At 55.5% G+C, this 57,281-nt stretch carries 52 protein-coding genes, 7 tRNA genes, 2 other RNA genes and 1 pseudogene (2 of these 62 running past the window's edge); 27 read left to right on the top strand and 35 right to left on the bottom strand.

The genetic code is table 11. From position 1 onward, the window contains the following. The 7 genes from dedD to pdxB all read right to left on the bottom strand — a co-directional run. Positions 1-423, bottom strand: partial view of a cell division protein DedD gene (dedD, locus tag I6L58_RS19740; RefSeq protein ID WP_058609886.1) — the 5' portion only. 273 nt of this gene lie to the left of the window's left edge; 423 of the gene's 696 nt are visible here — the first part of the coding sequence; it begins with the start codon at positions 421-423; its stop codon lies beyond the left edge, outside the window. Then, positions 413-1,681 (bottom strand): bifunctional tetrahydrofolate synthase/dihydrofolate synthase, encoded by a 1,269-nt coding sequence (folC, locus tag I6L58_RS19735; protein ID WP_088207995.1) that lies wholly within the window; start codon positions 1,679-1,681, stop codon positions 413-415. The genes dedD and folC overlap by 11 nt, the downstream gene beginning before the upstream one ends. 70 nt (positions 1,682-1,751) lie before the next feature. Beyond that, on the bottom strand, positions 1,752-2,657 hold the full coding sequence (gene accD / locus I6L58_RS19730) for an acetyl-CoA carboxylase, carboxyltransferase subunit beta (RefSeq protein ID WP_006176550.1): 906 nt from the start codon (positions 2,655-2,657) through the stop codon (positions 1,752-1,754). A gap of 154 nt (positions 2,658-2,811) precedes the next feature. Beyond that, on the bottom strand, positions 2,812-3,471 hold the full coding sequence (locus I6L58_RS19725) for a DedA family protein (protein WP_058609888.1): 660 nt from the start codon (positions 3,469-3,471) through the stop codon (positions 2,812-2,814). Positions 3,472-3,499: 28 nt separating this feature from the next. After that, on the bottom strand, positions 3,500-4,312 hold the full coding sequence (gene truA / locus I6L58_RS19720; RefSeq protein ID WP_088207994.1) for a tRNA pseudouridine(38-40) synthase TruA: 813 nt from the start codon (positions 4,310-4,312) through the stop codon (positions 3,500-3,502). After that, complete coding sequence (locus tag I6L58_RS19715) at positions 4,312-5,325, bottom strand: aspartate-semialdehyde dehydrogenase (protein WP_088207993.1); 1,014 nt, start codon at positions 5,323-5,325, stop codon at positions 4,312-4,314. Before I6L58_RS19715 ends, truA begins: the two co-directional genes overlap by 1 nt. Before the next feature lie 67 nt (positions 5,326-5,392). Further along, positions 5,393-6,529, bottom strand: coding sequence for a 4-phosphoerythronate dehydrogenase PdxB (pdxB, locus tag I6L58_RS19710; RefSeq protein WP_088207992.1), 1,137 nt, complete (start codon positions 6,527-6,529; stop codon positions 5,393-5,395). A gap of 112 nt (positions 6,530-6,641) precedes the next feature. Between pdxB and flk the strand changes: the two genes are divergently transcribed. Continuing rightward, a complete protein-coding gene (gene flk, locus I6L58_RS19705) occupies positions 6,642-7,646 on the top strand; it encodes a flagella biosynthesis regulator Flk (protein ID WP_058609892.1) in 1,005 nt (334 codons plus the stop codon). Positions 7,647-7,729: 83 nt separating this feature from the next. Here flk and I6L58_RS19700 read toward each other — a convergent pair whose 3' ends face one another. Beyond that, positions 7,730-8,908, bottom strand: coding sequence for an MFS transporter (locus I6L58_RS19700; RefSeq protein ID WP_088207991.1), 1,179 nt, complete (start codon positions 8,906-8,908; stop codon positions 7,730-7,732). 204 nt (positions 8,909-9,112) lie between these two features. Continuing rightward, on the bottom strand, positions 9,113-10,330 hold the full coding sequence (fabB, locus tag I6L58_RS19695) for a beta-ketoacyl-ACP synthase I (protein ID WP_006176557.1): 1,218 nt from the start codon (positions 10,328-10,330) through the stop codon (positions 9,113-9,115). Between the two features lie 158 nt (positions 10,331-10,488). On the opposite strand from fabB, the gene mnmC reads away from it, so the two are divergent. Then, entirely contained in the window at positions 10,489-12,489 is a 2,001-nt protein-coding gene (mnmC, locus tag I6L58_RS19690; protein ID WP_088207990.1) for a bifunctional tRNA (5-methylaminomethyl-2-thiouridine)(34)-methyltransferase MnmD/FAD-dependent 5-carboxymethylaminomethyl-2-thiouridine(34) oxidoreductase MnmC, read from the top strand. A gap of 97 nt (positions 12,490-12,586) precedes the next feature. Here mnmC and I6L58_RS19685 read toward each other — a convergent pair whose 3' ends face one another. From I6L58_RS19685 to prmB, 6 genes are read right to left on the bottom strand one after another with little or no spacing between them, the layout of a single operon-like run. Then, positions 12,587-12,868, bottom strand: a complete 282-nt coding sequence (locus I6L58_RS19685) for a YfcL family protein (RefSeq protein ID WP_006176560.1) — start codon at positions 12,866-12,868, stop codon at positions 12,587-12,589. Positions 12,869-12,881: 13 nt separating this feature from the next. Beyond that, on the bottom strand, positions 12,882-13,427 hold the full coding sequence (locus tag I6L58_RS19680) for an elongation factor P hydroxylase (RefSeq protein ID WP_088207989.1): 546 nt from the start codon (positions 13,425-13,427) through the stop codon (positions 12,882-12,884). Then, complete coding sequence (locus I6L58_RS19675; protein WP_006176562.1) at positions 13,427-14,236, bottom strand: sulfite exporter TauE/SafE family protein; 810 nt, start codon at positions 14,234-14,236, stop codon at positions 13,427-13,429. The genes I6L58_RS19680 and I6L58_RS19675 overlap by 1 nt, the downstream gene beginning before the upstream one ends. Then, positions 14,236-15,060 (bottom strand): penicillin-insensitive murein endopeptidase, encoded by an 825-nt coding sequence (gene mepA, locus I6L58_RS19670; RefSeq protein ID WP_088207988.1) that lies wholly within the window; start codon positions 15,058-15,060, stop codon positions 14,236-14,238. Before mepA ends, I6L58_RS19675 begins: the two co-directional genes overlap by 1 nt. A gap of 2 nt (positions 15,061-15,062) precedes the next feature. Next, the gene (aroC, locus tag I6L58_RS19665) at positions 15,063-16,148 is read right to left on the bottom strand and encodes a chorismate synthase (protein WP_006176564.1); all 1,086 of its coding nucleotides are present in this window, start codon (positions 16,146-16,148) and stop codon (positions 15,063-15,065) included. A 60-nt stretch (positions 16,149-16,208) separates the two neighbouring features. Further along, a complete protein-coding gene (prmB, locus tag I6L58_RS19660; protein WP_006176565.1) occupies positions 16,209-17,141 on the bottom strand; it encodes a 50S ribosomal protein L3 N(5)-glutamine methyltransferase in 933 nt (310 codons plus the stop codon). Between the two features lie 145 nt (positions 17,142-17,286). On the opposite strand from prmB, the gene smrB reads away from it, so the two are divergent. Then, positions 17,287-17,838, top strand: a complete 552-nt coding sequence (gene smrB, locus I6L58_RS19655; protein WP_088207987.1) for an endonuclease SmrB — start codon at positions 17,287-17,289, stop codon at positions 17,836-17,838. Positions 17,839-17,886: 48 nt separating this feature from the next. Here smrB and sixA read toward each other — a convergent pair whose 3' ends face one another. From sixA to I6L58_RS19635, 4 genes are all read right to left on the bottom strand, one after another. Continuing rightward, positions 17,887-18,372, bottom strand: coding sequence for a phosphohistidine phosphatase SixA (gene sixA, locus I6L58_RS19650; RefSeq protein WP_006176567.1), 486 nt, complete (start codon positions 18,370-18,372; stop codon positions 17,887-17,889). 209 nt (positions 18,373-18,581) lie between these two features. After that, the gene (gene fadJ, locus I6L58_RS19645; RefSeq protein ID WP_088207986.1) at positions 18,582-20,729 is read right to left on the bottom strand and encodes a fatty acid oxidation complex subunit alpha FadJ; all 2,148 of its coding nucleotides are present in this window, start codon (positions 20,727-20,729) and stop codon (positions 18,582-18,584) included. Continuing rightward, a complete protein-coding gene (gene fadI, locus I6L58_RS19640) occupies positions 20,729-22,039 on the bottom strand; it encodes an acetyl-CoA C-acyltransferase FadI (protein WP_088207985.1) in 1,311 nt (436 codons plus the stop codon). The genes fadJ and fadI overlap by 1 nt, the downstream gene beginning before the upstream one ends. A 206-nt stretch (positions 22,040-22,245) precedes the next feature. After that, a complete protein-coding gene (locus I6L58_RS19635) occupies positions 22,246-22,530 on the bottom strand; it encodes a YfcZ/YiiS family protein (protein WP_042320346.1) in 285 nt (94 codons plus the stop codon). A 372-nt stretch (positions 22,531-22,902) separates the two neighbouring features. Between I6L58_RS19635 and fadL the strand changes: the two genes are divergently transcribed. Beyond that, entirely contained in the window at positions 22,903-24,231 is a 1,329-nt protein-coding gene (gene fadL / locus I6L58_RS19630; RefSeq protein WP_058610259.1) for a long-chain fatty acid transporter FadL, read from the top strand. 45 nt (positions 24,232-24,276) lie between these two features. On the opposite strand, the gene mlaA is transcribed toward fadL, so the two are convergent. Continuing rightward, positions 24,277-25,029 (bottom strand): phospholipid-binding lipoprotein MlaA, encoded by a 753-nt coding sequence (mlaA, locus tag I6L58_RS19625; RefSeq protein ID WP_006176573.1) that lies wholly within the window; start codon positions 25,027-25,029, stop codon positions 24,277-24,279. Positions 25,030-25,345: 316 nt separating this feature from the next. Between mlaA and I6L58_RS19620 the strand changes: the two genes are divergently transcribed. The 3 genes from I6L58_RS19620 (at position 25,346) to I6L58_RS19610 (ending at position 27,187) form a co-directional block, all read left to right on the top strand. After that, a complete protein-coding gene (locus I6L58_RS19620) occupies positions 25,346-26,275 on the top strand; it encodes a formate/nitrite transporter family protein (protein WP_088207984.1) in 930 nt (309 codons plus the stop codon). A 75-nt stretch (positions 26,276-26,350) separates the two neighbouring features. Continuing rightward, positions 26,351-26,422 (top strand) — tRNA-Arg (locus I6L58_RS19615). Between the two features lie 216 nt (positions 26,423-26,638). Further along, positions 26,639-27,187 carry a tyrosine-type recombinase/integrase gene (locus tag I6L58_RS19610; RefSeq protein WP_254082132.1) on the top strand — a complete coding sequence of 183 codons (549 nt, stop codon included), beginning with the start codon at positions 26,639-26,641 and terminating at the stop codon, positions 27,185-27,187. A gap of 309 nt (positions 27,188-27,496) precedes the next feature. On the opposite strand, the gene I6L58_RS19605 is transcribed toward I6L58_RS19610, so the two are convergent. The 3 genes from I6L58_RS19605 to I6L58_RS19595 all read right to left on the bottom strand — a co-directional run bounded on the left by I6L58_RS19605 (position 27,497) and on the right by I6L58_RS19595 (position 29,093). After that, the gene (locus I6L58_RS19605) at positions 27,497-27,877 is read right to left on the bottom strand and encodes a type II toxin-antitoxin system death-on-curing family toxin (protein WP_088207983.1); all 381 of its coding nucleotides are present in this window, start codon (positions 27,875-27,877) and stop codon (positions 27,497-27,499) included. After that, positions 27,874-28,095 (bottom strand): type II toxin-antitoxin system Phd/YefM family antitoxin, encoded by a 222-nt coding sequence (locus I6L58_RS19600; RefSeq protein WP_088207982.1) that lies wholly within the window; start codon positions 28,093-28,095, stop codon positions 27,874-27,876. The genes I6L58_RS19605 and I6L58_RS19600 overlap by 4 nt, the downstream gene beginning before the upstream one ends. Positions 28,096-28,412: 317 nt before the next feature. Next, a complete protein-coding gene (locus I6L58_RS19595; protein ID WP_088207981.1) occupies positions 28,413-29,093 on the bottom strand; it encodes an ECs1377 family protein in 681 nt (226 codons plus the stop codon). Positions 29,094-29,468: 375 nt separating this feature from the next. On the opposite strand from I6L58_RS19595, the gene lpxP reads away from it, so the two are divergent. Together lpxP and ypdK are read left to right on the top strand one after the other, a co-directional pair. Next, positions 29,469-30,386, top strand: a complete 918-nt coding sequence (gene lpxP, locus I6L58_RS19590) for a kdo(2)-lipid IV(A) palmitoleoyltransferase (RefSeq protein ID WP_042320354.1) — start codon at positions 29,469-29,471, stop codon at positions 30,384-30,386. A gap of 357 nt (positions 30,387-30,743) precedes the next feature. After that, on the top strand, positions 30,744-30,815 hold the full coding sequence (gene ypdK, locus I6L58_RS19585; RefSeq protein ID WP_099458937.1) for a membrane protein YpdK: 72 nt from the start codon (positions 30,744-30,746) through the stop codon (positions 30,813-30,815). A gap of 56 nt (positions 30,816-30,871) precedes the next feature. On the opposite strand, the gene alaC is transcribed toward ypdK, so the two are convergent. After that, a complete protein-coding gene (gene alaC, locus I6L58_RS19580; protein ID WP_006176577.1) occupies positions 30,872-32,095 on the bottom strand; it encodes an alanine transaminase in 1,224 nt (407 codons plus the stop codon). A gap of 384 nt (positions 32,096-32,479) precedes the next feature. Between alaC and I6L58_RS19575 the strand changes: the two genes are divergently transcribed. Then, positions 32,480-34,177 carry a sensor histidine kinase gene (locus tag I6L58_RS19575; protein ID WP_042320358.1) on the top strand — a complete coding sequence of 566 codons (1,698 nt, stop codon included), beginning with the start codon at positions 32,480-32,482 and terminating at the stop codon, positions 34,175-34,177. Between the two features lie 13 nt (positions 34,178-34,190). Then, positions 34,191-34,925, top strand: a complete 735-nt coding sequence (locus I6L58_RS19570) for a LytR/AlgR family response regulator transcription factor (protein ID WP_058610263.1) — start codon at positions 34,191-34,193, stop codon at positions 34,923-34,925. A gap of 37 nt (positions 34,926-34,962) precedes the next feature. Here the strand turns inward: I6L58_RS19570 and glk are convergent. Further along, positions 34,963-35,930 (bottom strand): annotated as a pseudogene (glk, locus tag I6L58_RS19565) (glucokinase). A gap of 205 nt (positions 35,931-36,135) precedes the next feature. Between glk and I6L58_RS19560 the strand changes: the two are divergent. Further along, on the top strand, positions 36,136-37,371 hold the full coding sequence (locus I6L58_RS19560; protein WP_042320362.1) for an ion channel protein: 1,236 nt from the start codon (positions 36,136-36,138) through the stop codon (positions 37,369-37,371). Here the strand turns inward: I6L58_RS19560 and ipdC are convergent, their stop codons facing one another. Further along, entirely contained in the window at positions 37,372-39,030 is a 1,659-nt protein-coding gene (gene ipdC, locus I6L58_RS19555; RefSeq protein WP_088207980.1) for an indolepyruvate decarboxylase, read from the bottom strand. Between the two features lie 183 nt (positions 39,031-39,213). Between ipdC and mgrA the strand changes: the two genes are divergently transcribed. Both mgrA and ypeC read left to right on the top strand, forming a co-directional pair. Beyond that, positions 39,214-40,212, top strand: a complete 999-nt coding sequence (gene mgrA / locus I6L58_RS19550) for an L-glyceraldehyde 3-phosphate reductase (protein ID WP_088207979.1) — start codon at positions 39,214-39,216, stop codon at positions 40,210-40,212. A 125-nt stretch (positions 40,213-40,337) separates the two neighbouring features. After that, positions 40,338-40,679: a DUF2502 domain-containing protein YpeC gene (ypeC, locus tag I6L58_RS19545; protein ID WP_006176586.1), complete on the top strand. Its 342-nt coding sequence runs from the start codon at positions 40,338-40,340 to the stop codon at positions 40,677-40,679. A gap of 46 nt (positions 40,680-40,725) precedes the next feature. On the opposite strand, the gene I6L58_RS19540 is transcribed toward ypeC, so the two are convergent. Next, complete coding sequence (locus I6L58_RS19540; protein ID WP_006176587.1) at positions 40,726-41,964, bottom strand: Nramp family divalent metal transporter; 1,239 nt, start codon at positions 41,962-41,964, stop codon at positions 40,726-40,728. 345 nt (positions 41,965-42,309) lie between these two features. Between I6L58_RS19540 and I6L58_RS19535 the strand changes: the two genes are divergently transcribed. Beyond that, the gene (locus I6L58_RS19535) at positions 42,310-43,497 is read left to right on the top strand and encodes a NupC/NupG family nucleoside CNT transporter (protein ID WP_006176588.1); all 1,188 of its coding nucleotides are present in this window, start codon (positions 42,310-42,312) and stop codon (positions 43,495-43,497) included. A gap of 47 nt (positions 43,498-43,544) precedes the next feature. Here I6L58_RS19535 and I6L58_RS19530 read toward each other — a convergent pair whose 3' ends face one another. From I6L58_RS19530 to I6L58_RS19520, 3 genes are all read right to left on the bottom strand, one after another. After that, positions 43,545-45,734 (bottom strand): sensor domain-containing phosphodiesterase, encoded by a 2,190-nt coding sequence (locus I6L58_RS19530; RefSeq protein ID WP_088207978.1) that lies wholly within the window; start codon positions 45,732-45,734, stop codon positions 43,545-43,547. A gap of 212 nt (positions 45,735-45,946) precedes the next feature. Then, positions 45,947-46,022 (bottom strand) — tRNA-Ala (locus tag I6L58_RS19525). A gap of 41 nt (positions 46,023-46,063) precedes the next feature. After that, positions 46,064-46,139 (bottom strand) — tRNA-Ala (locus tag I6L58_RS19520). A 217-nt stretch (positions 46,140-46,356) separates the two neighbouring features. Here I6L58_RS19520 and I6L58_RS19515 point away from each other — a divergent pair. Together I6L58_RS19515 and I6L58_RS19510 are read left to right on the top strand one after the other, a co-directional pair. Next, complete coding sequence (locus I6L58_RS19515) at positions 46,357-46,719, top strand: YfeC-like transcriptional regulator (RefSeq protein WP_006176590.1); 363 nt, start codon at positions 46,357-46,359, stop codon at positions 46,717-46,719. A 1-nt stretch (position 46,720) separates the two neighbouring features. Next, positions 46,721-47,107, top strand: a complete 387-nt coding sequence (locus tag I6L58_RS19510) for a YfeC-like transcriptional regulator (protein ID WP_006176591.1) — start codon at positions 46,721-46,723, stop codon at positions 47,105-47,107. Positions 47,108-47,159: 52 nt separating this feature from the next. Here I6L58_RS19510 and gltX read toward each other — a convergent pair whose 3' ends face one another. After that, on the bottom strand, positions 47,160-48,575 hold the full coding sequence (gene gltX / locus I6L58_RS19505) for a glutamate--tRNA ligase (protein ID WP_006176592.1): 1,416 nt from the start codon (positions 48,573-48,575) through the stop codon (positions 47,160-47,162). 259 nt (positions 48,576-48,834) lie between these two features. On the opposite strand from gltX, the gene I6L58_RS19500 reads away from it, so the two are divergent. The 7 genes from I6L58_RS19500 (at position 48,835) to I6L58_RS19470 (ending at position 50,051) form a co-directional block, all read left to right on the top strand. Then, a tRNA-Val gene (locus I6L58_RS19500) sits at positions 48,835-48,910 on the top strand. A 41-nt stretch (positions 48,911-48,951) separates the two neighbouring features. Beyond that, positions 48,952-49,027, top strand: a tRNA-Val gene (locus I6L58_RS19495). A gap of 29 nt (positions 49,028-49,056) precedes the next feature. After that, positions 49,057-49,132, top strand: a tRNA-Val gene (locus I6L58_RS19490). Between the two features lie 4 nt (positions 49,133-49,136). Beyond that, a tRNA-Lys gene (locus I6L58_RS19485) sits at positions 49,137-49,212 on the top strand. A 29-nt stretch (positions 49,213-49,241) separates the two neighbouring features. Further along, positions 49,242-49,367, top strand: a non-coding RNA gene (locus tag I6L58_RS19480) — RtT sRNA. A gap of 29 nt (positions 49,368-49,396) precedes the next feature. After that, a non-coding RNA gene (locus I6L58_RS19475) (RtT sRNA) lies at positions 49,397-49,522 on the top strand. 187 nt (positions 49,523-49,709) lie between these two features. Beyond that, positions 49,710-50,051, top strand: a complete 342-nt coding sequence (locus I6L58_RS19470; protein ID WP_088207977.1) for a FlxA-like family protein — start codon at positions 49,710-49,712, stop codon at positions 50,049-50,051. On the opposite strand, the gene I6L58_RS19465 is transcribed toward I6L58_RS19470, so the two are convergent. Further along, the gene (locus I6L58_RS19465; RefSeq protein WP_088207976.1) at positions 50,042-50,983 is read right to left on the bottom strand and encodes a LysR family transcriptional regulator; all 942 of its coding nucleotides are present in this window, start codon (positions 50,981-50,983) and stop codon (positions 50,042-50,044) included. The genes I6L58_RS19470 and I6L58_RS19465 overlap by 10 nt on opposite strands. An 89-nt stretch (positions 50,984-51,072) precedes the next feature. Here I6L58_RS19465 and I6L58_RS19460 point away from each other — a divergent pair, with 89 nt between their 5' ends. Further along, complete coding sequence (locus tag I6L58_RS19460; RefSeq protein ID WP_058610269.1) at positions 51,073-52,068, top strand: bile acid:sodium symporter family protein; 996 nt, start codon at positions 51,073-51,075, stop codon at positions 52,066-52,068. On the opposite strand, the gene I6L58_RS19455 is transcribed toward I6L58_RS19460, so the two are convergent. The 3 genes from I6L58_RS19455 to zipA form a co-directional block, all read right to left on the bottom strand. After that, positions 52,065-52,280 carry a DUF3820 family protein gene (locus I6L58_RS19455; protein WP_006176597.1) on the bottom strand — a complete coding sequence of 72 codons (216 nt, stop codon included), beginning with the start codon at positions 52,278-52,280 and terminating at the stop codon, positions 52,065-52,067. The genes I6L58_RS19460 and I6L58_RS19455 overlap by 4 nt on opposite strands. Before the next feature lies 1 nt (position 52,281). Then, the gene (gene ligA / locus I6L58_RS19450) at positions 52,282-54,297 is read right to left on the bottom strand and encodes an NAD-dependent DNA ligase LigA (protein ID WP_006176598.1); all 2,016 of its coding nucleotides are present in this window, start codon (positions 54,295-54,297) and stop codon (positions 52,282-52,284) included. A 69-nt stretch (positions 54,298-54,366) separates the two neighbouring features. Further along, the gene (zipA, locus tag I6L58_RS19445) at positions 54,367-55,368 is read right to left on the bottom strand and encodes a cell division protein ZipA (protein WP_088207975.1); all 1,002 of its coding nucleotides are present in this window, start codon (positions 55,366-55,368) and stop codon (positions 54,367-54,369) included. Between the two features lie 230 nt (positions 55,369-55,598). On the opposite strand from zipA, the gene cysZ reads away from it, so the two are divergent. Next, positions 55,599-56,360: a sulfate transporter CysZ gene (gene cysZ / locus I6L58_RS19440; protein WP_042320621.1), complete on the top strand. Its 762-nt coding sequence runs from the start codon at positions 55,599-55,601 to the stop codon at positions 56,358-56,360. 163 nt (positions 56,361-56,523) lie between these two features. Continuing rightward, on the top strand, positions 56,524-57,281 hold the 5' portion of the coding sequence (gene cysK / locus I6L58_RS19435) for a cysteine synthase A (RefSeq protein WP_006176601.1). 214 nt of this gene lie beyond the right edge of the window; the window shows 758 of its 972 coding nt (coding positions 1-758); the start codon lies at positions 56,524-56,526; its stop codon lies beyond the right edge, outside the window.

Here is a 57,281-nt window from a genome sequence, read left to right as displayed (position 1 = left end):
TGCCGGCGGCGGTGTTTCTGACGCAGCGGCAAGCCGATCGTCGGTCTGGTCACGCTGCGGTTTAGGCTGCGGTTTCTCTACCGGTTTCGGTTTTACTACCGGTTTCGGCTGTTCAACCGGCACAGGATCGATATCGGTATTGCTGTTTGCCGCCAGGCGAGACGGGTCCAGCGACGGGGCTGCCGCATCGCCCGCACGCACCTCTTCGGCAGCGCCTTCCGGCGGCTGAGCAGGCAGCGCCTGCGTCGCCGCAGGCAGCATATCCGGCTCATCGCGATCGCCTGGTTTTGGCACCAGCGGAATCGCCGCAAACTCATCCTGATAATGCTTTTTCTGCCCGTCAAGCAGCCCCGGGAGGATAATCACCCCGAGCGCGACCAACACAATGGTTCCTGTCAGACGGTTCTGAAACTTACTCGCCACCGGTTCTCCCCGCGTCCATCACTTCCATGACATGTGCCACCGTGTGGAACGAGCCACACACCAGCACGGTATCTTCTGGTTTCGCATCCGCCATCGCGGCATGCCAGGCCTCCACTACGCTTGCGTAGGCTTTGCCTTCGCCGAGATGCGCCATCAGCTGTTCAGCGGTGGCGCCTCGCGGCCCTTCCAGAGGAGCACAATACCAGCTATCGACCACACTCTCCATGCAGGCCAGCGTGCCGCCAATATCTTTATCATGAAGCATACCGATAACCGCCCGGACCTGCCCGGTTTTTGGTAACGATTTGAGACGTCCTGCGAGATAGGCCGCCGCGTGCGGATTATGCGCCACGTCCAGAATCAGACGTGGCGATTCGCTGACGATCTGGAAACGCCCGGGCAGGATGGCATTTTTGATGCCGTCGCGGATCGCCTGCTCGCTCACTGCCAGCCCGCTTGCGCGCAGTGCCGCCAGCGCGGTAGCCGCGTTAGGCTGTGGCACCTGCGGCAGCGGCAGGTTATCCAGCGCGCCCTGTGCATCGCGGTAGCACCAGCCGTTATCCTCAACACTGTACTGCCAGTCCATGTCGCGGCGAAGCAACGTGGCCCCCTTCTCTTTCGCCACATCGGCAATGGTGTGCGGCATATCCGGTTCACCGACAACGGCAGGCTTACCGGCGCGGAAAATGCCCGCTTTCTCGCGCCCAATGCTTTCGCGATCCGGCCCCAGCCAGTCAACATGGTCCAGCGCGATGCTGGTCACCACGGAAACGTCGGCATCCACCATGTTGGTGGCATCAAGCCGCCCGCCAAGGCCCACTTCCAGAATCACCACGTCCAGCTGCGCCTGTTTAAACAGCCACAGCGCCGAAAGGGTACCGTATTCGAAATAGGTTAATGAGGTCTCACCGCGGGCGGCTTCGATTTCAGCAAACGACGCCGTATGGGCCGATTCCGGCAGCTCGGTGTTTTGCACCCGCACGCGCTCGGTATAGCGCACAAGATGCGGGGAGCTGTAAACGCCGACCTTATAACCGGCGGCCATCAGCACGGATTCCAGCGTGCGGCAGGTGGTGCCTTTACCGTTCGTTCCGGCAACGGTAAACACAAAAGGTGCGGGTTTCAGCACATTGAGACGCGCGGCAACCTGGCTTACGCGCTCAAGTCCCATATCGATGGTTTTACCGTGCAGATTTTCCAGATAAGAAAGCCACGCGACCAGGGGCGACGTGGCTTGGGGAATGCGTTTATTTTCCATGATGCCCGGTTGTCATTAACAGTTTAGAAAGCAAAAGGGCAGCGCCAACCGGCCCTGCCCTTTTCAGTTATCAGGCCTCGGGTACCTGATCCGGTACAACCACACCTTCACGCGGTTCATCCGGGTTAGGCGTTGGCAGATTCATCAGCTTCGCCAGGATGCTGGCCAGTTTCAGGCGCATTTCCGGGCGGCGGACGATCATGTCGATAGCGCCTTTTTCGATGAGGAACTCACTGCGCTGGAAGCCCGGCGGCAGCTTTTCACGTACGGTCTGTTCGATAACGCGAGGACCGGCAAACCCGATCAGCGCTTTCGGCTCGGCGATGTTCAAATCACCCAGCATCGCGAAGCTGGCTGAGACGCCACCCATGGTTGGGTCGGTCAGCACGGAGATATACGGCAGACCGCGCTCCTGCATTTTCGCCAGCGCCGCAGAGGTCTTCGCCATCTGCATCAGGGACATCAGCGCTTCCTGCATACGCGCGCCACCGGAGGCGGAGAAGCAGATCAGCGGACAGTTGTCTTCCAGCGCCTGCTCAACGGCACGTACGAAACGCGCACCGACCACAGAGCCCATTGAGCCACCCATAAAGGCGAACTCAAACGCGGCGGCGACAACCGGCATCTCGTGCAGGGTGCCTTTCATGACGATCAGCGCGTCTTTCTCGCCGGTCTCTTTTTGTGCAGAGGCCAGACGATCTTTGTATTTTTTGGAATCGCGGAACTTCAGCACATCTTTTGGCTCAAGTTCGCTGCCCAGTTCAACTAAGGAACCTTCGTCCAGCAGGCTATGCAGGCGGTTACGCGCCGACATACGCATGTGGTGGTCACACTTCGGACACACCTCGAGATTGCGTTCCAGCTCTGCGCGATACAGAACCTGGCCGCAGCTATCACACTTCGTCCATACCCCTTCAGGAATGCTCGCTTTGCGCGTTGGGGTAATGTTGCTTTTAATTCGTTCAATCCAGCTCATTGATAACCTTTCTGCCTGAACCTGGTCGTATGCCAGTTTTGCTGTAAGAGGCGAATAATGCCATTTTTGCCTCCAACAGACCATGAATGTTGCACATTAAAACATAACAGCCCGAAACTTTGGATAAAAAAGTGGTCGAACCGCCAGAGTGCTGTTACTTCGCTTGTTTTGCCGCCGCGCGCTTATGGCGAATAATTTCGATAATGCCAGGCAGGACGGAAAGCACAATAATCGCTACAATCAGTAACTTAAGGTTTTCCTGAACCACCGGCAGATCGCCAAACAGATAGCCCGCGTAGGTAAACAGCAGGACCCACAGCAGCGCCCCCGCCACGTTGTACATCGCAAAGTGACGATAGGACATATGCCCCATTCCCGCCACAAAGGGTGCAAATGTACGTACAATAGGCACAAAACGCGCAAGGATAATGGTTTTACCGCCATGACGTTCATAGAACGCATGGGTTTTATCCAGATAGCTGCGGCGGAAGATTTTCGAATCCGGATTGCTGAACAATCGTTCACCGAACACCCGCCCAATGGTGTAGTTGACCGCATCGCCGACAATGGCGGCAATAATCATCAGTATCACCATCAGATGCACATTCAGATCGTTGGTGGGCAGCGCAGAGAGCGCACCGGCCACGAACAGCAGCGAATCTCCCGGCAAAAACGGGGTAACCACCAGCCCGGTTTCGCAAAAGAGGATTAAAAACAGAATGGCATACACCCAAATGCCGTACTGAGCAACCAGTTCAGCCAGGTGAACATCAATATGCAGAATGAAATCAATCAGAAAACGTATTACGTCCATATTGTCTAAGCCTTAATAGCACCGTTGATTAGTCCGCTAAAAACAGCGGACCCATTGGCGGTTTTGGAAGATCGAACCGGTCCGGATAATCCACCGAAACCAGATACAGCCCTTCCGCTTTCGCCGTTGCTGCCGCAAGCGTTCTGTCCTTCGCTGCCAGCAGCTCAGCAATCCAGCTCTCCGGCTGGTGTCCGGCACCCACTTCCATCAGGCTGCCCACAATATTCCGCACCATATGATGTACAAAGGCATTCGCTTTGATATCCACCACCACATACGCGCCATAACGACTGACGTTTATGTGCATCACGTTACGCCACGGCGTGCGGGACTGGCACTGCACCGCACGGAACGACGTAAAGTCATTTTCGCCAATCAGACACTGCGCCGCGCGCTGCATACGTTCTGCATCGAGCGGTTCATAGAAATGCGTCACGCCCTGGCTGAGCACCGCCGGACGCAGACGCTGATTGTAGATGACATAGCGGTAACGACGCGCCGTGGCGCTGAAACGTGCATGAAAATCATCGGGCACATTTTTGACCCAACGCACCGCGATGTCTCCAGGCAGATTCGCATTCACGCCCAGGGTCCAGGCGGCATCTTTACGCACGGCGGTGGTTTCAAAATGAACCACCTGCCCCGTGCCGTGGACACCGGCGTCCGTCCGCCCTGCGCAAAGTACGTTAATCGGTTCGTTCGCCACCTGAGAAAGCGCTTTTTCCAGCTTTTCCTGCACGCTGCGCACTTCGTTCTGACGCTGCCAGCCATAGTATTTACTGCCATCGTACTCAATGCCGAGGGCAATTCTATGGACCGGCTTGTGTTCCACTTCTGACATCAGTACAGATACTCCTGCACCAGTTTCTCAGCGATTTTGACCGCCATCAGCGCACCGCCAAAACGGACGTTATCCGCCACCGACCAGAACTGAACCTGCTCCGGCATGCCGTAATCATTGCGCACGCAGCCGACTGAAAGATGCGCGCTTCCGGTTGCATCACCCACCTGCGTCGGGAATTCGCTCTCTTCAGAAAGGACGATGTCTTCACCGCGGCCAAACGCATCGCGCGCCTCTTCAGCCGCCAGCGGACGCAGCGCCTCAAAGCCCACCATCTGCGCATGGCCATAGAATACCGGTGACTGGATACAACTGGCTGAGATCATCAGGCCGTCATCCTGGAGGATTTTGCGCACTTCATCGACGATACGACGCTCATCACGCACGCTTCCTTCACGATCCGGCAACAGTGGCAGCATGTTGAACGCCAGCTGGCGGCCAAAATAGTCGTCTTCGTCAATCGGAACACCGTTAAGCAGTTTCGCGCTCTGCCCGGCCAGCGCATCGACCGCTTTCTTGCCGTTAGCAGAGGCTGACAGCAGGCTGGTCACGTTGATACGCGACAGACCACCGTCGTCAATCAACGGCTTGAGCGCGGTCAGCAGTTGGCTGGTGAGGCTGTTCGGTACCGCAATAACGTTGCGGTTACGGTAGTCAGCCAGGACAAACGGGTTCACGCCCGGCACCACCAGTGGGACGTCTGGCTCCAGTGAGAACAGACCGCTCAGATCAATCACCAGGCAGCCCGCGTTAGTGGCGTCTTCAATGTAGGATGCGGTGGCTTCGGCACCTGCGGCGAAAAATGCCAGCTGAGCCTGCGTCCAGTCGAACTCAGCGGCGTCCTGGACCCTCACGGATTTACCGTTATAACGCAGATGTTCGCCCGCGCTGTCAGTACGCGCCAGCGCGTAAATATCGCCCACCGGGAACTGACGCTCAGCAAGGGTTTCGAGCAGGGCTTCGCCCACGGCGCCAGTGGCACCCAAAATGGCAATGTTCCAGCCTTCAGACATGGTGGTTTACTCCAGAAATAAAAAAGCGTCCCTGTCAGAGTATCCGACAGGGAGCATGAAGAAGACATTAACGCGCCGGGTGATGAACCGCGTTAAAACCCAGTGCGTGCAGCAGCGTCGCCGCTGAAGCATCATCGCAAATCACATACAGGGAAGACCATTCGCGACGCTCAACATAATTTTTGCGCAGCGCGTCAAATTCACCTGGTATCCCTGCCACCTTACGCAGCAGCGCGTCATCGCGGCGCACATCATACACCAAATGCACCAGCCTTTTCAGCGTTGGCTCATCAAGCGGGCCGTGGAGGGTAATACGCCCAAACTCGGGCGCGGGCAGCAAAGTATCCAGCGCAACCTGCTGCGGATGGCCGATAAAGGCGCTGTAGGCCTCAAAGACCTGAGTGGTACCCCGCGCTTTACCTTCAAGGGTATAGCCCGCGATATGCGCGGTGGCAACGTCTGATTTATTCAGCAGACTGACGTTCAGGTCTGGCTCTGGCTCCCAGACATCCAGCACCACGCTCAGATCCTGCCCCTCTTCCAGGCATTTCAGCAGCGCGGCGTTATCAACCACCGGACCACGGCAGGCGTTAATCAGAATAGTGCCAGGCTTGAGACGGCGGATCAGCGCCTCGTCCGCCAGGTGCAGAGAGGTATACGGCCCCGTTTTAAAGAGCGGCGTGTGGAAGGTGATGACGTCGCAGGCCTCAACCAGCTCGTCCAGCGTGCGGAAATCCCCTTCATCGCCATTATCCTTACGCGGCGGGTCACACAGCAGAGTGCGAATGCCTAAGGCTTCGAGGCGTTTTTGCAGGCGACCCCCGACGTTGCCCACGCCGACAATGCCGACGGTACGGTCTTTCAACGCGAAGCCGTCGCGCTCTGCCAGCATCAGCAGTGAGGAGAAGACGTATTCCACCACGGCGATGGCGTTACAGCCGGGCGCGGCGGAAAAGCCAATGCCCGCCTGGTTGAGCCATGCGTCATCCACATGATCGGTGCCGGCCGTTGCCGTCCCGACAAATTTAATCGCTTTGCCGGCAAGCAACGCCTCATTTACTTTGGTTACCGAGCGCACCATCAGGGCGTCGGCATCCTCCAGCTCGTTTACCGGGATCGGGCGACCAGGAACAGCCTTAACATCGCCCAGGCGGCTGAACAGCTCACGGGCGTAAGGCATATTTTCATCAACGAGGATTTTCACGTCTGAGTACCTGTTTGAGAGGAAGAAAACCTGCCAAGTGTGCCATAATCTCGCCGCCGGGCATATATGTCTGCCCGGTTTAGGCAGAGTTTTGACTTTAAGGATTTTGACGATGCAGCCCATTTCAGGTTCGCCGCCTCGCCCTCCGGGTGAAGGCCCCGCAATGCCCAACGTCGCAGGCGAACAGCCGCTCTCAACGCAACAGCGCACCGTGCTGGAGCGTTTGATTACGCGTCTGATCGCGCTGACCTCACAGCAGAACGCTGAAGTGTGGGCAGGGGTTAAGCATGATTTAGGCGTCAGGAACGATGCGCCGCTGCAATCGCGCCATTTTCCGGCTGCCGAGCAGAACCTGAATCAGCGTATTACGGTTGCGCAGCAGAATCACGCCACCCGCCAGACGGTCTCGCAGTTAACCGAGCTGCTGGGCCAGGGCAATAACCGCCAGGCGGTGAGTGATTTTATTCGTCAACAGTTCGGTCAAACCGCGCTGAGTCAGCTCACGCCAGACCAGTTGAAAACGGTTCTTACGCTGCTGCAGAACAATCAGCTTTCCATTCCGCAACCGCAACAGCGCCCAGCCACCGAGCGCCCGTTGCAGCCAGCGGAACATAACACCCTGAAGCAGATGGTGGCCCGGCTTGCCGCTGCCACCGGTGAACCCACGAAGCTTATCTGGCAATCGATGCTGGAGTTATCGGGTGTCAAAACCGGCGAGCTGATCCCGGCTAAGCAGTTTACCAACCTGGTGACCTGGCTGCAGGCGCGCCAGACGCTCAGTACCCAGGCGACCCCGACGCTGCACACGCTGCAGGCGGCACTGAAACAGCCGCTTGAGCCGCGCGAGTTTGAAGCGCTTCGCGATTACGCCCAGCAAACCTGGCAGGCCACGCCGCAGACGGTGCTGACGACCGCGCAGGTTCAGGATTTACTTAATCAGGTATTCACGCGCCGCGCCGAGCGCGAAAGCGGCGTACCGGAAGCGCGCAATATCCAGCCCATTTTCAGCCCGCTGTTTGCCCCGGTGGTGGACACGTTTAAACATCTCTCTGCCCGCCCCGGGCTGATGTTTGTCGCGTTGATGATTGCGCTGGCGCTTTTCTGGCTCGTCGCGTAACCCGCCGGGTGGCGGCTTCGCCTTACCGGGCCTGCGATGGCAGACATTGCAGGCCCGGTAAGTGCAGCGCCACCGGGCAAAACTTACTCCCGGCGAAATGCCAGGAGCGTCACCACAATCCCGACAACTGCCGAAATTGCCCCCGCCAGGAACACCGACGGATAGCCAAACGACGTGGCTAACAGCCCCGCCAGCGGCCCGGTCACGCCATAGGAGATATCCTGAAACGCCGCGTAGCCGCCGAGCGCCGTGCCGCGTACCTGCGGCGCAACGCGTTTCACGACTTCAACGCCCAGCGCCGGGAAGATCAGCGAACAGCCGCAACCGGTTAACGCGGCACCCAGTAACGCAACGGACGCGGTGGGTGCCTGCCAGAGCAGCACAAGACCGACAGTCTCGATCACCAGCGACGCCACGGCGACCTTCACGCCGCCGAAGCGATCCGGCATCCAGCCAAACAACACACGCATCAGGACAAACGCGCCGCCAAATGCGGTGAGGGTAAAGCCCGCCATCGCCCAGCCGCGGCTCATAAAGTACAGTGAAACAAACGTGCCGATCACGGCGAACCCTACGCCCTGCAGCGCCAGCCCAAGGCCCGGCTGCCAGATTTGCCCCACCACGCTCCACAGGGAGGGACGTTCACCTTTATGCGCCGGCACTTTGCGCACAGAACCGTTAAACGCCCAGGCTAACAGCGGCAGCGCCATAGTAGTGGCCGCCAGCGCGGCAAAACCAAACTGACTGTGGATCAGCAGGCCCAACGGTGCGCCTGCGGCAAGTGCGCCGTAAATGGCCATGCCATTCCAGGACATCACTTTACCCGAACGCGCAGGGCCAACCAGCCCCATCCCCCAGGTCAGGGTGCCGGTCAGCAGCTGGCTTTCGCCAAAGCCCAGAATCAAACGCCCGACGACCAGCAGCGCAAATTTGTACATCGGTTCCACCGGCAGAAGCGCCGCCAGTAGCCAGGCACCGCCCGCCAGGGCGCAGGCAAACATCCCCTGCAGCGCCGAGCGCTTTGCGCCATGCTGGTCGGCCAGGCGTCCGGCGTAGCCACGGGTGAGAACGGTCGCTAAAAACTGAATACCCACGGCGATGCCGACCATGGTGTTGCCATAGCCCAGCTCCTGGTGAACAAACAGCGGGATCACCGGCAGCGGCAGGCCAACGGTCATGTAGGTCAGGAATACCGCAAATGCGATACGAAACAGCGAGACGTTCGCTGAAGAGGATGTTTCTGTTTGGGTTGCTGCAGTCATGCTTTACTCCAGAATGAAGAGTAAGGCGGGGAAATGCCACGCCCCCTCTACCTGATTATCAGGATTAAGGTGCGTTGGTTGACGTTAAACGCTTACGCATTATCGTGAGGATAATGTTGAGATGTGGATTTTGCCTGCCAGTTCAACTGCTTGTCAATGCATAAAAAAGGAGCCTGTAGGCTCCTTTTTACCGCTGCGTCAAACTCAGTCTTTCAGCTTACGCATTACCAGCGTGGCGTTAGTACCGCCGAAGCCGAAGCTGTTGGACATAACGGTTGTCAGCGTCGCATCGGTTGGCTTAGTCACGATGTTCAGGCCTTCAGCCTGTTCGTCCAGCGCTTCAACGTTAATGCTTGGCGCAATAAAGCCGTGCTCCAGCATCAGCAAGGAGTAGATGGCTTCCTGCACGCCTGCAGCACCCAGAGAGTGACCGGTCATGGCTTTGGTCGCAGAGATCGCCGGGCTCTTATCAGCGAACACTTCACGGATTGCACCGAGCTCTTTCACGTCACCAACCGGGGTGGAAGTACCGTGGGAGTTCAGGTAGTCAATTGGCGTATCAACGCCGTGCATCGCCATCTTCATGCAGCGCACCGCGCCTTCACCGGATGGTGCAACCATGTCTGCGCCGTCGGACGTTGCGCCGTAGCCAACGATTTCAGCATAGATGTGGGCACCACGTGCCAGAGCGTGTTCCAGCTCCTCAACCACAACCATACCGCCGCCGCCAGCGATAACGAAACCGTCACGGTGCGCGTCGTAGGTACGAGACGCTTTTTCCGGGGTTTCGTTATATTTGGTGGACAGTGCGCCCATCGCGTCGAACTCGCAGGCCATTTCCCAGCCCAGCTCTTCGCCGCCGCCTGCAAACACGATGTCCTGTTTACCCAGCTGGATCTGCTCAACCGCGTTACCGATACAGTGTGCGGAGGTCGCACAGGCGGAGCTGATGGAGTAGTTCACGCCGTGGATTTTGAACGGCGTTGCGAGGCAGGCGGAAACCGCTGAGCCCATCGCTTTGGTCACAACGTAAGGACCCACCGCTTTCAGCCCACGTGGGCTACGCATGGCATCGGCACCGAACACCTGAGCTTTAGACGAACCGCCGGAGCCGGCGATCAGGCCAACACGCGGGTTGTTCTGGTAAACGTCTTCGCTCAGACCAGCATCAGCAATCGCTTCCTGCATGGACAGATAGGCGTAGATAGAGGCATCGTTCATGAAACGAACCACTTTACGGTCAATCAAACCGGTGGTGTCCAGTTTGACGTTACCCCATACGTGGCTACGCATTCCCGAATCTTTAAACTCTTCAGAGAAAGTGATCCCGGAGCGTCCTTCACGCAGAGATGCCAGGACTTCCTGCTGGTTATTACCGATGCTGGAAACGATGCCCAGGCCAGTAATCACTGCACGTTTCATTCAATACCTCTGTCAGTCGCACTATAATAAGTTTCGAGTCGCACAATAGCGTACACTTGTACGCCGAACAAGTCCGATCAGCCAATTTCTGCGGAAATTTGCACCAATGGACACACATCGTTAAGATCGTGCCACTGCCTGTCAGACGAGTAACTTACGTGAAACAAAACGCTATACAACCCGCCAACCTCGAATTTAACGCTGAGGGTACACCTGTTTCCCGAGATTTTGGTGACGTCTATTTTTCTAATGATAACGGACTTGAAGAAACCCGTTATGTTTTCCTCGAAGGAAATCATCTCAGCAGCCGTTTTCCGCGTCACCCGCGTAATCTTTTTGTGGTGGCAGAGAGCGGGTTTGGTACCGGGCTCAACTTCCTGACGCTCTGGCAGGCCTTTGATCGTTTCCGCGCCGCCCACCCAGAGGCTACGCTCCAAAGATTACATTTCATCAGTTTCGAAAAATTTCCGCTTACGGCAGGCGATCTTGCCCTGGCGCATCAGCACTGGCCGGAACTCGCGCCGTGGGCAGAACAGCTTCAGGCCCAGTGGCCACCGGCAATTGGCGGATGCCACCGTCTGCTGCTGGACGGTGGGCGCGTTACCCTCGACTTATGGCTGGGGGATATCAATACGCTCACCGATAGCCTTGATGACTCGATGAATCAGCAGGTAGACGCCTGGTTCCTGGACGGTTTTGCTCCTGCCAAAAACCCGGATATGTGGACGCCGCATCTGTTTTCCGCCATGGCGCGGCTGGCCCGCCCCGGGGCAACGCTTGCCACCTTCACCTCTGCCGGTTTTGTCCGCCGTGGTTTGCAGGAAGCGGGTTTTACCATGCGCAAAACCAAAGGGTTTGGTCGCAAGCGCGACATGCTGGTCGGCGAGATGGAACACACACTGACGTTTCCCGCACAGACGCCGTGGTTTGCCCGCAGCCCCAGCGCATCGCGCGAAGCCGCCATCATCGGCGGCGGCATTGCCAGCGCCCTGCTTTCGCTCGCGTTGCTCCATCGCGGCTGGCAGGTGACGCTCTACTGCGCTGACAGCGCGCCCGCGGCAGGGGCATCCGGCAACCGTCAGGGCGCGCTCTATCCCCTGCTGAGTTCGCACGATCCGGCGCTGTTCCGATTTTTCCCGGCGGCGTTCACCTTTGCCCGTCGCCTGTATGACCTGCTTCCCGTGGCGTTCGACCACGACTGGTGCGGCGTCACGCAGCTCGGCTGGGATGAAAAGAGCCAGCAAAAAATCACGCAAATGCTGTCGCTGGGCCTGCCGGATGCGATCGCCCACGCGATAGACGCGCAGCGCATTGCCGACGAAGCAGGCGTTGAGACAGGCTGTGACGGTATCCACTACCCGTCCGGGGGCTGGCTGTGCCCTGCCGAACTGACCGCAGCGGCGCTGTCCCTCGCGCAGTCACGCGGCCTGACGGTGCATTACGGCCATAAGGTTGAGTCGCTCAGCCGGAATACGCACTGGGAAGTGCGTTTTGACGATGGCAAGCAGGCGCAGCATGCCAGCGTAGTGCTGGCTAACGGCCATCACATCAGCCAGTTTGTGCAGACGGAAACGCTGCCGGTCTATCCGGTCGGGGGACAGGTGAGCCACATCCCCGCGACGGCGGAACTGGCTAAACTGCGTCACGTGCTCTGTTACGACGGCTATCTGACCCCACAAAACCCGTCTAACGGGCAGCACTGTATCGGGGCCAGCTATCATCGCGGTCAAACCGACATGCACTACAGCGAAGAGGATCAGCAGCAAAATCGTCAGCGGCTGATCGACTGCTTCCCACAGGCAACGTGGGCAAAAGAGGTTGACGTCAGCGCGGGTGATGCACGCTGCGGCGTACGCTGCGCGACGCGCGATCACCTGCCGATGGCCGGGAACGTGCCGGACTATGACGCAACGCTTGAGATTTATCAGGAACTTGCGGACAACCGCGATTCGGCGGCACGCGCGCCGGTGTATCCGGAACTCTTCATGCTGGGCGGGCTGGGGTCGCGGGGATTATGTTCTGCCCCGCTGCTGGCTGAAGTGCTGGCTGCGCAAATGAGCGATGAGCCACTGCCGCTGGACAGAACAACGCTGGCAGGGCTGAACCCGAACCGGTTATGGGTGCGCAAACTGCTGAAGGGGAAAATGGTCAAATCGTAGGCCCGGTAAGCGCAGCGCCACCGGGCATCAGGCAGAAAAGCCGTTTTCACGCCGGGCGGCGCATATGCTTGCCCGGCCTGCCTATCCGAACGCTAACTTATGATGTCAGGCTGGCTTTCTGAAACAAATTGTCCCACATGCCTAAAACCAGAGACTGATCGCGTGGGGAGAGTTCCCCGGCCTGAATCGCTTTCTCCAGGCTGCGGGTGACTTCATCATGCACCGCCTCGGCGGAGTGATCGTCCCCAGCTTCCAGTTCGGCAACGGCCAGCGTCAGGTGACCACGCAGATAACCGCTGGCGAACAGCTCATCATCGCTGGCGTGTTCCACCATGTCATCAATTAACGCCAGAATGCGTGATTCAAATTCTGCGATCATCTTCTTTCCTCTGTTAAATATCTTCCGGCCACGGGAAGCAGTCCGCCGTGATCTCCGGCGTGTGGTAATAATTCTGTAAGGCCTTGATAAAGCGCGCCGGACGTTCCGGAATGCCGTTTTCAAGGTAGTCCATCACCTGCGCGTGAACGCGGCGCTGGAACACAATACGGTCTGGTTCGAAGTCACCTTCGAGGTTGTCACAGCTGACGTTAAACGGGTAACCTGCCGCGACGCAAAACAGCCAGTCGAACGCCTGGGGTTTGACTTCCACATCTTCAAACTTGCCCTGCGTTGCGGCGTCGCGCCCGTCCGGGCAGTACCAGTAACCAAAGTCCACCAGCTCGCGGCGCGCTTTTCCTGCAATGCACCAGTGGGAAATTTCATGCAACCCGCTGGCATAAAAGCCGTGCGCGAACACAATCCGGTTATACGGAATCTCAGCATCAGCAGGAAGATAGATCGGTTCGTCGTCGCCTTTAATCAGACGGGTATTAAAATCTTCAGCAAAGCAACCATCGAAAATCTCGATCAGCTGTTCGTAATTATGCGTACTGTTCATTAGTTCATCCCCAACCAGTGGAGGATCTCCTGTCCGTGGCTGTCATAAAGAAGTTTGGCGCTCATCACCGCGGATACAATCACGATCATCGGACGAATGAGCTTCTGCCCTTTGCTTAATACCAGACGCGAGCCTGCGCGCGCGCCTAAAAACTGCCCTACCATCATCACAAAACCGGTCGCCCAAATCACCTTGCCGCCGATAATAAACAGCAGCAGGCCGCCGACGTTAGAGGTGGCGTTTAAGACCTTTGCATGCGCGGTGGATTTTGCCAGGTTAAAGCCCGCGAGCGTAACAAACGCCAGCGCGTAAAAAGAGCCGGCCCCCGGACCGAAGAAACCGTCATAAAACCCTACGCAGCCGCCGGCAATCAGCGCAAACGGCAGGCCATGCAGCCGACGCTGGCGGTCTTCTTCGCCTAATTTTGGCATCAGCAAAAAATAGAGGCCAATGCAGATAACCAGAATCGGCAGGATCTGGCGTAAGATGTCAGACTGAACGTGCTGCACCAGCAGTGCACCTGCGGTTGAGCCAATAAAGGTCATCGCAATATTGAGCTTTTGATCCGCAAGATTGACCACTTTGCGGCGAATAAAATAGAGCGAGGCGGAGAGCGACCCGCCGCAGGCCTGCAGTTTATTGGTCGCCAGCGCCTGCGCCGGACTCATTCCCGCCGCCAGCAGCGCGGGCACCGTTAATAACCCACCGCCGCCCGCCAGGGCATCGATAAAACCGGCCAGCATCGCCACAAAAAAGAGCACCGCCAGGAGCAGCGGTGACACCATAAACAGATCGACGAAGTTATCCATTAAAGTACATGCTCATCCAGTAGCGCCTGGCAGGAAGGCGGCAGCGGAGGCGGTGTCTTCTTCTCAGGCTTAGAGGTTCCAGGCTTGGCTGGTTCGAACCAGCTTTGCAGTTCGTAACCACAGCCATCGCCAGGCGGCGGCAGCGGCTGATCTTCACATTCCAGGCTGTTCGCCGGGCAGCGCAGACGAACGTGCATATGCGCACGATGCTGGAACCACGGGCGCACTTTGCGCAGCCAGTCGCGATCCGTCCCCGCATCCAGGCAGAGCTGCTGCTTGATGGCCGGGTTCACAAAAATTCGCGTCACGTCGTTATCTTCCGCCGCCAGCTTGATCATGCTGGAGACGTCGCGCGTCCAGAGCGAGGGCACCACGCTTTTGCCGTCGCGCGCGACCAGATCCAGCGCCTGTGGCTTCAGCAGCTGCGCCGAACTCCAGCGCGTTTTTGGCAGCTGCAGGAAGATATCAACGTCCAGTCCGGTCTGGTGGCTGGCGTGCCCGCCGTTGAAGCGGCCCCCGGCAGGCATGCCCATATCGCCAATCAGCATCGTCCCCAGCCCCAGGTTATGCACCTGACTTCCCAGACGCTGGATAAACAGCACCAGATCCGGGTGACCAAAATAGCGGCGCTGATCGGTACGCATCACCTGATACGTATCGGATTGCAAGGGCAGTTCCTGCGCCCCCACGATACAGCCGTTGGAGAACGCCCCAATCGACTGCGCGCTTCCCGCCACCGGATGGGTGATTTTTTGCCACGGCGTGGCGGCCAGACTGGCTCCGCTGGCGAGCAGCGCCAGCAGAGCAACAACGGTTTTTTTCATGTTTACCAGCGTGGTAGTGTGGTCGTCACATCCGCATTCTGCGCGCGCTGGCGCAGGAAGTGATCCATCAGCACGATCGCCAGCATCGCTTCGGCGATCGGCACGGCGCGGATCCCCACGCAAGGATCGTGACGTCCTTTGGTGATCATCTCAACTTCTTCGCCAGAGCGGTTAATCGTGTGGCCTGGCACCGTAATGCTCGAGGTTGGCTTCAGCGCAATGTTGGCGACAATCTGCTGGCCGCTGCTGATCCCGCCGAGAATGCCCCCCGCGTGGTTGCTCTGAAAGCCCTGTGCGGTGATTTCGTCGCGATTCTGGCTGCCGCGCAGCTGAACCACATCAAAACCGTCGCCAATTTCCACGCCTTTCACGGCGTTAATGCTCATCAGCGCGTGGGCGATGTCAGCGTCCAGGCGGTCAAATACCGGCTCGCCCCAGCCTGGCGGCACGCCGTCGGCTACGACGGTGACTTTCGCCCCAATGGAGTCGCCCTCTTTTTTCAGGCCGCGCATCAGCTCGTCCAGCGCGTCCAGCTTATCGGCATCGGCGCAGAAGAACGGGTTTTGCTCAACCAGCGCCCAGTCATTGATAGCCAGCGGAATGTCACCCATCTGGCTCAGACAGCCGCGGATCACGATGCCAAATTTCTGCTGCAGGTATTTTTTGGCGATGGCCCCTGCCGCGACGCGCATCGCGGTTTCACGTGCCGAAGAGCGTCCGCCGCCGCGATAGTCGCGAAAGCCGTATTTTTGCTCGTAGGTGTAGTCGGCGTGACCCGGACGGAAGACGTCCTTGATGGCGCCGTAATCCTGGGAGCGCTGATCGGTATTTTCAATCAGCAGGCCAATGCTGGTGCCGGTGGTGCGGCCTTCGAAAACGCCGGAGAGGATTTTGACGCTATCAGGCTCGCGACGCTGCGTGGTGTAGCGCGAGGTTCCCGGACGACGGCGGTCAAGGTCGTGCTGTAAATCGGCTTCGGTCAGCTCAATGCCGGGCGGAACGCCGTCAACAATGCAGCCAAGTGCCAGCCCGTGTGACTCACCAAAGGTCGTCACGCGGAATAATTGTCCAATACTGTTTCCTGCCATCACGGCTCCGATGTCGTTATTTGTGTGTGAGCGTTGTGAAACGGGCCGAAGCCCGCTGGATTAATCTTTGTAAATGCTGAAGTATTCGCGCGCGTCGAGAAGCTGCGCTTTGGTCAGCATAAAGACGCCGTCACCGCCGTTATCGAACTCAAGCCAGGTGAACGGCACATCCGGGTACTGCTCTATCAGATGTACCATGCTGTTGCCCACTTCACAAATCAGAACGCCGTCGTCGGTCAGGTAATCCGGCGCGCAAGCCAGAATGCGACGCGTCAGTTTCAGGCCGTCAGAACCTGAGGCCAGGCCGAGTTCCGGCTCGTGGCGATATTCGTTTGGCAGATCGGACATGTCTTCCGCATCCACGTAAGGCGGATTGGTGACGATCAGATCGTACTGCAGCGTTGGCAGGTCGCGGAACAGGTCAGAGCGGATTGGCGTGACGTGATGGATCAGACCGTGCTCTTCAATGTTGTGCTCGGTCACGGCCAGCGCGTCGGTGGAGATATCGACAGCGTCCACTTCCGCTTCCGGGAAGGCATAGGCGCAGGCGATTGCGATGCAGCCGCTGCCGGTACACATATCCAGAATGTGCTGCGGCTGGTGTTGGATCAGCCCTTCAAAGTGGTTGTTGATCAGCTCGCCAATGGGGGAGCGCGGCACCAGCACGCGCTCATCGACGAAGAACTCGTGACCACAGAACCAGGCTTTATTGGTCAGATAGGCGACCGGAATACGCTCGTTCACGCGGCGGATCACGCGCTCAACGATGCGGTGCTTTTCGCTGGAGGTCAGGCGCGCGGTACGCATATCTTCAGGAATATCCAGCGGCAGGTAGAGAGACGGCAGCACCAGCTGAACCGCCTCATCCCACGGGTTATCGGTGCCGTGACCGTACCAGATATTGGCGGCGCTGAAGCGGCTAACCGACCAGCGCAACATGTCCTGTATGGTATGCAGCTCGTTTACTGCTTCATCGACAAAAATTTTATCCACTCTTTCCTCCAGGGCATGCTCGCATAATTTTCGGCGGCTAGTTTGCCATGAAGACGGCGATAAATCAGCAATGACGCGTACCGCTTGAGGTTAAAAAATGCGTTTAGTCAGGTACACTGTGGGAAATCAGAGATGAGACGGACCAATGAAAAAGAAAACATCGCTCAGCGAAGAGGATCAGACGCTCTTCCGGCAGCTTATGACCGGGACGCGTCAAATCAGACAGGACACCATTGTCCATCGACCTCTGCGCAAAAAAGTCACTGAAGTTCCGGTCAAACGTCTTCTCCAGGAGCAGGCGGATAACAGCCACTATTTTTCAGACGAATTTCAGCCCCTGCTGAACACACAGGGCGCGGTGAAGTACGTGCGTGAAGACGTCAGCCACTTTGAGCTGAAAAAGTTACGTCGCGGGGATTATTCGCCGGAGCTGTTTCTGGATTTACATGGCTTAACGCAGATGCAGGCGAAGCAGGAACTGGGGGCGTTGATCGCCGCCTGCCGCCGGGAACACGTTTTCTGCGCATGCGTGATGCATGGACACGGGAAACATATCCTGAAGCAACAAACGCCGCTTTGGCTGGCTCAACATCCACACGTAATGGCTTTTCACCAGGCACCGAAAGACTATGGCGGAGATGCAGCATTACTGGTGTTGATTGAAGTAGAGGAGTGGCAGCCACCGGAGCTGCCCTGACGGTCAGGCGGGCGTCGCATGCTGCGCCCCGCCTCATCGCACGTCACATCAGATAGCTTTTGCCATCTTCAGATTGCATGGACTCATTTGCCAGTTAAACACCCCTTTGCCCGTTTCGTCGAGAGTGACGTTGGCAATGGCGGAGGTCGTGAACATTGGCGGCGTTTCGCCCGGGCACAACTCAGAGACCAAATAGCCGACCAGCGGCAGGTGGGAGATCACCAGCGCGGACGCGACACCTTCGTTGCACAGCGCCTGAAGGTAGGCACTGACCAGCCCAACATCGCCGCACGGGGTAAGCTCGGGCAACACATCCACCTCAGACGGCAGGTTCATACACTCCCCCACCACCCCCAGCGTCTGTTCTGCGCGCAGGAACGGACTTACCAGAACGCGTTCGATGTCCACTTTTTGACCTTTAAGCCAGGTAGCCATCTGACGAGATTCGTCGCAGCCACAGAGGGTCAAAGGACGTACTGAGTCACTGGCGGCATCGAGTGCCGCGTCGCCGTGACGCATGATAAAAACTTGCATATTGCACCGCTTTTGTTAACCAGGATCACCAGCGTTAACTACCTGCGCTAACATCTTTGAGGTAGAAAACCCGATGGCCGGGCATTGTGCCTGATCCATTCGGTGAATGAAACGCCGTTTTTTACCTCATTGGCGTAAGTATAGTCAATCTCTGTTTACAACTTCGCCAGAACAGGTTCATTCACCACAGGATTTACCCTTCTTTGACCTCAGCTTACGAGGACAGTTTCTCTTGCAGGCCAAAATGTCTGGCCCCGCTCCGCCATCTGCAATAATTCGTCACACGGTGTAAAGCGCGGACCATACTGCGAGGCAAGACGTTGCAGAATTGCAACTACTTCACCCGCACCGAGGGTATCCATGTACCGGAACGGGCCGCCAAGGAAGGGCGGGAAACCTATACCAAATACGGCACCGATGTCGCCATCGCGTGCGCTTTTGACAACCTGCTCACCGAAGCAGCGCGCCGCCTCGTTGAGCATCATCATGACGCAGCGTTCAGCACACTGAGCCGCCGACAGTCTTCCCTGCCCTGTGGTCGTAATGAGCCCATAAACTGAAGGGTCGACCTGTTTCTTGCTTTTACGCCCTTTTGCAGCGTAAAGATAGAAACCGCGTTCATTTTTTCTGCCTTTGCGATCGTCCTTCAAAATTGCAGAAACAATGTTTGCAGGCGGGCTAAACCGATCGCCGTAAGCGGCTTCCAGTACAGGTATAATTTTAGTGCCGGTGTCGATTCCTACCTCATCCAAAAGTTGGATTGGACCAACGGGGAAGCCAAAGTTAACCAGCGCCTCGTCGACATGTTCGATCTTTTCGCCCTCCGTCAGCAGCCGCATCGCTTCATTGATATACGGTGCCAGGATACGGTTGACGTAGAAGCCGGCTTTATCCGCTACCACAATGGGCGTTTTACCCTGCTTTTTCGCCAGCTTCACCACCGTAGCGACCGTTTGCGGGCAGGTGTTGGCGTGCGGGATGACTTCCACCAGCGGCATTTTTTCGACAGGGCTAAAGAAGTGCAGCCCAATCACCTGCTCAGGACGTACGGCGTTGGCCGCAATCTCCCCAATCGGGATGGATGAGGTGTTCGACGCAAAAATGGTGTGCGGCGCACAGTGCGCCTCGACATCCGCAACCATTTGCTGTTTGAGCGCCAGGTCTTCAAACACGGCCTCAATCACCAGATCGCGATGCCTGAAGCCGCTGTAGTCCGTGGTGCCCGTAATCATCGCTAGGGTTTTATCCCGCTCGCTCGCCTTGATATGGCGGCGTTTTACCTTGCGATCAAGGTTCTGCCAGCTGTACTGCAGCGCGTGGTTTATCCCCTTCGCATTGATGTCTTTGATACGTACGGGCAATTTGCCTTTACTGGCGGTAACAAACGCAATGCCGCCCCCCATCAGCCCGCCCCCCAGCACGCCAACCGCCTGCAGCGGCGCGGGTGCCGCATCGCTACCGGGATCTTTTTTTACCTCCGTGCTGGCAAAGAAAATATTGCGCAGCGCCTGAGATTGCGGCGTCATCGCCAGCTCGCCAAAGGCTTTTGCTTCGGCGGCATAACCGCTGCTGGCACCTTGCGATAACCCGGTTTCAATCACTTCCAGGATCCGCTTCGCCGCCGGATAGTTACCTCGTGTTTTTTGCTCGGTTTTCTTGCCTGCCAGTTTGAACAGCACCGCACGCCCCAGCGGCCCGGCCAGAATGCGCTCGCGCACCGGCAGGGGACGTTTTGCCTGTCGTCCTTTTAGCGCGCGTTCAACGGCGGCGTCGAGCAAAATTGCCTGCGGGACCACCTCATCCACCAGGCCGGCTTTCAGCGCCTGGCGGGCACGAAGCTGTTTCCCGGTGAGGATCATCTCCAGCGCGGTGCTTACCCCCACCAGACGCGGCAGGCGCTGCGTTCCGCCGGAGCCGGGTAGCAGCCCAAGTTGCACTTCAGGAAGGCCCAGCACGGTTTTCGCATCGTCGGTACAGATGCGGCTATGACAGGCTAACGCCAGCTCCAGCCCGCCGCCCAGGCACGCGCCGTGGATCGCCGCAATGACGGGGATCGGCAGCGCATGAATTTCTGCCATCACCTGCTGCCCCTGACGCGCCAGCGCTTCGGCTTCCTGAGCGCTTTGCGCGCGGGCAATCATGTTGATATCCGCTCCGGCGATAAAATTATCCGGCTTAGCGGAGATAAAAACCAGGCCGCGCAGGGCTTTGTTCTCGCGAACGTGCTTTAGCATCTCGCGCACCTGCACGCCAAACTCTGCCTTCAGGGTATTCATCTTTTCATCAGGCACATCGATGGTGATGACGGCGACGTTATCGAGGCGTACAACCAGATTAAATGCAGATGTCGTGTCCATTATTCCGCCTCCAGAACCATTGCCGCACCCAGGCCGCCCGCCGCGCAGGCGGTCACCAGACCAAAACCACCGCCACGGCGGCGTAGCTCATGTAACGTTTGCGTGATCATTCGCGCGCCCGTCGCCGCAAACGGATGACCGTAGGCGATGGAGCCGCCGAGAACGTTAAACTTGCTCTGATCCACCTCGCCGGTCGCATGCGTGCGGCCAAGCACATCGCGGGCAAAACGTTCGCTTGCCAGCAACTGGAGATTTGCCAGGGTTTGGGCTGCAAAGGCTTCGTGCATATCGATCAGGGTTAAATCGGAGAGCGACAGCCCGGCGCGTTCCAGCGCCAGCGGCGTTGACCAGGCGGGGCCTAGCAGCATGTCCTGCCAGACATCGATGGCCGTGAACGCGTAGCTGCGTAAATATCCCAACGGGGTGAGTCCCAGCTCTTTGGCGCGGGACTCGGTCATCAGGATCACCGCCGCAGCACCGTCAGTTAGCGGCGTACTGTTGGCGGCCGTGACGGTGCCGTGCTTGCGATCAAACGCCGGGCGTAATTTTGCATAATCCGCCAGCGTCGAGGCTCCACGGATGTTGTTATCTTCCACGAGCGGCTCGCGGTAAGGTGGCGTATAGGCCGCCATGACCTCATCAGCCAGCTTGCCTTCTGCCCAGGCTTTTGCGGCGAGCTGGTGCGAGCGGTGCGCCAGCGCATCCTGTAGCTCACGCGTGATGCCGTAGGTTTTCGCCATCTGTTCGGCGGTGTCGCCCATGCGCAGCCCGGTGGAATACTCCGCTACGGCGGGGGGAACCGGCATGAGATCGCGTAACCGTAAACGCGAGAAAAGTTTGAATTTCTGTCCGGCAGTGCGCGCCTTGTTGGCATCTACCAGGATCCGCGCCAGCTTTTTACTCACGGCAATCGGCAGGACTGAAGATGAATCCGCGCCGCCGGCAATCCCGGCTCGAATGGTGCCCGCCATCAGGCTTTCCGCGACGTTGGCGACCGCCTGGAAGCTGGTCGCACAGGCGCGGCTGACGCTGTAGGCATCGGTGTGCACGTTCATGCCCGTTCCAAGAACGATTTCGCGCGCGATATTGGGCGCTTCCGGCATCTGAACGACCTGGCCGAAAACCAACTGTTCAATCACCTCGGGGGGGATTTCGCTGCGAGCCAGCATTTCACCCACTACCATTTTCCCCAGATCGACTGCCGGTACTCCGTGAAATGCGGTTGCCTGGCGCGCAAACGGCGTGCGTAACCCGCTGACAATGGCGATGCGGTCACCTTGTCGGGTGATAAGCGGTAATGCCTGACTCATAACACTCCCCTGTAAAATTTTTATGCTGACGCGCAAAGTGGTCTGACCTGATAACAGTCTTAACCATTTTTTTACATTGAGCCAATCGGGGAAACGAAAAAGTGCGAGCTAATACACAGAGAAGAAAAAGAAAATGCCCCTGTTGAGCAGAGGCATTGTTGCGGTTTTTGCCCTCTCAGGTAAAAGAAGGCCGCAGACCGGTGGAATTAACGCAGACCCAGCTGGAAAATCAGAGTTTCGGCTTCGCAGGCGAAAACAAAATCGATGTCCAGCTGCACGCCGCCATCCACTTCAGTAAAGGTGGACGTGATTTCGCACGGATCGGATTCAACCTCGCGCGCACGCTGGCTCAGCGCGGCCAGGGTTTCTTCCGCTTCGGCACGGTTGCTGAACACACGGCTGTAAGACGCGGTGCAATCGGTGTTGTCCATAATGGTTCCAACATCCATACAGCAGCAAACCGGGGTTTCATCAGCACTGCATTTACTCATAGCTCAATTTCCTCTGTATTCGCGTAAGACGCGAGATAAACACGTTGAGGATATTTTACGCCCCGGCGCAGCCTCTCTCCAGCCGTTAATGAGGCAAAATGAGATAAGTGACCGATATCACACTAAAAAATGATCTAAAACAAAAATCCCCTTTTCGGACGACGCCCTATGGTCACATTTTTGCCAACCAGATCTCGTTTCTAGAAACATGTTTGAAAATATTAATAAACATACTTGCAACATTCCAGCTGGTCAGACCTATACTCTCGCCACTGGTCTGATTTGTCTGCGGTACCTCAGACCCTACACTTCGCGCTCCTGTTACGGTATGTAACAAATATTGAATAAAAATAACTCAATGAGGTTATGGTCATGAGCCAGAAAACCCTGTTTAAAAAGACTGCGTTAGCAGTTGCAGTGGCAATCGTCTCAACGTCCGCCTGGTCAGCGGGCTTCCAGTTAAACGAATTTTCTTCCTCTGGCCTTGGCCGTGCGTATTCCGGGGAAGGTGCAATTGCCGATGACGCAGGCAATGCCAGCCGCAACCCGGCACTGATCATGATGTTTGATCGCCCAATGTTCTCCGCAGGCGCTATTTTTGTCGATCCGGGTGTGGATATCACCGGGACCTCGCCTACGGGCGCCAGCCTGAACTCTGATAACATCGCGCCTACCGCATGGGTACCTAACCTGCACTTCGTCGCGCCTATCAACGATCAGTTCGGCTGGGGTGCATCCGTCACCTCAAACTACGGTTTAGCGACCGAGTTTAATAACAACTACGCGGCCGGTGCTTACGGTGGTAAAACCGACCTCGAAACGCTCAACCTGAACCTGAGCGGTGCATACCGTCTGAACAACCACTGGAGCTTCGGCGTTGGCTTTGATGCGGTATACGCCAGAGCGAAAATCGAACGTTACGCGGGTGACCTCGGTCAGATCGTGGCAGGCTCAGGCGTTCTGCCGCCCGTCCCTGGCCTTGCACAGCAGGTTGCGGGACTGCCTGCAGATACCCAGATTGCGCACCTGAAGGGTGATGAGTGGGGCTTTGGCTGGAACGCCGGTATCCTGTACGAAATCGACAAGGATAACCGTTACGGCTTTACCTACCGCTCTGAAGTGAAAATTGACTTTGATGGCGACTACAAGAGCAGCCTGCCTTCCGCTTATAACCAGATCCTCGGCAGCTTCGGTCTGCCAATGGGCACCGATGGCCGCACCACGGGCGGTTCTCTGAGCCTGCATTTACCTGAAATGTGGGAACTGTCGGGTTATAACAAAGTGGCACCGCAGTGGGCCGTTCACTATAGCCTGACCTACACCAGCTGGAGCCAGTTCCAGGAACTTAAGGCCACCAACAGCAACGGCGATACCCTCTTCTATAAAGATGAAAGCTTCCGTGACGCGTACCGTATCGCGCTGGGGACCACTTACTATATGGATGACAACTGGACATTCCGTACCGGTATTGCCTTCGATGACAGCCCGGTACCAGCGGATAAGCGCTCTATCTCCATCCCGGATCAGGACCGCTTCTGGCTGAGCGCCGGTGCGACCTATGCCTTTAACAAAGATGCCTCTATCGATGCGGGCGTCTCTTATATGCACGGTCAGAAAGTGTCGTTCCAGGAAGGCCCGTATGAGTTCTCTTCTGAAGGTAAAGCCTGGCTGTACGGCATGAACTTCAACTACGCGTTCTAATCGCGCGCAGATCAAAAAAAGGTGAGCATTGCTCACCTTTTTTATTTATTCCGAGTCGATATCTTTTAGCTCGTTCTCGATGGCTTTCGCGTTTGGATTGTCTTCCGGCTTCAGCTTGCCGCCATTGGCAATAAAGTCGTGATTCTGGAAGTAGGCCTCACGCACCATGATGTACGGGTCTGAGGACTGACGGAGCAATCCGTCTGAATCCAGCAGCTGCGCACGCGTTTCGACGCCTTCAATCGTCCATTTACCAATCGACAGCGGCCAGGTCAGCCACGACAGCACCGGATAAAGCGTATCCACCATATCGCCGCCATCATCACGCACGGTAAAGCTGCCATAGAATGGCAGATGGACATACGGGCCGTACCCTACGCCATAGTGACCCAGCGTGCTACCGAAGCGGTGCGGCTGTTCACGCTGCAGCTTCTGGTTAGCCATGCCTGCCACATCAATGAAGCCGCCCATCCCCAGCAGGGTGTTCAGGAAGAAACGGGTGAAATGCACCATCCCCTGATACGGATCCCCTTGCAGGAAGTAGTTCGCCATCACCGCGGGTTCTTCCAGGTTGCTGGTGAAGTTACTGAGCCCGTTACGCGCAGGTTGGGGAACATAATCGCGCCATGCTACCGCTACAGGGCGAACCACGTACGGGTCCAGCACGTTGTAGTTGAAGTTATACATTGAGCGGTTAAATCCTTCGAAAGGATCGGAGCGTCCCGTTTGCTCGCCAGAGCTGGCGCAGCCCACAAGCATCGTTGCGCCCAGCGCAAGCGCCGACAGCCGAAGTTTCATAAATTTCTCCCTGTTCAATATGGCTATCGTTGATTGCCATCCGTAACGGAGCAGGTGGCGCTCCGCATGAAAACGTGCAAATGATTGTAACAGCACGTTTCCCGATGTCTACGAGCACACGTACGGGCAGGCGTTAGCGTGACTCTGATCTCAGCATAGCCTGTCTTTCACAATTCGTTTCGCTGGCAATTTTATCCTGTCTTTACAGGAGGAGTATCACCTTTGTTGTCATTTCCGGCAATTTAAGAGCATCCCCACGGGGTTTTTGTTAAATGCCGCTACGCTTAAAAGAAAAGGTTTTCCTCAAGGAGCGGTTATGAAAGACATTGGTGAAGAAAAAATAGGCGAAAGTCATGAGGAGCATGAGATTGAAAGTGAGGAAAAAGATCGCGGTGAGGAAATAGAGATTGACGAGGACCGCCTTCCCTCGCGCGCGATGGCGATCCACGAGCATATTCGTCAGGACGGCGAAAAAGAGATGGAGCGCGACGCCATGGCGCTGCTCTGGTCAGCCATCGCAGCCGGTCTGTCGATGGGGGCTTCTCTGCTGGCTAAAGGGATTTTCCACGTTCAGCTCGAGGGCGTGCCCGGCGGATTTTTAGTCGAAAACCTCGGTTATACCTTCGGTTTTGTCATCGTGATTATGGCGCGTCAGCAGCTGTTTACCGAGAACACCGTCACCGCCGTTTTACCGGTGATGCAAAACCCTACCCTGAGTAATTTCGGTTTACTGATGCGCCTGTGGAGCGTGGTGTTGCTGGGTAATATCATCGGCACCGGCATCGCCGCCTGGGCATTCGAATATATGCCTATTTTCGATGAACCCACGCGCGACGCCTTCGTCGAAATCGGCATGGACGTTATGAAAAACACGCCGTTAGAGATGTTCTCGAATGCCATCATTTCCGGGTGGATCGTGGCGACCATGGTCTGGATGTTCCCATCGGCAGGCAGCGCTAAAATTGTGGTAATCATTCTGATGACATGGCTTATCGCGCTGGCGGACACCACGCATATCGTGGTCGGTACTGTGGAAATCCTTTATCTGGTGTTCAATGGCACCCTGCACTGGACCGAGTTCTTCTGGCCGTTTGCGCTCCCTACCCTTGCCGGAAACATCTGTGGCGGCACCTTTATCTTTGCCCTGCTAAGCCATGCGCAGATCCGTAACGACATGTCCAACAAACGCAAAGCTGAGCGCAAGGCGCAGGAAAATAAGGACAAATCGGCAAAAAAACCGGCCTGAGTGGCGACTCTTTAAGCAGTCAGGCGGCAATGCGCTTAACGCAAAGTGTAAATAACGTTATACTCGTGCCGCCTCGTCCCCTTAGTTAAATGGATATAACGAGCCCCTCCTAAGGGCTAGTTGCAGGTTCGATTCCTGCAGGGGACACTTTGCCCATTTTCAACCCACCCCAACAAAAACCACGCATCCCGCTTACTGCAAGGCTTTGAGCCATAATTCATTTCCAACAACCTCCAACGGATAGCACCCATAAACACAACCTAAAGTGTCCCTTTAAAGTACCCTCTCGCCGTTAGAACTTCCGGAGGGATACATGCCCCTAAGCGTCCCATAGGCGAGATTGAGCTGCTGGAACTGTTCGGGTTGCAACGCAAGATAGCGGATCACGGCGCCAACGAACTCGCCACTAAAGTACGCCGCCGCTGCGGAGAGGTTTACGCATACGCTAACGTCACTGGTCGAGCCAAATATAACCCTGCACGTGACCTCGCCGCGGCTAAGCAACGTTTCCAGCGCGGACACTATGCCTCTCGTGATGCATCGGAGCTGCCTGCATTCCTGACAGCGCTGGAGACGACCTCCGGAAATATCATGGTTAACTTCGCCGTCCGTCTGCTGATGTTCACAAGGCTTCGCCCCGGCGAACTGCGTAAAGGCAAATGCCGGGAGATAGATTTCGATAACGCCTTATGGGAGATTCCCGCCGAACGCATGAAAGCACGTCGCCCTCACCTTGTGCCCCTATCAAGCCAGGCTATCGATTTGCTTCGTTCCGTTCACGATTTAGCAAGGCGCAAAACTAAGGCTGAAGCTGAGGCTAGCTCTCACTATGATTCACGGGTTGCAGCCCACCTGAGCAAATTCGACGATCCCGAAGAAGCATGGCGCCATTCGATGGATGATGATTTTTAATGCCGCTTGCCCGGGGTTTTAAATCTCACGCGAATCATCCAGTAAAGAGCATGAATGCCCCCTCTGCGGTAAGCGTAAATTCCCGGTTAGTATTACCGGCGCTAATGCTGGGAGGTATATCTGCACCTGCGGCGTCAAAGGCTGCGGATTTCTCAACCTCATCGCCCGTAAAGAGCTGGGCACATCATCTGATGAGCGCGTTTCCGGCTGGTGTGGGGAGACAAACAGCATGTAGTAATACAGCACAGTAACCTGCAGGAGGGGAGACGCTGGATGCGGTGCGCCGCCAGCTAAAGCAAAGAGGATAAGTTAGGATTGGATCGCCAGGGTGCGCAAAATAGCTGACAGTTGCTCTACTGTTTTTTCACCGGTTGCGGCCTGAACGGTTAATTCTTCCAGTTCTGTTCCTTCGTCTAAGACCAGCACACCGTTGCGGCGCAAAAACGCCATTGTGACAAAGAACGATGTACGCTTGTTCCCGTCGTTAAAAATGTGTCCACGAGCAATGGCAACCCAATACGTTGCAGCCAGTTCGAAAATGTTATTTACGCCTTCGTAATGGGCGCGGTTCTGGACACGGTAGATAATGGCGTCGGCTTTGCCGGCATCAGGCATACCGGCTACGCCGGGAAGATAACGCAATATACGGTCATGAAATGCAATAACCTCCTGGGCGCTAATCCATTTCATCGGTCAGTTAGCGCCTTGATGGTTCTGCCATGCCGTTGCATGATGAAATCAAACTCATCATCCAGCTTCGCTGCCTGATATGCCTCAAACTCAGCCTTGCTGATAACGACAGCCGCCGAACCATCCCGCCGTGTAATCTCTACCGGCTCTCCGCTGGTAGCACTTTCTAAAACCGCTGAGATATTGGCTCTGGCCTGCGTTGATGTATAGGTAATCATATTGCCCCCTGATATGTACATCTCAAATGTACATGTGGAATGTGTAGAAATCAACCAACTCAACTTTCTCAAAAACGCACGGTTTTGAGACAATGAAATCCCCCTCGAAAGGGTGACTCAAAAAATAGCCTTATGAGTTTTAAGACAACTTGATATTTACGCGCCACATTTCGGCATCGCACAACAAAGTTTGTGGTTTGGGATTGATGATGAGGTCGATGATTTCATACTGTCACTTGCTGCAGGTTTTTATTACGTAAAATTCCCTCATGTTAGCCCTCGCAAAGCTCTAACAAGTTAATATCTTTTTAGGCTGGCTAGTTCTGGGCGTTATGTATTCCTGCAGGGGACACTTCCGATTCGCCTCCGATCATCACCGCCTGGTACACAGGAATGCGTCGCGTTGTGCCGGTGAGCGTATCGAAAACGTCCCTTTCTGATGTGACTATCCTCATCCCTGCTTTCCTTAGTCTCTGAATGTCAGCGGCAATCCGCTGAATGCCGAACCAGAAAAGCCCGTCCAGAGCGGTGACTTCAAGCCCGCTCTCCAGCGCCAGCTTAAGCCGTTCACGCGGCAGTTTGACCTGCTGAGCAATATGCCGGTAGGCCGCCTCCGTGCTGCCCGTTGCGTCGATTCGTCGGATGCGGGTGGTCAGGTGATACTGAAATTCATCGGGTATGGTGGCGAGATCGCTTTTGATGCTCCAGACACAGCCGAATCGTTTGCCGTTGAAAGTGACGTTCTTCTGATTCACCTGCAGTTCATTTCGCACGGCGGCAATCAGCTGCGGCGTGCGGATAAGCAGCAGGCGAAAAGGAAGCTCAAAGCTGGTGACATAATCGACATTCAGGAGGGCAAAACGTAATCGCTCTTCTGCGCCCAGCCTGTTCGCCTGACACTCGTTAAGGACATCTGACCATTGTTGTTTCAGGCGAGGCGGTTCATTCGCTTCTGAAAAGCTGTATTTTTCGATTTGATAGTCGATGCGCACGCTCACCTTTCGCCCCTGCTGGTCAAATTTTTTGCGGATAATCCTGACTTTATCAGCACCCGTTAGCGATCGGAAGATGCGTCAGAAAGTTAAAAATCAGATTCTGTAATAGAAAATAACGCGCTAAAATGGTTTCCGTTTGTGATTAAAAGCCAGCGAAATCAATCGGCTCACGAAGCGCCGCTTTTTTAATCAAAAACGTTTCATAGCACATAGCGTATAACGGTGCTACATTATGCCGCCCACCCAACGTCAGCACTGGCCAGGCAACGCCGTAAAGTTCGGTAAAGCCTGCAACCCTGCCCAAGTTCTACGGTCTAATTGGCACGTGGTATCGCGAATTGGCGCTACTTTCACAGGCTTTACATAGGTTCCACTATTTTGTCTCAATCCAATTTCAAACGCGCGTTTTTGCACCCGCGTTACTGGTTTACATGGTTTGGCCTTGGCGTTCTTTGGCTGCTGGTTCAGCTCCCTTATCCCGTCATTCGTTTCCTGGGCTCAAAACTCGGAAGCGCATCGCGCCATTTTCTTAAACGCCGTGAATCTATTGCCCGTAAAAACCTCGAGCTTTGCTTTCCGCAATACAATGCGCAAGAGCATGAAAAGCTGATTGCTGAAAACTTCAAATCCATCGGCATGGCATTGCTTGAAACCGGCATGGCCTGGTTCTGGCCTGATGAACGCGTCCGTAAATGGTTTGACGTTGAGGGTCTTGAAAACCTGAAACGCGCGCAGTTGCAAAACCGTGGCGTTATGGTCGTTGGCGTTCATTTTATGTCGCTGGAGCTGGGTGGTCGCGTCATGGGTCTTTGTCAGCCGATGATGGCAACCTATCGTCCGCACAACAGCGCCCTGATGGAATGGGTGCAGACGCGGGGGCGTATGCGTTCCAATAAGGCGATGATCAGCCGCAACAACCTGCGTGGCATGGTCAGCGCGCTGAAAAAAGGCGAAGCCGTCTGGTTCGCGCCCGATCAGGATTACGGGCGTAAAGGCAGTAGCTTTGCACCTTTCTTCGCGGTTAAAGACGTCGCGACGACCAACGGCACCTTTGTGATTTCACGCCTCTCCAGCGCCGCCATGTTGACGGTAACGATGGTGAGAAAAGCGGATAAGTCAGGCTATCGCCTGCATATCTCTCCGGAAATGGCGAACTACCCTGAAAACGAGTGCGAAGCCGCTGCGTTCATCAACAAAATCATCGAGACAGAGATCATGCGTGCGCCTGAGCAATACCTGTGGATGCACCGTCGTTTCAAAACGCGCCCGCTCGGTGAAAGCTCACTCTATATCTAAGTCCGGTTAACAGGTTAGTTTTGTATAGAAATTAACCTGTTAATTCCCTGTAATGACGATGCGTTATCGGTTTAGTGTGCGTCGCTCAATACGAATTTATTTCTCACCGAAATCATACTGTCGCCGTTCCACGACACTTGTAAGTCACGGAAAGTATTTAAAAAAATCTCACTTGTCACCCCTCATATTTAGGCGTACATTAGCGCCGTCTGTTGATGGGAATGTACAGAATTCTGAGCGGAAGTCGGCGGCGTAGCGGGATAATTCTTATTTCCGTTTAAGTGCGATTTCCACTCTCTATACTCAAGTGGACTCTGTTTGTTAATGCGTACCAAAAGATACGCGGAGCGATGAAACGTGAAATATTTCTTTATGGGCATTTCGGTGATTGTATTGGTTTGGGCCGGAACCTTTGCCCTGATGATCTAGTCGAGCACATGCATAAAAAAAGGCGCCCAGGGCGCCTTTTTTACTTTTCAGCCTGGTTACTCGGCTGTGTTTCTCGACACGAGTAGCCCGTCCGCCCGGAACATACTCTTGATGCCCCTCACCGCCTGGCGAATACGGTCGCTGTTTTCAATCAGGGCAAAGCGCACATGGGTATCGCCGTAATCACCGAAGCCAATCCCCGGTGAGACGCAGACCTTTGCATCCTGCAGAAGCTTCTTAGCAAACTCCAGCGAGCCCATCGCCGCGTAAGGTTCAGGGATTTTAGCCCAGACGTACATTGAGGCTTTAGGCATCTCGACCATCCAGCCCGCCTCGTGCAACCCTTTGACCAGCACGTCGCGACGGCGCTTATACTGCGCAGCAATATCCTGGACACACTGCTGATCGCCTTCCAGCGCCGCAATCGCGGCTACCTGCAACGGTGTGAACGTGCCGTAGTCGTGATAGCTCTTAATCCGCGCCAGCGCACTCACCAGCGTTTTATTGCCCACCATAAAGCCAATGCGCCAGCCGGCCATGTTGTAGCTTTTCGACAGCGTAAAGAACTCCACCGCGACATCACGCGCGCCTGGCACCTGCATAATGGAAGGCGCTTTCCAGCCGTCATAGACGATATCGGCATAGGCTAAGTCGTGAACCACCAGCACATCGTAACGTTTTGCCAGGGCGACCACTTTCTCGAAGAACTCCAGCTCAACGCACTGCGCCGTCGGGTTAGACGGGAAGCCCAGGATCATCATCTTCGGTTTCGGGTAGCTTTCCCGAATGGCGCGTTCCAGCTCGTTAAAGAAATCCACCCCTTCCACCAGCGGCACAGAGCGCACCTGCGCGCCCGCAATAACGGCACCATAGATATGAATGGGGTAGCTGGGATTCGGCACCAGGACGGTGTCGCCGTGATCCAGCGTGGCCAGCATCAAATGCGCCAGCCCCTCTTTTGAACCAATGGTGACAATCGCTTCGCTCTCAGGGTCGATCTCGACGCTGTAGCGTTCCTGATACCAGCGCGAGATCGCGCGGCGCAGTCGGGGAATACCACGCGAAGTCGAGTAGCCATGCGTGTCGGGACGCTGGGCGACCGTACAGAGTTTCTCGACGATGTGCGCAGGCGTTGGGCCATCAGGGTTACCCATGCTGAAATCGATAATGTCTTCGCCGCGCCGACGCGCAGCCATTTTCAGTTCAGCAGTGATATTAAAGACATAAGGGGGAAGACGATCGATACGCGTAAAACGGCGTTCAGGACTGGAGTCAGCCATATATTCCTCAGATTAACGTGAGCGCCCGGACCGTCCGAGCGACGCTGCCACCGATGTGGCGAGCTTAGAAAATAACCTGAATAAAAAGCGGCTGTCGAGAGGGAAAATAAAAAATACGTTATGGTTTAAAACCGGAAGTAGGGATTTGCGAAAAGCGGAAGCCAGACTGCGGAAAACATTGTGTGATATCTTTCGGTTAACACCATGATATCAATAAATTTACGTTATACCTGTCACCACCTGAGAGCGCAGGATTTTTCAGGCACCTGACAACAATCCCCTTTGTAAATTATGGTTTTTCCTCATTTGATAAACCGGACGGATAGCTGGTCATTGAGTCGCAGGTTTTTTATCATAGCGCTTTCCCCTTTCCGTGGTTAACCCGTGCACGAAATATTCAACATGCTCCTGGCGGTTTTTGACCGCGCGGCATTAATGCTGATCTGCCTGTTCTTTCTCATTCGCATTCGCCTGTTTCGCGAGCTTTTGCACAAGTCTGCACACTCGCCTAAGGAGCTGCTGGGCGTTACGGCTATTTTCTCGATGTTCGCCCTGTTCAGCACCTGGTCCGGCGTCCCGGTAGAGGGATCATTGGTCAACGTGCGAATCATCGCCGTGATGTCGGGCGGGATCCTGTTCGGCCCATGGGTAGGCGTGATTACCGGCATCATTGCAGGCACGCACCGCTACCTGATTGATATCGGTGGCGTGACGGCCGTTCCCTGCTTTATTACCAGCATTATTGCCGGGATATTGTCAGGCCTGATTAACCGACGCGTGCCGAAAAAACAGCACTGGCGCGTTGGGATCATCGCGGGCATGGTGTGCGAAACCCTGACGATGATCCTGGTTGTCGCCTGGGCACCGACCGTGGCGCTGGGTCTTGATATTGTGTCAAAAATCGGTATTCCGATGATCCTCGGTAGCGTCTGCATCGGCTTTATCGTGCTGCTGGTACAAAGTGTCGAAGGGGAAAAAGAGGCGCTCGCGGCCCGTCAGGCCAAGCTTGCGCTGGATATTGCCAATAAAACGCTGCCGCTGTTCCGCCACGTTAACGCCGAATCGTTACGCCAGGTATGCGATATCATTCGGCGTGATATACACGCCGATGCCGTCGCCATCACCAACATCGACCGCGTGCTGGCCTACGTTGGCGTGGGTGAAGATAACTATCGTGACAATGACGACACCATTAGCCCGACCACGAGAAAAGCGATCAACTACGGGAAAATCATTATTAAAAACAATGATGAGGCCCATAGGACGCCCGAAATTCACTCCATGCTGGTGATCCCGCTTTGGGAAAAAGGGGTGGTCACCGGTACGCTGAAAATTTATTACTGTCACGCCCACCAGATAACCTCCTACCTTCAGGAGATGGCTATCGGGCTGTCGCAGATTATCTCCACGCAGCTCGAAGTTTCCCGCGCGGAGCAGCTTCGCGAGATGGCAAATAAGGCAGAGCTTCGCGCGCTGCAAAGTAAAATAAATCCCCATTTCCTGTTTAACGCCCTGAATGCCATCTCCTCTTCCATTCGGCTTAATCCGGACACCGCGCGTCAGCTGATCTTTAATCTGTCGCGCTATCTTCGCTACAACATTGAGCTGAAAGACGACGAGCAGATCGACATCAAAAAAGAGCTGTATCAGATTAAAGACTATATCGCGATCGAGCAGGCGCGCTTTGGTGACAAACTCACGGTCATTTACGATATTGATGAAGAGGTGAACTGCGTGATCCCGAGCCTGCTGATCCAGCCGCTGGTCGAAAACGCGATCGTTCACGGTATTCAGCCCTGTAAAGGCAAAGGGGTAGTGACCATCAGCGTGACGGAAAGCGGCAATCGGGTACGCATTGCGGTGCGTGATACCGGCCACGGCATTGATGCGCAGGTGATTGAGCGCGTGGAGTCCAATGAAATGCCGGGGAACAAAATCGGGTTACTGAACGTGCATCACCGCGTCAAGCTGCTGTATGGCGATGGCTTGCATATCCGCCGCCTGGAGCCAGGCACTGAAATCGCCTTTTACGTCCCGAATGAACGCTCGGCCGTTCATGCGCCCTCTTCACTGCTGCCATAGGCCGGAGTAATACATGAAAGTCATCATCGTGGAAGATGAAATTCTGGCTCAGCAGGAGCTGAGCTGGCTGATTAAAACCCACAGCCAGATGGAGATCGTGGGAACGTTTGACGATGGCCTGGACGTGCTGAAATTCCTGCAGCACAACCGCGTCGACGCCCTGTTTCTTGATATCAACATTCCCTCCCTGGACGGCGTACTGCTGGCGCAAAACATCAATCAGTTCGCCCATAAGCCGTTTATCGTGTTTGTCACCGCGTGGAAAGAGCATGCGGTTGAAGCCTTTGAACTTGAGGCTTTTGACTACATCCTTAAGCCGTATCAGGAATCACGGATTGTGAGCATGCTGCAAAAGCTGGAATCGGCCTGGCAACAGCAGCAGGCCGCGCCGGTCAGCGCCAGCCCTGCCGCGCGCGAAAATGACACCATTAACCTGGTCAAGGATGAGCGGATCATCGTAACCCCCATCAATGATATTTATTACGCCGAAGCGCATGAGAAAATGACGTTTGTTTATACGCGGCGCGAATCATACGTGATGGCGATGAATATCACCGAGTTTTGCAGCAAACTGCCTGCGTCGCACTTCTTCCGCTGCCACCGGTCGTTTTGCGTGAATTTAAGTAAGATCCGCGAGATCGAACCCTGGTTCAACAACACCTATATTTTGCGCCTGAAGGATCTGGATTTTCAGGTGCCGGTAAGCCGCAGCAGGGTAAAAGAGTTTCGCCAGTTAATGCATCTGTAACGAAAAAGCCCTCTTCGGGTGAAGAGGGCTTAACATGTCAGAGGATCTGACCGAGAAATCCTGACGCAAATGCGCGCCAGAGCCGAGCAGGCCCGGGTTATCGTGCACAATCAGGTAAACCGGAATGTCCTGAATGTAGCTTCTGAAACGTCCTTTATCTTCAAACCCGCCACGGAAACCGGACGCTTTAAAGAAGTCGAGGAAGCGCGGGACGATCCCGCCCGCGATATAAACGCCGCCGAAGGTGTTGAGATTCAGCGCCAGGTTTCCGCCGAACCGTCCCATGATCACGCAGAACAGCGACAGCGCGCGACGACAGTCGGTGCAGCTGTCTGCTAACGCGCGTTCAGTGACATCTTTCGGTTTAAGGTTTTCCGGCAGACGACCGTCGGATTTCACAATCGCACGGTACAAATTCACGAGGCCTGGCCCGGAGAGCACGCGCTCTGCCGAGACGTGCCCAATTTCCGCCCGCAGCTCTTCAAGGATAATTCCCTCTTCCTCACTGTTAGGCGCGAAATCCACGTGACCGCCTTCGCCCGGCAGGCTGACCCAGCGTTTATCCACATGCACCAGGTGAGCCACCCCCAGCCCGGTGCCCGCCCCGTAAACGGCGATTGGCTTGCCTTCAACGGGCGCGGTGCCGCCAAATTGTATCAGGTGGTCTGGCTTCAGCATCGGGATCGCCATGGACACGGCGGTGAAGTCATTGATGATTTCCAGATGTGCAAAACCGAGGTTTTTTTGCATTTCGGCAATAGAGAATGCCCACGTGTGGTTGGTCATCGCCACCCAGTCACCGGTAATCGGGCAGGCAATGGCAATGCAGCCATCTTCAACCTGAACGTTATGCTCGTCCAGGTAGACGCGCACAACGGCTTCCAGGCTTGGATAATCCAGCCCTGAATAGGTTTTCGCCTGCGTTATTTCACCGGTATTGATATCGCACAATGCCAGCCGTGCGTTGGTGCCGCCCACATCACCCACTAAAGCATACTTTGTCATTCTTCTACTGCTCCGCTAAAGTCAGAATAAATCTTTGGGACACTGTAAATTCAAGGCGTCATAACAACAACGACCAGAAGATGAATGCCCCAGGATAATCGATCTTCGTCACAGAATAACTTTACCGTTTCAGCACCTTTTACACTATTGCCACAATGCTGAATACGCAAAGTCACGTTAGGCCGTTTTGTACAAGGAAATTATCATGCTCCACCCGCGAGCCAGAACCATGCTGTTATTGGCCATCCCGGCGCTGATTATTGGCATAGCGTCAAGCCTGGTGCTTATCGTCGTCATGAAAGTCGCCGCGGTACTGCAGACGATGCTGTGGACAGCGTTGCCGACCAGCCTGGGGATGAACATTGACTCTCCGGCGTGGATTATCGCCATGCTGACGCTTACCGGTATTGCCGTGGGGCTGGTGATCCGCTTTAGCCCAGGCCACGCCGGGCCGGATCCGGCGCTGGAGCCGCTGATCGGGGCGCCGGTTAACCCGTCGGCCCTGCCGGGGCTCATCATCGCGCTGATCCTTGGCCTGGCGGGAGGCGTGAGCCTCGGCCCGGAACACCCGATCATGGCGGTGAATATCGCTCTGGCGGTGTTTCTCGGGTCGCGTATTTTTCCGCGCGTTGATGCCCTGGACTGGACAATTCTGGCCTCCGCAGGCACCATCGGCGCGCTGTTTGGCACCCCCGTTGCCGCCGCGCTGATCTTCTCTCAGACGCTCAGCAGCAATAACGATGTTCCGCTGTGGGATAAGCTGTTTGCACCGCTGATGGCCGCCGCAGCGGGCGCTCTCACCACCAGCCTGTTTTTCCATCCCCATTTTTCCCTTTCGCTGCCTCACTACGGCCAAATGCAGCTTGCCGATATCTTCAGCGGCGCAATCGTGGTTGCTATCGCCATTGCGCTGGGCATGGTCGCGGTGTGGTGTCTGCCGCGCCTGCATCGTCTGATGCACAAACTTAAGCATCCGGTTTTGATTCTGGGCGTCGGCGGTCTCATTCTGGGGGTTTTAGGGGCGATAGGCGGGCCGGTTACGCTGTTTAAAGGGCTGGACGAGATGCAGCAACTGGCGTTTAGTCAGGTGTTTAGCGTCTCGGATTATCTGCTTTTCGCGCTGATTAAGCTGGCAGCGCTGGTGGTGGCGGCAGCATGCGGTTTTCGCGGAGGCCGTATTTTCCCGGCGGTGTTTGTCGGGGTGGCGCTGGGGCTGATGTTGCATGAGCACGTTGATGCCGTACCGGCAGCCATTACCGTCTCCTGCTCTATTCTGGGGCTGGTGCTGGTGGTCACACGTGATGCCTGGCTAAGCCTGTTTATGGCCGCCGTGGTCGTGCCGGACACCACCTTACTCCCGCTGCTCTGCATCGTGATGTTGCCCGCCTGGCTCCTGCTGGCGGGCAAACCGATGTTAATGGCCTGGCGTAACGATAAGTGATCAGGCGCTGTTTCGCGCCTCCAGCGCTTTGGTAAGGGCGGCCAGCAGCGGCGGGATATCGGCTTTGGGGAGCATCACCTCAATCAGGGCCAGACGCTCGTGGTGCGCCACTTTGTCCAGCACCTCCGCCAGCTGTTCCGCCTCACTGACGCGCCAGCACTCCGCCTGGGGATCCAGGCTGAGCGCCTGCGGGATCTGCGTCCAGTTCCATAGCGCGATATCGTTATAGCGCTGCTCTGGCCCGTGGATCGCCCTCTCCACCGTGTATCCTTCGTTATTGAGCACCAGCACGATGGGGTGCTGTTTATCACGCAGCATAGACCCCAGCTCCTGAATAGTCAGCTGCGCTGCGCCGTCCCCGGTCAGCACGATCACCCGGCGGTTCGGGCACGCCGTTTGCGCCCCGAAGGCCGCCGCCAGCGTATAACCAATCGACCCCCACAGCGGCTGGACGATAAAGTTCACGTCCGCCGGTAGCCGGAGATCGATGGCCCCGAAGGCCGACGTACCCTGGTCGGCAAGTATAATATCGCCAGGGCGGATAAAGGTTTGCAGCGTGCTCCAGAAGTTCTCCTGGGTAAGCGAGCCTGTCTGCACGGAATGGGCATCACGGTGCGCGTCAACGGAGATCCGGGCGTGATGCACATGCTGTTTGCACAGCTGCGTCAGGGTTTCAATCGCCTGCTGCATGGTAATGCCGGTATACCAGACGTCGCCCACGCGTGAAGCATGTGGCTGCACTTCTATCGTCTGCGCCGGCGTGAGCTGATGGGTAAACCCGGCGGTCAGGGTGTCGGTAAACCGGGTCCCGATGCACAACACCGTATCCGCCCCCTCAATCGCCTCTTTCACCGCTGCAGCACTCGCCGAACCGCTGTAAGTACCGTAAAAACCGGCCTGACGTTCATCGAAAATGCCTTTGCCCATCAGCATGGTGGCGTGCGCCATCGGCACCTCGTTTACCCATTTTTGCAGCGCCTGTTTTAGCCCGTGGCGAAGCACTAAAAAATCGGCCAGCAGCGCGGTGCGCCTGGTGGCGGCCAGGCGCTGTTGCGCGGCGTCGCGAAACGCCTTCAGGCACGCATCATCTCCCTCGGTAGCGCGCATCGTGAGAGCGTTTACAGGCGGCGTCGCGGCTTTTTTGGCCACATCGGCGGGCAACATCAGATAGCCCGGACGGCGCTCACGAAGCATCGTCGTGAGGACGCGGTCAATTTCATAGCAGGCATTTTGTTCGGTCAGGATCGCCTGCGCCACAGTGATCGGTTCGCTCATGTGATAGAAATGGCGAAACTCCCCGTCGCCCAGCGTGTGGTGCAATAACTCACCGCGCTGCTGTGACGCCATGCCCGGCGCCCCTACGATATGCAATACCGGTACATGTTCGGCAAAGCTGCCCGCGATGCCGTTCATGGCGCTTAATTCCCCCACGCCAAATGTCGTCAGCAGTGCGGCAAAGCCTTTGCAGCGGGCATAGCCGTCGGCGGCGTAAGAGGCATTCAGCTCGTTGGCACAGCCCACCCAGCAGATGTCCGGGCTGTCTATTACGTGATCGAGAAACTGCAGGTTGTAGTCGCCCGGCACGCCAAACAGATGATCGGCACCACAATCTGTAAGACGGTCCAGCAGGTAATCGGCGACGCAGTATGGGGTTGTCATAACAGGTGTCCTTCTGACGTTGACCTCACTCTGAGTATTAGAGAAGCGCGATGACTGTCCAGAAACGCCAATAAGTAGGCCATGGAAAGATTGCTTTACAAAAAATACGGCGTTCTTTCCCTTTTCGTTGAGTTAGTGTAAACGTATACACACATTTTTCTTTTCAACGCCTGAGGTGATGAAATGGGTTATCAGCCGGACAAAAATCGTTATCAGACAATGCAGTATCGCCGTTGTGGACGCAGTGGTCTCAAGCTGCCCGCTATCTCCCTTGGCCTCTGGCACAACTTCGGTGACGCCACGCTACTCGAAACCAGCCGTCAACTTTTACAGCGCGCCTTCGATCTGGGCATTACGCATTTTGACCTTGCCAATAACTACGGCCCACCACCTGGCTCTGCAGAACGCAACTTTGGGCGCATTTTGCAGGAGGATTTCCTGCCGTGGCGCGATGAACTGATCATCTCTACAAAAGCGGGCTACACCATGTGGGACGGCCCTTACGGCGACTGGGGTTCACGCAAATACCTGATTTCGAGCCTGGACCAAAGCCTGAAGCGTATGGGGCTGGAGTATGTCGACATCTTTTATCACCACCGTCCGGATCCTGAAACGCCGTTAACAGAGACGATGAAAGCGCTCGACCATCTCGTGCGTCAGGGTAAAGCGCTGTACGTCGGATTATCCAACTACCCTGCCGAACTGGCGCGTCAGGCGATAACGATCCTGGAGGACCTGGGCACACCCTGTCTCATCCACCAGCCGAAATACTCCATGTTCGAGCGCGCGCCTGAGGCGGGTTTGCTGGACGTACTGAACGAGAAAGGCGTGGGATGTATTCCTTTCTCCCCGCTGGCGGGCGGCCAACTGACCAATCGCTATTTGAACGGCATTCCTGAAGACTCGCGAGCCGCCAGCGGCAGCAAGTTCCTCAACCCCGATCAGTTGACCGAGGAAAAGCTGGTTAAAGTTCGCAAGCTGAATGCATTGGCCGAAAGCCGGAACCAGAAGCTGTCGCAGATGGCACTGGCCTGGATCCTGCGCCACGATGCCGTGACGTCTGTGCTGATTGGTGCCAGTAAAACGGCGCAAATTGATGACGCAGCAGGCATGCTCGAGAATCGGTATTTCTCGACAGAGGAACTGGCGAAAATTGACGCGATCCTTAGCGGGTCAGAATAAACCCGTTTTTAGCAATTCGTGCTCTCGTTGACGAATTCGGAGTTGAGGCGATGATACGAGTCTTTACCAACTCGTAATATTGCGTTAACAGGCCACACAAGGCCCCGATCGTGAAGGAGAAAAGTATGTTCAGGTCACTGATTCTGGCTGCCGTTTTACTGGCTGCTGCACCGCTGGTTGCTAACGCGGGCGAAATCACCCTGTTGCCATCCGTAAAATTACAAATTGGCGATCGTGATAATTACGGTAACTACTGGGACGGCGGTGGCTGGCGCGACCGCGATTACTGGCACCACCATTATGAATGGCGTAAAAATCGCTGGTGGAGACACGACAATGGCTATCACCGCGGCTGGGACAAACGCAAAGCCTATGAACGCGGCTACCGTGAAGGCTGGCGCGATCGCGACGACCATCGCGGTGGCAGAGGTCACGGCAGAGGCCATGGTCACGGCCATCATCATTAATGAACAAAGGAGCCTCGCGGCTCCTTTTTCTTTTTGTTTTTTTTATTTATAACCCTAATGCCGTTCCTGCCAGCAGCCACAGGTTGAGCGCCACCACCACCACCACGATAGCCCACCCCGCTCTTTTCACCAGCGTGGTGTTCACTAACTCCCCCATCAGCGATTTGTCACTGGTAAATATCAGCAACGGCACCAGCGCCAGCGCGATACCAAAGCTCAGCAAGACCTGACTCATCACCAGAATACGGGTGGGATCCAGCCCCATCAGAATGACGATGAAGGATGGCAGCATTGTGACCGCGCGACGTACCCAGAGCGGAATATGAAAGCGCACAAAGCCCTGCATTACCACCTGCCCGGCCAGCGTACCCACCACGGTTGAGGAGAGGCCGGCAGCCACCAGGCTAAGCCCGAAGATGGTCGCCGCGGCGTGGCTAAGTAAGGGTTCGAGGGTCAGATAGGCCTGATCAAGATCGGCGACGCCCGTATGGCCATTAAAATGGAAAGCGGCAGCTGCGGTTGCCATCATCGCCAGGTTCACAAATCCGGCAATGGTCATGGCGATCGCCACGTCCCATTTGGTGGCGGAGTAGCGGTCTTTACGCGTTCCGCCGTGCAAATCCTGGGTTAATGAAGAGTGGAGATAGATAACGTGCGGCATGATGGTTGCGCCCAGCACCCCTGCCGCCAAGAATACGGCTTCGGTATTAGGCAGGCTGGGGATCGCCATCCCTTTACCAAGCTGCACCAGATTCGGCTGAGAAAATACCAGCTCAACAATATAGGCTGCGGCCACAAACAGCAGCAGACCACCAATCACCTTTTCGAGCGGCTTTTGCCCGCGACGCTGCAGCATCAAAATCAGGAACGTCGCAATCCCGGTCAGCACGGCCCCCTGCAGCAGCGACACGCCTAAAATCAGCTTGAAGCCGATAGCCGCCCCGATAAATTCGGCGAGATCGGTCGCCATGGCGATAATTTCCGCCTGGATCCAGTACAGCCACACCGCCGGACGCGGATAGTGGTCGCGGATCTGCTCCGCCAGGTTTTTACCTGTGGCGATACCCAGCTTTGCCGAAAGCATCTGGATCAGCATCGCCATGAAGTTGGCCCAGACTACCACCCACAGCAGCTTATAGCCGAAGCTGGCCCCGGCCTGAATGTTGGTCGCAAAATTACCCGGATCGATATAGCCAATAGCAGCAATGAACGCAGGTCCCATTAACGCGAACCGCAACTTGCGCGCTGCTCTGCCACTGCTACCCTCTACGCGACTATTTGTCATGTCTGCCTCTGGAAATATAGCCTTTGCTATGTTTTATGCTATCAAAATGAGAATGATTATCAAGACCATTTAGGTGGTTAAAAATGATTTCATTGATAGCTAAGAACAATAGGTGGGCAGGTGGTGCGACATCACAGATTGTGAAAATGCGCAGTCATTTGTGAAGCGTAGCACACAAACTTAACTTTTCACTCATTTACCTAACATAACAAAAATGTATTGTTGATCACTATTTTTGAGACTCGTCACAGGATGTAACTATAGTGTGGCCTTGATCTCGTTTTCTTTGCGCTTGTTACATAGAATGTGCACGGAAATTAAACCTGCCTCATATTTGGAGCAAATATGGACCGCGTCCTTCATTTTGTCCTGGCACTCGTTGTCGTTACTGCGCTTGCGTTGCTGGTCAGCCATGACCGCAAAAAAATCCGCATCCGCTTTGTTGTTCAGCTTCTGGTTATTGAAGTTTTACTCGCGTGGTTCTTCCTGAACTCCAACGTGGGACTCGGCTTCGTCAAAGGCTTTTCCGAAATGTTCGAAAAACTGCTCGGTTTTGCCAACGAAGGGACCAATTTCGTCTTCGGTAATATGAACGATCAAGGCCTGGCGTTCTTCTTCCTGAAAGTGCTGTGCCCTATCGTCTTTATCTCTGCGCTGATTGGTATTTTGCAGCACATCCGCGTGTTGCCTGTTGTTATCCGCGCTATCGGTACCGTGCTGTCAAAAGTGAACGGTATGGGCAAACTGGAATCTTTCAACGCCGTAAGCTCCCTGATCCTCGGTCAGTCTGAGAACTTTATCGCGTATAAAGACATCCTCGGCAAAATGTCCCGCAATCGTATGTACACCATGGCTGCAACGGCGATGTCTACCGTTTCCATGTCGATTGTTGGCGCATACATGACCATGCTGGAGCCAAAATACGTTGTTGCGGCACTGGTTCTGAACATGTTCAGCACCTTTATCGTTCTGTCTCTGATCAACCCGTACCGTGTTGAAGAGGGCGAAGAGAACCTGCAGATGGCAAATCTGCATGAAGGTCAGAGCTTCTTCGAAATGCTGGGTGAATACATTCTGGCGGGCTTTAAGGTTGCGATTATCGTTGCGGCAATGCTGATCGGCTTTATCGCCCTGATTTCAGCCCTGAACGCCCTGTTCGCGGCGGTGCTCGGTATCTCCTTCCAGGGCATTCTGGGCTATATCTTCTACCCTGTTGCCTGGGTAATGGGTGTTCCGGCTCACGAAGCGCTGCAGGTCGGCAGTATCATGGCCACCAAACTGGTGTCTAACGAATTCGTTGCAATGATGGATCTGCAGAAAATTGCCAGCACGCTCTCTCCGCGCGCAGAAGGCATCCTCTCTGTGTTCCTGGTTTCCTTCGCCAACTTCTCATCCATCGGTATTATCGCCGGTGCGATTAAAGGTCTGAACGAAGAACAGGGCAACGTGGTTTCTCGCTTTGGTCTGAAGCTGGTGTACGGTTCGACGCTGGTCAGCGTGCTCTCCGCCTCTATCGCGGCGCTGGTCCTGTAACCCATACTGTGAAATAAAAACCGGGAGCCTTGTGGCTCCCGGTTTTTTTATGCCTGCAGTTCGCTTAGCGGCGCGGGTTTGCCGATGAGATACCCCTGCAGATAATCCACCCCGAAGCGCAGCAGCATCTCTCGCTGCTCCGGTGTCTCTACATATTCAGCCACCACGCAGAGCGATTTCGTCTTCGCCAGATTGCATATTGACTGGACGATCATCGCGTCCATGCTGTCACTACAGATATCTTTGACGAAGCAGCCATCAATCTTAATGATGTCAGCCTGCAGGCGTTTGAGGCGCTCGTAATTGGCGTATCCCGTGCCAAAATCATCGATTGCTATGCGAAAGCCATACTCCCGAAGCGTCTGGATATTTTTAATGCTCGCCCCGGAATTAGAGAAGGCCTGCTCTTCGGTTATTTCGATGACCACTGCATTTGGGCTGACAAAATAGCGCTCAAAGAGCTGAATTATCTCGCTCGCCGCCTCTTTTTGCATCAGCGTCAGCGGCATCAGGTTGACGGAGAAACGCGTTTCGGCGTGTGGTTCCGGGTGGTTCTTAAGCCATTCCAGAAGGCTTTCAACCACGCTCATATCAAACCGATGGCTCAGGTTAAACTGGGCAACAAGCGGGATAAAGCGGTCAGGAGTGATGATTTCGCCCTCGCTCTCTATACGGGTCAAAATCTCGTAATACCCCTTCCCCTGCGCGTTCTGGATGGGCTGCGCGTACAGACGAAGGCCACCTTCTTCGAGCGCCCGCTTAATGCGGCCCAGCATCAACACCCGATCCGTTGTCTGGCCCGAGACGGTCTCCAGGCTGTTGGTCAGCCCCAGAACGCGGTGGTTGGCGCAGGATTGTTCTGCAAGCCAGCTCAGCTGGCCCAGCATAGGGTGCAAGTGCTCACCGCCTTCCACTTCGCCCCACGCTGCACCGAACTCGATTTCCAGCGCCGTTTTGTTCCAGATAATCTTCCGGCTGTTCAGGTGATCCACCATGTACTGGAGCCGCTCGGACGGTTCCGGCCCAAGCAACACCACAACCAACTCGCTACCGGGTAGCTGAAAGAGCTTTTCCTCTTGTTGCAAATAAGGCTGAAGGGTGGCGGTGACCGATCGTTTGCAATGTACCCGCATCAGTATGCCGTAATGGCGACTGAGGAACTCCAGGTTGTCCATCCGCAGACAACAGACTTTGGCGTCGGGGTGGTCCTGCAGATAGTCTTCCAGCGCGCGGATGTTGGGTAACCCGGTCAACGGATCGGTGAGCGCCCTTTCCTGCCAGCCCTGCTTCATCCATTCGCTGCGGCGGTAGATCTTCGACATATAGAGCAGGCAGATAGCAAATGAGATCAGCACCGACAAGATAAAGGAGAGCGAGTAGCCCGTTTCTACGCCATTCAAAAAGTTGTAGTTGTAGGTCAGCAGCATCAGGGCTGATACAGCCCAGAGCAAGGAGATCAGCGCATAGCTCAGACGGCTTATCCCCAGCGTGAAGAGGATAAAGACGATCGGCATCAGGTAGCCGGCAATAATCGGCGACTCAAAGGGCGCACATAAAATTGCGATAAAGAGAACTAACAGCGTTAACCAGACGATGATAAATAACGGCTTTTTATTGAAAAGAAACGGCTTTAAGCTTCGACGCCAGAACACCCTGGCATAACCGGGATTCATTATCATTCTTAATGGGTAATAGAACATCATGGTAAATATTAGCGCTGCACAAATCAGGCTTTGAATATCAATGATGTTATAAATGGCGGAGCCTTCTCCGAAGAAAGTGGAGACCGCCACGGGGAAATCAAATAAATAGCCCGCCAGATACATCAGGAGTTTAATCCCGACAGGCACCATAAAGCCGAGCCAAAAAATACGCATCCCAATATATTTATTTGGCACGCTGTGCCGCCAGCGCGGCCCGATCACCAGCCGAAGCAGGCCGCACGCCGCAAACACGGGAAAAGTCTGACAACACACTAAGATAACGTGCTGAAGCGCGGTTAGCTGAAGATTATAAATATTTGTTACAATAATACTTATCAGAACCGGAATAACCGCCCGTCGGCCAAATAATAAAACGGCGGCCAGCATTACGCTCAACGGCAACCATGCCAAATAAACCTCGTAACCGTTAACAACCGCCCGAGGAGAAACATAGCGGGAAAAAGGGACCGTAAACAGACACAATGCCAGGGCAAGCATTATTATCTTTACATTATTGTCAGTTTTTCTTTTCATTAATTTCGACTGTTTATTTACATTTCATCTTATTGACCATCTGGATAATAGGTTTATTAATTGTACGAATCAAGTTGAACGCCATAAAGCGCCAAGTTTATTGATATAGATTGAGCTGATGTATAGAAATTCGCGTAGTTGGCAACAAAAAGATCGTAAAGCTGTTACAGACGCATAAAAAAACCCCCGTCTTTCGACGAGGGTTCAAATTTTGGTGGAGCTAAGCGGGATCGAACCGCTGACCTCTTGCATGCCATGCAAGCGCTCTCCCAGCTGAGCTATAGCCCCACATGTTACTTTACCTACCGCACTCTGTTGGGTTCAGAGTTTGGTGGAGCTAAGCGGGATCGAACCGCTGACCTCCTGCATGCCATGCAGGCGCTCTCCCAGCTGAGCTATAGCCCCGTCGTAAAGCTGTCATGTTGACGGGCGGCATAATATGAATTCCGCCGCTGAGTGTCAACGGCAAAATAAGCCTTTAACTTTCAACCGCCGAAAAATCAGTCAAATGAACCACTTTGCGAGCCTGCTCGCAACCAGTAGTTAAGCCTGTCACGTTTTCACGTAAAACGGTGCTATAAGATGAACCACTAAGTAACCACACGAATACTCAGGAAATTGCATGATCAAGGAACGAATGACGCCAGAAGAATTGGCCTTGCTCACTGGCTATAGCCGACAGACCATCAATAAATGGGTTCGTAAAGAGGGTTGGATTACATCGCCAAAACCAGGAGTTCAGGGCGGTAAGGCGCGTCTGGTACATGTGAATGAGAGAGTGCGGGAATTTATCCGCAGCGCACGTAAGGCTCCAGACACCGCTGAAATGCCGGAAAGCGGCGGCCAGGACGGCGCGCTTCGCACTTTACTTCTGACGCTGGCGAATGAAATGACGCCGGATGAGCAAAAGCAGATGACATCTCTGTTACTGCGGGAAGGGATTACCGGATTGTTGCAACGTTTAGGGATTCGCGACCAGAACTGATATGAAAAGAATACGCAGTAAAATGACCACGGAAGAGCTGGCTGATAGCCTGGGGGTCGCAAGACAAACCGTGAACCGCTGGATACGCCAGAAAGGCTGGAAAACGGAAGGTATCAACGGTGTGAAAGGTGGCAGAGCGCGGCTTATACATATTGATGGACGCGTGAAGGGGCATATCATGAGCCTTCCCGCCGTTCGTAACCGTCAGACGATGTACCAGCTGGCAGAAGCGCCCACGTTATACGGTCAACCGCCCACGTCGGGCCTGCTCCCGCAAATAATCGATTCGCTGGAAAATATGACGCAGGACGAGCAGGAACGTTTGCACGTTTTGCTGGCTCGCGAAGGCATTCATGGTTTTCTTGCGCGACTGGGCATCGCTGAATAACAGGCATAAAAAACGGCAGTGTGAACTGCCGTTTTTTTTAGCCAAAGCTTAATTACTGCTGGCTTTCACGCTCTGCAATAAAGCCCAGCGCTTTGTTAATACGCGCGACGCTGCGTGATTTACCGATAGCGTGGACGGTGACATCCAGCGCAGGAGACTGGCCCGCACCGGTTACCGCAACGCGCAGTGGCATACCGACTTTACCCATGCCGACTTCCAGCTCATCGGCGGTTGCCTGAATCGCGTGATGGACATTCTCAGCCGTCCAGTCGGTGATGGCAGCCAGTTTGTCACGTACCACTTCCAGCGGCTGACGAGCGACCGGGCGCAGGTGTTTCTTCGCCGCGTCGGCATCGAACTCGTCAAACTCTTCATAGAAATAGCGGCAGCTTTCCGCGATCTCTTTGAGGGTTTTGCAGCGCTCGCCCAGCAGCTTGACCAGATCCGCCAGCTCAGGGCCGGTACGGGTATCGATGTTCGCCTGCTCAATATGCCACTGCAGGTACGTTGCCACATATTCTGGCGGCATGGTGTTGATGTAATGATGGTTCAGCCACAGCAGTTTGTCCGTGTTGAACGCGCTGGCAGACTTGCTCACGGAGTTAAGCGAGAACAGCTCGATCATCTCTTCACGGCTGAAGATCTCCTGGTCACCACTTGCCCAGCCCAGACGCACCAGATAGTTCAGCAGCGCTTCTGGCAGATAGCCATCATCGCGGTACTGCATAACGCTCACCGCGCCATGGCGTTTGGAGAGCTTTTTACCGTCATCACCGTTAATCATGGAGACGTGCGCATACACAGGCACAGGGGCATTCAGCGCTTTGAGGATGTTGATCTGGCGTGGAGTGTTGTTGATATGGTCTTCACCACGAATGACATGGGTGATTTCCATATCCCAGTCGTCAACCACAACGCAGAAGTTATAGGTCGGGGAGCCATCCGTACGGCGGATGATCAGGTCGTCCAGTTCCTGGTTGCTGAATTCAATCGGCCCGCGGATCTGGTCATCAAAGATAACAGAGCCGTCCTGCGGGTTAGCAAAACGCACCACGCACGGCTCGTCGGCAGCGTGTTCGCTATGGTCGTGACGGCAGCGACCGTCATAACGTGGTTTTTCGCCATTGGCCATCTGCTCTTCGCGCAGCGCATCCAGACGTTCTTTGGAGCAGTAGCATTTATAGGCCGTGCCCGCCACGAGCATCTCGTCGATGACCGCGTTATAACGGTCAAAACGTTTGGTCTGGAAATACGGGCCTTCATCCCACTCCAGATTCAGCCAGTTCATACCATCCATAATGGCTTCGATTGCTTCCGGCGTGGAGCGTTCGAGATCGGTGTCTTCAATACGCAGTACGAACTCGCCCTTGTTATGGCGTGCAAAAAGCCAGGAATAGAGCGCGGTACGTGCGCCACCGACGTGCAGATAGCCTGTCGGGCTTGGCGCGAAGCGGGTTTTGATTTTCATGAATTGGCCTTACGTTATAAAGGTGCCGGCATCCGGCGAATCCCGGGGGAAAAAACAATGGGCAATATTCTATCACTGTAGGGCGATTCCTCAATGTCGATCCCTGCATCAGGCTCGAGTTTACTGTTTTTGTTTAGAATTCAAGCTCCACAGCCCATTTTGCGATCGCTTTGTTTAAATTTACGACGAACGAATAAAAACTTTAGAAAAGGCGTTGACTCATTTTCAACTCTCCCTATAATGCGACTCCACACAGCGGGGGTGATTAGCTCAGTTGGTAGAGCATCTCCTTTACACGGAGGGGGTCGGCGGTTCGAGCCCGTCATCACCCACCATCTACTTCGGTAGGCTCGCAGTGTAGATAAGAATTGAGATTGGGCGATTAGCTCAGTTGGTAGAGCATCTCCTTTACACGGAGGGGGTCGGCGGTTCGAGCCCGTCATCGCCCACCATTCTCACCTTATCGCAGCAGTTCCGAAATGGGCGATTAGCTCAGTTGGTAGAGCATCTCCTTTACACGGAGGGGGTCGGCGGTTCGAGCCCGTCATCGCCCACCATTTCGGGTCGTTAGCTCAGTTGGTAGAGCAGTTGACTTTTAATCAATTGGTCGCAGGTTCGAATCCTGCACGACCCACCAATGTAAAAAGGCGCCCTAAAGGCGCCTTTTTGCTATCTGCAATTTGAATGATTCGAACCTGCAGCAGGTTCGAGCCGAACGCATTGAGGCACCGGAGCCGTTTACGGCGACGGCCCGAAGGGCGAGCGAAGCGAGTCATCCTGCACGACCCACCAATGTAAAAAGGCGCCCTAAAGGCGCCTTTTTGCTATCTGCAATTTGAATGATTCGAACCTGCAGCAGGTTCGAGCCGAACGCATTGAGGCACCGGAGCCGTTTACGGCGACGGCCCGAAGGGCGAGCGAAGCGAGTCATCCTGCACGACCCACCAATGTAAAAAGGCGCCCTAAAGGCGCCTTTTTGCTATCTGCAATTTGAATGATTCGAACCTGCAGCAGGTTCGAGCCGAACGCATTGAGGCGATCAGGGCTCCCCTAACCCTCTCCGCCGTATAGCAATTTCCCTCAAGCTAATCCTTTTTTTGCCGATATCTCTGTTTTATGGCGCGAGGAAAAAGCATGACAACCATTCAGACATCAACTCCCTCCCTGCAAACCAGCAGCAGCGGAAGCAGCGATTCAGGCGGTAACGATATCGCGGCCCAGATTAGCCGCATCACAGCCAAAATTGTCAAACTGACGCAGCAGCTAAAAGAGATCCCTAACGGCAGCGGCAGTGTAGAAGATAAGAAAAAAGAGCAGGAGATGATTCAGATGCAGCTCAAGATGCTGCAGACCCAGCTGGCGCAGCTTCAGCGTCAGCAGGCCGAAGAGGCGCAGCAAAAACATGAGCAGAAGCAGGCCCGTGCTGAAGGGGTAAATATTCCTTCAGACGATCGACAGATTGACATCTATATCTGACGTTCCGGCGCGTGGAACAGCGGGTCGCGCGTGCGAGCCTCGGTTAGCTTCCGGGCCTGAATGCGCACCCCTTCCCAGACAGCCTGTGCCGCGCCCGACAACGAGCGGTTTTTACGACGCACCAGCATCAGCTGACGTTCAATACAGGGAACCAGTCGCTTCACCGTCAGACGGCTACCCTGCGGCAGAGGCAAGGCCAGCGCCGGTAGCACGCTGATGCCAATTCCCGCCTCCACCATCGGAAACAGCGTGGCAGGATGCCCAATCTCCTGCACAATCTCCGCCTGCACGCCCTGCGCAACAAGCGCGGCATCAATCAGCGGACGGCTTCCCGAGGCGTAATCCTGCAAAACCAGGTTCGCACCCTGCAGCGCCATCCAGTCAACATGCGGCAACTGAGCCAGCGGATCGTCGTCGCGGCACAGCAGCAGGAAAGGCTCTGAAAGCACAATTTCCGTCTCCAGATCGCTCACCTGCCCCGGATCGATAACGATACCGAAATCCACCTCCCCCTGACGTATGCTCTCAAGCACCCACTGCTGTGGACGGTCGTGAAGAACAAAATCAATATCCGGGTAGCGGCGGTTGCTCTCGGCAATACATTGCGGAATGAGGTGAGCAGAGATGGTCTGGCTTGCCGCCACCCGCACGGTGCCCGTAAGCTGCTGTCCGAGCCGCCCCACATCCCGCAATGTGCTGTTCAATTCATCCAGCAGCCGTTCCAGCCGCGTCGCCAGCTGTAGCCCGGCCTCGGTAAGCACGACTTCGCGCGTGGTGCGGTCAAGCAGCTTCACGCCGGTCTGGTTTTCCAGCTCTTTAACGCTGTGGCTAACGGCGGACTGGCTCAACCCGATCATCTCTCCTGCCCGGCTAAAGCTTCGGGCATGGGCAACGGTGACAAAAATGCGTAGCTGGCGGAGTGAGTAATTCATCTGTTTTATTCATATATGGATGCAATAAATCAATTTTATTTCTCAAATCGAAAAAAGCACAATAGCCATATCTGCATTCAGGAGTCATTATGAAACTCTTTCGTATCCTTGATCCTTTTACGCTTACCCTCATCGTCACCGTTCTGCTGGCCTCGTTCTTTCCGGCACGCGGCGGATTCGTTCCCTTTTTTGAAGGGCTGACCACGGCGGCCATCGCCCTGCTGTTCTTTATGCACGGTGCAAAACTGTCGCGTGAAGCGATCATCGCAGGCGGCAGTCACTGGCGATTGCACCTGTGGGTGATGTGCAGCACCTTCATTCTCTTCCCCGTTCTCGGCGTCCTCTTTGCCTGGTGGGCACCGGTTAACGTCGACCCGGCGCTCTATACCGGCTTCCTGTATCTGTGCATTTTGCCCGCTACCGTGCAGTCCGCAATTGCGTTTACGTCGCTGGCAGGTGGTAACGTTGCGGCGGCGGTGTGTTCGGCTTCCGCCTCCAGCCTGTTGGGCATTTTTGTCTCGCCGCTGCTGGTCGGGCTGCTGATGAACATGCATGGCGCGGAAGGTAACCTGGAGCAGGTCGGGAAGATCTGTCTGCAGCTGCTCCTGCCGTTTGTGCTTGGGCATCTCTCCCGTCCGTGGACGGCGAACTTCGTTACGAAGCACAAAAAGTGGATTTCAAAAACCGATCAGACGTCAATCCTGCTGGTGGTCTACTCCGCCTTCAGTGAAGCCGTGGTCAATGGCATCTGGCATAAAGTCGGTGCTGGCTCGCTGCTCTTCATCGTGGTGGTAAGCATTGTTCTGCTGGCGATAGTCATTGCGGTGAACGTGTTTGTGGCACGCAAATGCGGCTTCAACAAAGCCGATGAAATTACCATTGTCTTCTGCGGATCGAAAAAGAGCCTGGCGAACGGCATCCCGATGGCCAACATTCTTTTTCCAACCTCGATGATAGGGATGATGGTGCTGCCACTGATGATTTTCCATCAGATCCAGCTGATGGTCTGCGCGGTGCTGGCGCGTCGCTACAAGCGTCAGGCAGAAAAGCAGGCGCAGGAAGAGACCCGCGCCGCGAAAGCTTAAGGGCGTTTCAGGGGCTGAACCAGCTGTGTCAGCCCCTCGGTTTTAACCAGTAACGTGATAGCCATAAGTTCGCCCAGCCGTCCGGCGGGAAACTCGTCCTTACGGGCAAACCACAGCAAATACTCTTCCGGCAAATCAATCAGCCTGCGGCCTTTATACTTGCCGAACGGCATCTCCGTGTTGGCGATGTCGATAAGCTGCTCTTTCTCCACGTTATTCTCCCAGCAGGCGCAGCATTTCCGCCTCGTCGATAACCTCAATGCCCAGCTCCTGCGCTTTGGCAAGCTTCGAACCGGCGGCTTCCCCGGCGATCACCAGGTCGGTTTTCTTCGATACGCTGCCCGCCACTTTTGCGCCCAACGCCACCAGACGCGCTTTAGCATCATCACGTGAAAGCTGGCTCAGGCTCCCTGTCAGGACCACCGTTTTACCGGCGAACGGGCTGTCTATTTCCTCGGCATTCACCACAACCGGCGCAGGCCAGCTGATCCCCTCGGCCAGCAGCTTGCCGATAACCTCGCGGTTGCTCTCTTCAGCAAAGAAGTTAAAGACATGCGTCGCGACCACAATTCCGACGTCCGGGACTTTTTGCAGTTCGTCGATACTGGCTTTCTCCAGCGCCTCCAGGGTACCAAAATACGCGGCCAGACCAGCGGCCGTAGCTTCGCCCACTTCACGAATACCCAGCGCATAAAGGAAACGGGCAAAGGTCGTCTTTTTGGCGGTTTCGAGGGCGTTCACCACATTTTGCGCCGACTTCGGCCCCATGCGATCAAGACCGGTCAGTTTACCCGCCGTCAGCTTAAACAGATCGGCTGGCGTATGGACATACTCTTTTTCCACCAGCTGATCGATGATTTTGTCGCCCATGCCGTCGACGTCCATGGCGCGGCGTGAAACGAAGTGCTTCAGCGACTCTTTGCGCTGGGCCCCGCAGATCAAACCGCCAGTGCAGCGCGTTACGGCCTCACCTTCAACGCGTTCAACGTCCGAACCGCATACCGGACAATGTGACGGGAACTCAATTGCACGGGTATCGTCCGGGCGTTCTGACTCCACGACGTTCACCACCTGCGGGATCACATCACCCGCACGGCGAATCACCACCTTGTCGCCAATGCGCAGCCCCAGGCGCGCAATTTCATCGGCATTGTGCAGCGTCGCATTGCTGACGAGCACGCCAGCCACCTGCACCGGCTCAAGACGCGCTACCGGCGTGATCGCCCCGGTGCGCCCGACCTGAAACTCCACGTCGCGAACAAAGGTCATCTGCTCCTGCGCCGGGAATTTAAAGGCCACCGCCCAACGCGGCGCGCGTGCGACAAAGCCTAACTGCTCCTGTAACGCCAGCGAGTTGACCTTAATCACCACGCCGTCGATGTCAAAGCCCAGGGTCGGACGATCTTCTTCCACCTTGTGGTAGAACGCCAGCACGGCCTCAGGGGAATCACAGAGCTGCACGCGGTTGCTTACCGGCAGCCCCCAGGCCTTAAACTGCAGCAAACGGCCCAGATGCGTATCAGGCAGTTCACCGCCCTCCAGAATACCCACGCCGTAGCAGAAGAACGTCAGCGGTCGCTTCGCGGTGATACGGGGATCAAGCTGGCGTAAGGAGCCCGCCGCCGCATTACGCGGGTTAGCAAACACTTTGCCGCCGGTCCGACGCGCCTCTTCGTTAATCTTTTCAAAGCCCGCCTGTGGCAGGAACACTTCTCCGCGCACTTCAAGACGCGCAGGAATGTTATCGCCGTGCAGCTTCAGCGGGATGGCGCGAATAGTGCGAACGTTCGTGGTGATATCCTCACCCGTGGTGCCGTCGCCGCGGGTCGCCGCGCGCACCAGTACGCCGTTTTCATACAGAATGCTGACGGCCAGGCCGTCCAGCTTCAGCTCGCAGCACCAGGTCAGCGCATCGCTGCTTTTAAGCCGATCCTGCACGCGCTTGTTAAATGCCAGAAAACTCTCTTCATCAAAGACGTTATCCAGCGACAGCATAGGCACTTCATGACGCACCTGACTGAATGCACCCAGCGGCTCTGCACCGACGCGCTGCGTTGGGGAGTCCGGGGTAATGAGCTCGGGATGCTGCGCTTCTAATTCACGCAGCTCACGCATCAGGCGGTCATACTCCGCATCCGGCACTTCCGGCGCGTCCATAACGTGATAGAGATATTCATGATGGCGAAGCGTGGTTCGCAGTTCAGTGAGTTGTTGTTCGATTGAGTCCATATCGCACCATCAATGAGAAAAAACCCCCGACATGCGGGGGTTGAGGAGGTGGTGAAGTGAGCGCGTGTATTACGCGTTCGCTTCCTTAACGTCGCGGATGCGGTCCTGATACTCGCGCAGTTTTTGCGGCGTCATCATCCGACGCTGATCGTCAAGCACCACACCGCCCACTTCGTCGGCAATGTGCTGGGCAGACTGCAGCATCAGCTTAAAGTTTTGCAGCTCGTCACCGTAGGACGGTACCTGCATAAAGATGGTGATCCCCGGCGTCACGAAATCACCGGTCATTTCAGGATCAAAGGTGCCAGGATTCACCATATTGGCGAGGCTAAACAGCGCCGGGCCGCTACCGTCCGGGCTAAGATGGCGATGGAAGATGTTCATATCGCCAAACTTGAAGCCAGCCTGTTGAATGCTGTTAAGCAGCACGTCACCGTTGAGGTGGCTACCGTGATGCGCAGCCACGTTCATGATGATGACCGTTTCCTTACGCTGCGGTTTTTCAACGACCGGCTCTGGCTCAACAACCGGCTCTGGCTCAACGAGCGGCGCCGGAGCGGGCTGCACGGGTTCAGGCTGCGGTTGCGGTTGTTGCATCGGCTGCGGCTGTTGCATCGGCTGCGGCTGCGGTTGTTGTACCGGTTGCTGCGCAGGCTGGTGAACAGGTTGCTGCTGCGCCGGTTGTGGCGCGGCAGGCTGCTGCTGAACAGGCTGTTGCGGTTGACGCACCGGCTCCTGAACAGGCGGCTGCGCGGGCTGGCGCGGCTGGGCAGAGGCATACGGCGGTTGATACTGGTGCTGCGCAGGACGAGGAGCGTCATGCTCCCCATGCGCTACGCCGGGCGCAGTATTGACCCGATGAACACGAACTTCACCCACGCCGTCGTCGTCGCTTCCTACGATGTCGTCTTCACCGTCATCGTCTTCACGACTGGACTTCATGCGCTTCAGTGGGCGATCGCGAAACATAGAAGAGCGCTCTTTACGGCTGGTCCAGAAACCATGGACCAGTAAAGCGATTATGGCGATCGCGCCAACAATGATTAATATCAGACGCAAATCCTGCATCATTATATTCTCTGTTGTTCTAACACCTTGCCACCACGGCAAACATTTACTCACTAAGAGTATTTGCCGTTTACGTCAAGTGCAAGTGTATGCAGAGCATTCACAGCATAAAGATGCGCTAAAACGTGCTTTTTGCTGTTTTTTCGAACATTTCCGAACTGGTCATTGGCCCGCAACTGGATAATATAGGCGGGCAATTTCACTGGTTGTGTAAAAAGGAGTACAGCCTGGTTATGGTTTCAACATCGTCTTCAACGCCCCGCAGCGGCGTGTGGTATTTCTCTCAGGGCTGGAAACTGGTCTCCCTGCCGGGTATTCGCCGCTTTGTTATTCTGCCACTGCTGATCAACATCCTGCTGATGGGCGGCGCGTTCTGGTGGCTGTTCACGAAGCTGGAAAGCTGGATCCCCTCACTGATGAGCTACGTGCCGGACTGGCTACAGTGGCTGAACTACTTGCTGTGGCCGGTTGCGGTTGTGTCCGTGCTGCTGGTGTTTGGCTATTTCTTCTCAACGATTGCCAACTGGATCGCCGCGCCGTTTAACGGCCTGCTGGCGGAACAGCTGGAAGCGCGACTGACCGGTGCGACACCGCCGGACACGGGCGTACTGGGCATCATGAAAGATGTGCCGCGCATCATGAAGCGCGAGTGGCAAAAGTTTGCATGGTACCTGCCGCGCGCGATTGTCCTGCTCATTCTCTATTTCGTGCCGGGCATCGGGCAGACGGTGGCCCCGGTGCTGTGGTTCCTGTTCAGCGCGTGGATGCTCGCCATCCAGTACTGCGACTACCCCTTCGATAACCATAAGGTGCCGTTCAAAGAGATGCGCACCGCCCTGCGAACGCAGAAGGTGGCCAACATGCAGTTCGGCGCGCTGACCAGCCTGTTCACCATGATCCCGTTCCTGAATCTGTTCATCATGCCGGTCGCTGTGTGCGGTGCCACCGCAATGTGGGTGGACTGCTACCGTGCTAAGCACGCGTTATGGAAATAATGCAAAAATGTGTAAAGAGGGAGTAGCTTATGCTCTCCCTTATTCCATACTGATCCCCATTATTTCCTTGCAGCATATAGATATGCGAATTCCTTACTTCCCCCTACCTGTACTACAGGTATGCTGGGTCGGTATCCCAATTTCATACAGTTAAGGACAGGCCATGAGTAAGATTTATGAAGACAACTCGCTGACTATCGGTCATACGCCCCTGGTTCGACTGAACCGTATCGGTAATGGACGCATCCTGGCGAAGGTCGAATCTCGTAACCCGAGCTTCAGCGTGAAATGCCGTATCGGTGCAAACATGATTTGGGATGCCGAAAAACGTGGCGTGCTGAAGCCTGGCGTTGAGCTGGTTGAGCCTACCAGCGGCAACACCGGTATTGCTCTGGCTTACGTGGCAGCCGCGCGCGGCTATAAGCTGACGCTGACCATGCCTGAAACCATGAGTATTGAACGTCGCAAGCTGCTGAAAGCGCTGGGTGCAAACCTGGTGCTGACCGAAGGCGCGAAAGGCATGAAAGGAGCCATCCAGAAAGCCGAAGAGATTGTGGCGAGCGACCCGGCCAAATACCTGCTGCTGCAGCAGTTCAGCAACCCGGCAAACCCGGAGATTCATGAGAAAACCACCGGCCCGGAAATCTGGGAAGATACCGACGGCCAGGTTGATGTTTTCATTTCCGGCGTGGGTACCGGCGGCACCCTGACGGGCGTATCGCGCTATATTAAAGGCACTAAAGGCAAAAAAGATTTAATCACCGTGGCCGTGGAGCCAACCGACTCTCCAGTAATTGCTCAGGCGCTGGCGGGTGAAGAGCTGAAACCAGGCCCGCATAAAATCCAGGGCATTGGCGCAGGCTTCATTCCGGGTAACCTGGATCTGAAGCTGATCGACAAGGTTGTCGCTATTACTAACGA

Origin of the sequence: Enterobacter cancerogenus, assembly GCF_019047785.1 — a bacterium.
Taxonomy (GTDB): domain Bacteria; phylum Pseudomonadota; class Gammaproteobacteria; order Enterobacterales; family Enterobacteriaceae; genus Enterobacter; species Enterobacter cancerogenus.
Note: the sequence above shows the minus strand (reverse complement) of the source record. Positions and strands in the feature narration are given on the sequence as shown.

Coding starts and splice junctions, on each gene's coding strand:
- gltX (WP_006176592.1), bottom strand. CDS start 48,575: ATGAAAATCAAAACCCGCTTCGCGCCAAGCCCGACAGGCTATCTGCAC.
- I6L58_RS19620 (WP_088207984.1), top strand. CDS start 25,346: ATGAAAGACATTGGTGAAGAAAAAATAGGCGAAAGTCATGAGGAGCAT.
- I6L58_RS19725 (WP_058609888.1), bottom strand. CDS start 3,471: ATGGACGTAATACGTTTTCTGATTGATTTCATTCTGCATATTGATGTT.
- I6L58_RS19675 (WP_006176562.1), bottom strand. CDS start 14,236: ATGGATAACTTCGTCGATCTGTTTATGGTGTCACCGCTGCTCCTGGCG.
- I6L58_RS19470 (WP_088207977.1), top strand. CDS start 49,710: ATGACAACCATTCAGACATCAACTCCCTCCCTGCAAACCAGCAGCAGC.
- fabB (WP_006176557.1), bottom strand. CDS start 10,330: ATGAAACGTGCAGTGATTACTGGCCTGGGCATCGTTTCCAGCATCGGT.
- ypeC (WP_006176586.1), top strand. CDS start 40,338: ATGTTCAGGTCACTGATTCTGGCTGCCGTTTTACTGGCTGCTGCACCG.
- I6L58_RS19540 (WP_006176587.1), bottom strand. CDS start 41,964: ATGACAAATAGTCGCGTAGAGGGTAGCAGTGGCAGAGCAGCGCGCAAG.
- I6L58_RS19635 (WP_042320346.1), bottom strand. CDS start 22,530: ATGAGTAAATGCAGTGCTGATGAAACCCCGGTTTGCTGCTGTATGGAT.
- mepA (WP_088207988.1), bottom strand. CDS start 15,060: ATGAAAAAAACCGTTGTTGCTCTGCTGGCGCTGCTCGCCAGCGGAGCC.
- sixA (WP_006176567.1), bottom strand. CDS start 18,372: ATGCAAGTTTTTATCATGCGTCACGGCGACGCGGCACTCGATGCCGCC.
- I6L58_RS19535 (WP_006176588.1), top strand. CDS start 42,310: ATGGACCGCGTCCTTCATTTTGTCCTGGCACTCGTTGTCGTTACTGCG.
- fadJ (WP_088207986.1), bottom strand. CDS start 20,729: ATGGACACGACATCTGCATTTAATCTGGTTGTACGCCTCGATAACGTC.
- I6L58_RS19460 (WP_058610269.1), top strand. CDS start 51,073: ATGAAACTCTTTCGTATCCTTGATCCTTTTACGCTTACCCTCATCGTC.
- I6L58_RS19600 (WP_088207982.1), bottom strand. CDS start 28,095: ATGATTACCTATACATCAACGCAGGCCAGAGCCAATATCTCAGCGGTT.
- I6L58_RS19570 (WP_058610263.1), top strand. CDS start 34,191: ATGAAAGTCATCATCGTGGAAGATGAAATTCTGGCTCAGCAGGAGCTG.
- ipdC (WP_088207980.1), bottom strand. CDS start 39,030: ATGACAACCCCATACTGCGTCGCCGATTACCTGCTGGACCGTCTTACA.
- accD (WP_006176550.1), bottom strand. CDS start 2,657: ATGAGCTGGATTGAACGAATTAAAAGCAACATTACCCCAACGCGCAAA.
- I6L58_RS19700 (WP_088207991.1), bottom strand. CDS start 8,908: ATGACTGCAGCAACCCAAACAGAAACATCCTCTTCAGCGAACGTCTCG.
- flk (WP_058609892.1), top strand. CDS start 6,642: ATGCAGCCCATTTCAGGTTCGCCGCCTCGCCCTCCGGGTGAAGGCCCC.
- I6L58_RS19510 (WP_006176591.1), top strand. CDS start 46,721: ATGAAAAGAATACGCAGTAAAATGACCACGGAAGAGCTGGCTGATAGC.
- cysZ (WP_042320621.1), top strand. CDS start 55,599: ATGGTTTCAACATCGTCTTCAACGCCCCGCAGCGGCGTGTGGTATTTC.
- folC (WP_088207995.1), bottom strand. CDS start 1,681: ATGGAAAATAAACGCATTCCCCAAGCCACGTCGCCCCTGGTCGCGTGG.
- alaC (WP_006176577.1), bottom strand. CDS start 32,095: ATGGCTGACTCCAGTCCTGAACGCCGTTTTACGCGTATCGATCGTCTT.
- I6L58_RS19715 (WP_088207993.1), bottom strand. CDS start 5,325: ATGTCTGAAGGCTGGAACATTGCCATTTTGGGTGCCACTGGCGCCGTG.
- I6L58_RS19530 (WP_088207978.1), bottom strand. CDS start 45,734: ATGAAAAGAAAAACTGACAATAATGTAAAGATAATAATGCTTGCCCTG.
- I6L58_RS19685 (WP_006176560.1), bottom strand. CDS start 12,868: ATGATCGCAGAATTTGAATCACGCATTCTGGCGTTAATTGATGACATG.
- I6L58_RS19465 (WP_088207976.1), bottom strand. CDS start 50,983: ATGAATTACTCACTCCGCCAGCTACGCATTTTTGTCACCGTTGCCCAT.
- fadI (WP_088207985.1), bottom strand. CDS start 22,039: ATGAGTCAGGCATTACCGCTTATCACCCGACAAGGTGACCGCATCGCC.
- I6L58_RS19515 (WP_006176590.1), top strand. CDS start 46,357: ATGATCAAGGAACGAATGACGCCAGAAGAATTGGCCTTGCTCACTGGC.
- truA (WP_088207994.1), bottom strand. CDS start 4,312: ATGTCAGAAGTGGAACACAAGCCGGTCCATAGAATTGCCCTCGGCATT.
- ligA (WP_006176598.1), bottom strand. CDS start 54,297: ATGGACTCAATCGAACAACAACTCACTGAACTGCGAACCACGCTTCGC.
- I6L58_RS19605 (WP_088207983.1), bottom strand. CDS start 27,877: ATGAAATGGATTAGCGCCCAGGAGGTTATTGCATTTCATGACCGTATA.
- I6L58_RS19560 (WP_042320362.1), top strand. CDS start 36,136: ATGCTCCACCCGCGAGCCAGAACCATGCTGTTATTGGCCATCCCGGCG.
- smrB (WP_088207987.1), top strand. CDS start 17,287: ATGAAAAAGAAAACATCGCTCAGCGAAGAGGATCAGACGCTCTTCCGG.
- I6L58_RS19680 (WP_088207989.1), bottom strand. CDS start 13,427: ATGAACAGTACGCATAATTACGAACAGCTGATCGAGATTTTCGATGGT.
- aroC (WP_006176564.1), bottom strand. CDS start 16,148: ATGGCAGGAAACAGTATTGGACAATTATTCCGCGTGACGACCTTTGGT.
- mlaA (WP_006176573.1), bottom strand. CDS start 25,029: ATGAAACTTCGGCTGTCGGCGCTTGCGCTGGGCGCAACGATGCTTGTG.
- zipA (WP_088207975.1), bottom strand. CDS start 55,368: ATGATGCAGGATTTGCGTCTGATATTAATCATTGTTGGCGCGATCGCC.
- fadL (WP_058610259.1), top strand. CDS start 22,903: ATGAGCCAGAAAACCCTGTTTAAAAAGACTGCGTTAGCAGTTGCAGTG.
- mgrA (WP_088207979.1), top strand. CDS start 39,214: ATGGGTTATCAGCCGGACAAAAATCGTTATCAGACAATGCAGTATCGC.